We start from the raw sequence: 57,671 nt of genomic DNA on the forward strand, positions 1-57,671 counted from the left end.
ATGAACCAATTGATTCCGTTTATACTGATGGAGCTTATGATACGAAACAATGTCGAGAAATGATTTCCGATCGGCAAGCTCATGCAGTAATCCCACCCAGAAAAAATGCTAAACCTTGGAAAGATACAAAGATTAGCTCGTTAGAACGCAATGAACTGCTTCGAACAGTTAAACATTTAGGCAAGACTATATGGAAAAACTGGCTGGCTATCATAGCCGAAGTTTGGTTGAAACCAAGATGCATTGCATCAAATTATTAGGCGATAAATTAACATCAAGGAGTTTCCCTAGTCAGGTGAACGAGATTCATGCACGCGTAGCAGTCTTGAATAAATTCACAGAATTAGGTCGCCCTCATACCCAAGTTGCCACTTAAATTTGGCTCACTTAGGGAGGCTCTGCCTTTCAAGCCTTTGTGCAACAAAGCCTATAAGAACTGTAGTCAACTAGGCTTAAAATTTATAATATATTCTATTTTTAAAATAGAAATGACCCATCTTAAAATGAGTCATTCCGTAAAATCTACAATTAAAATGTTTATTGAACTGCAAACATTCCTTTTACATCAGCTACAATATTGTCAATATTTAAAGAATAGGCCGTACCATGGTCCCAAACAGGATTAGTAATGTAATTCACAGGCGTAGCCAGTGCTTTAGCTGTACCATATAAAGTATCTGTTGCAACTTTCGGTACAGTTGTATCTGCTCCACCTTGATAGATGATGACAGGCGTTTTGACTTGGACTTGCAACGGTTGGGAATCTTTATCTAAGAAGGTTTTAGCGGCTGGCAAAGACATAAACGTTTCAGTTTTTCTTGGATAATTTTTCAATGAACCGTTGACTGCAGCATACTGTCCCATTGCTTCCCCGAACTTACCACCTAGTTGAGAAGAACAAACAGATTCCGCTTGTTTAGCAATCGCATCAGTCGGTACTTTAAAGACTTGGTTATAGTCTAAAGTTGGGTTTGAATTGCGTAAGCCTGCCGCAATCAGTGCGGTAAACGTATCTAAAGATGCATAAACCGGAATTTGTTGAGTAGGCGTTGCATTTGCTACGCTAGATTCTCCAGCATTTAGGATCAAATTCAGTTGTGACGCAGGTGCAACAGCAACCGTACCTTTATAATCTAAATTTGCACGATCAGCATATTGTGCAGCGCCTAAAGCCGCTTGTCCACCTTGTGAGTGTCCAACAGTCACCCATTTTTTTGAAACTTTATTGCCTAACCAATTACGTGTTGCAACCACAGCATCTGTAATAGAATAACCACCACTTTTTACATTTAAGTATGGATGTAATTCAGTTCCACTCGGTTCCCCCAAACCTTCATAATCTGGCGCAACAACCACATAACCTTCAGCAAGGAATTTAGAAATCATTCTTTTAATATCACCATCTGTCTCATTTCGGCTTGGAGCACATACATCAGCAACACCTGTTGTACCATGAGCCCAAACCACAATTGGCCAACCTGAAGCTGGTGGTGCAATTTTAGGGGTAAAAACCAATGATGTTGCTTGTACTTCAGTCCCCTTCACTCCTTTCATTTTATAAGTCATTACCACACTATCTGCTGCCACAGTAGAAAAATCTGTCTTGCTATAAGCTATAGGTGTGCCCACAACTGGATTTTCAATATTATTTACATCAATATTTGAAGGTGATTCGTATGAATTTCCCTCACTACCACCGTTATTACATGCAGATAAAACCAAAACTGAACTTAGAATTAAAATTGATAATCCATTTTTTTTCATGTGACTTATTCCTTAAAACACAATTTTTTAAAAGTAATATATAACTAAACTTAGATTAATTTAACAACAATTTTAATAAAAACCTCCTATCGTTAATCAATAAAAAATTCCATACAAAAACAACTTCATTATATTTTGAATTCAAGTATTTACACCACTTATATTAGGTATCTACTTTAACCCATAAATTAGATAAAAATCTGTGAATAACCCTTCTTACAACAAAATACTCTTTTAGTAAGAATTTAATACATTTATCCTATTTGAATCTTTTTAAAAACTCATTTTTATAATTTCAATTCATTGCTTCTTAGTCGACCAACATACAATAATATCTGTCACTAACTTTTCTAAATTACCAACACCAACAACTTTTTTAACTCTGAATTTGTCAACACTCTTATTTTAAATCCTTATTAAATAAGAAGACAAGTAAATAACTAATAATTTAATTATATTTTCATATTTTTAGCTAAGAAACAACTACCACTTATCATTTATGTATTTTTTAACTTTGTTCTTTGGACAAATATTTTATTATATTTAAGTGGACTTTTTGCACAAAGTAAATAGCCACCAAAATTCTAAAAACACATAAACATCTTTTGATGGACCCTTTCATAATCTAATAGAGAACGTTTTCAATTGGAATCATGTCTACATTTTGAGTTGTAAAATATTTTAATATATTCAAATATTTCTGTCCTAACATCAGATCTCCATACGTAGTTTTTCTTCTTGATATGCTTTCGTTTGAGTAGTTGAAAGAAAATCTTCGCATTTGAGCCTAGGTATGATGACATCTCATCTAATGTTTGAAAAAGCAAGAACCGAGCTAATTTCTTAACTCGGTTCTAAATGAAATACTATCAATTTATTTTAGGGCGAGACAAGTGCGTTGGTTTAAATCCTGTCATACCTACATTTCCATTACTGTAATTTCTATTAAGACTTTTTCTGGTCGGCATATGTGAAAATTTTATCTAAGATCAGTTTTCTCGTTTTGCCTTGACGTAAATAGGTTTCTACAAAACTATGCCCACTCAAATCACTAAATGAAAAAGGTACTGTAACATTGTGAGGTAAAACCTTTATAAATACGCCTATTCCTCGAATCACAAAATCATTAGATGATGTGTAATAGCTTGAATTAGGTAGTAAATTTTCAGATGGCGATGCTAAACCCACTGAATAAATCTGATTTCTAGCTTGCTTCGAATGGGCTAGTAGTAAGTTCAGACTAGCATTACCATAAAAATTACCTTGCGAATGAGGGACTAATACGACATTTTGTCCCTTATCTAAAAAGCTTGTATATTGATTTAAATGTTCTTCAATTTCAGGAATCAAACTTTCATTATTTTTGAGTTGATCAATATACTTTTTGTATGTTTCATCACTAATGAGACTAGCTTTCTGAATCTCATCATAATTGTCAATTAGTTTCCAAAAATCAGATTCTGTGTCATTGACGAATTTCTGAGTAGCGACTTGTAATATATCCTTTAAAAAGCCTGATTTTTTATTATAAGCAAGGTTTACAGAATAATTGGGACGTTCTATCTGGACTTGATTTTTGAGTGCAAGTTGATTCATTACAGCACCGTCAAAAGTCGTGTTCAAACCATTGATATGAACGATAGCGTGATTGTCATATTGTTCTTGTGCATAAATACTCGTTGTTAAAAATATTATGCTCATGAATAAAATTGATTTTTTCATTTTAGTTTCCTTAATTATTTGAGGGCTAATATGGGGCATTAACTACATCATTGGTACAATTTTGATTTCCTTGGTCTGGAAAAAATTGCCCACTTACCAATTCGTTAAATTTAATATACGCTTCAGTATTTTTAGTATTATTAAGTAATTCTGCACGTGTGTTTATAATATTTTTTTGAATTTGCTCAAAAGATTTTTTACTTTTATTGAGTACTTCTGGGCTTAATAGACAGGCAATATTTTTTGAAATTTGATTGGCTGCCGTCTTTGCAGTAGTTTTATCTAAATCCTCTTGAAGTGTTAAATTCCATGATCGCGCAAGATCTGTCATCGCAATTTGTAATGTGATTGAATCATTAAATTCAGTCGCAATGAATTGATTGATTCGATCAGGAACACCGTCATAGTCTTGATCGGAGTCATGCTGTAAATGATCTTTGTTAGTATCAGCTTGAGATTGAGCAGCTAGATTATTTTTTGGTTGGCTATCATCTGATTTATTAATATCGTGTTGCACGGTAGAAGCATGTGCTTGATAAGAATTTTCCGTAGAATGATTGCTTGGATAGAAAAAATAAACAATCGCAAATACCACAAAGATTAGAAAAAAAATCAAGAATAGAAAAATCTTATTTTTAAACATTTCTAATTTCTTTAATTCATAAAGTTAAACTTATATATATCATCAAAGAATAAAAATACAAATCAATTTTTAATTTTTCTTAAAAATCAAGATCTGTTGACATATACTGGCTTTGTTGCACAAACCTATCTCTAAAGGCTGATTCCACACTATAATTCTAAGATGAATAAATTTGCACCTAATATTTATCGTACGACCAATTGTTCCTCCTACAACAAAGCATTGATAAGTCGCTGAAATATAACAATAATTCTTAATCCCGGCGCTCAACACCAAGAGAAATTTATTTGTTTAAAAAAAAATTAATTTAATTAGTTTTTACCCATAATAAGAGTTACCCTGTAGAATGGTGAATGATGTTTTGGAATTAAATACATGTTTAAAAAACAAAATAAATAAATACAGGTTTTAGATAATTCAAAATAATTTAGTTTAAAATAATTATTAAAATGCATACTAATATGACACTTTAATATCCAAAACCATTTAGAATGATTGGCATAGAGAGCAGGATGCTCCATATAATAAAAATAAACAGCATTATAAAAATGGTGAGGTTCGAAAGGAGTCAGACCGAAGTACTAAATACATAAAAAGCCCAACATCCTGTTGGGCTTTTTTTATGCTTACTCTTAAGTTCTATTAAGGAATGCCAGACGAACTATAAGCGTATATCCGTGGATTGGGGTATCCAAATCCTATATAAAAATGGAAGGATAAATATATGACAGCATATAATAAACAACATGATCACATGCATAGACCTGATTGTGGTCATACAGCAATTAAGCATAACGCTCATGTAGATTATCTCGTGGATGGGGATTTACATCATCCACATCATGGTCATTGTGATAATCATCTGATTGCAGTCGATAAAACAACCTATTTAAGACCTTTAAGAGATGCCGAAAATGAGTTAGTCTCAAAACGAAACTCTTGGCTTTCTCAAATTTTATTGGGCGATCCTACTTTTAAAAATCAAAATCATGAACTTGTTTATAGGTTTGAAGGTCTGAATACAAATTTAAAAAAATTTTTAAAGTAGAAGAAATAAGTTTTATCGATAAAGAAGGTAATACTGTAAAAGAAAACTATGAAGATGGGAAAGCAATTAAAGATAAAATTGATGGTTACATTAGACCTCTTTCATAACTCACTTTTTACTCAGTTCTAGATTATAAATTACTGCAATTAAATTGAACCTTAAGCCAAGCCTTTTCCCTCTATTTCGATAACGCTCTGCAAGGATTTTGAAAGTTTTTAATGTACCAAATACATGCTCACCCCCTATACTTCTTTTATTAATTTCTCGATTATATATTTTTAGCATAGGATCTAATTCACAACGTTTTTTAGCCTTACACGGTAACAAGCTATTGGGATATATAGCATAAATCTCTTGATAACCTTTATCTACCAGAATAAATGAATTTGTTGGGACTAAATGCAGATCGTCTTTGAACGGTTCAAAGTCATTTACAGCGCCTTTGCACAGGCATAAACTTAATATTTGCTGAGTTTTACAATGAATGATCGCTTCTACCTTAAAGGTGTGAGCCTTTTCTTACCACTATAGCTTTTCTTCTGCTTTTTTAAGTCTTTGAATTGGAATTTCAGTGGCATCTACAATCACAACATTCCAGTCTATACCTTCACCCTTGGGGATATCTTTGGGTAAATTAAACCTGACTGGATTAAACTATCTTCAACTTGACGAACAATTCTGGAAGCTGTTGGCTCTGTTACACCGTAACTTGCAGCAACATGAAATAAAATTCGATATTCTCTTCAATAGCTTAAGCAGAGTAATACTTGATCTTCAAGACACAGTTTCGGTGGCCTGCCTTTAGAAGGAATTTGCATCTGCATTTGTTCAACCATTAGAGAAAATGTCGAACGAGATATGCCTGTGTAACGCTTAAACTGGGAATCAGAAAGTTTTTTTGAATCGAGATATTTCATAAACAGATTATGCTTGAAAATCTTAAATTTTGCAGGATGTATATTGAACAAAAAGATGAACGTTTTTTGATTTATGAAAGAGGCTTAATAAACTTATTAAGTGCATTTTATATTTGAAAATATTAGTACGCTGTTCTTTAAATAAAAAAATACCCATGAATTATAGTACATGGGTATATAAAAGGGATTAAAAAGATGCTCATGTTTTGGGGAAACCATGAGCACATAAAACTTGACATATCTAACAATAATTAAATATTAAGCATAATAAATCACAAATACAATAGTTGTTTTAAGTTTAATAAAGGAATAATAATAAAGTACAGCAAATCTTTAAATTATCCTTTAATTTAGTTTACCGACCTTACGGATTGCTGTAGCCCCTGTTGAATATCCTGTACAAATCCCTCACGCTGATTAAACTTAGGCTTGGCTTTAGCCCTGCCTTTCGATCTAGCCTGCACCTGCTCAGCTTGTACATTTTCAGGTGACATTTGTTCAGCATCTGAACTTTCATCTTCAATACGTTGTCGAATACGTCCAGTTTTAATCATCCATAGTTCCAGCATCGACATATAGGGATTTAGACCACAGGCTGCTGCACAATCACTACTACCAATGCCTTGTTTACGCACATTAAGCCATTCAGCTTGTGACATGGTTTTGGTTTCAGCTAGACGTTTGGGTTGCTTTTTTCTTTTTGAAGAAAATGAATAAGCTTTTGATCCTCTTACATGATCTATGCTGGGTTGGGATAAATTTGCGGTATGTTGTCTCATGTTGTATTCCCCTATATTAAAGACATAAAAAATCCCATGCATTTTTGGCATGGGATTAAAGTGAAATAATGAAATGAATCGTCAGTAGCCTCGATAAGTTACTTTGATTTCATCAATGCTGGCAAGACGGATAAAGTCAGTATGGTAGATGTGTCGATAGCCATCTAAGACCAGATATTGAGGGTGTGGTATTTCATCCACTGTCCTCACTTGCGCATCATGAATGGGGTAAATTAAAACCACTAAATCCCCAATCCTAAATGTTTGAGCAATACAATCATTTGCCATGTCACCCCCTGCTTTTATTTAAAGCACCATCCTTAAAGCCTGTTCTAATCCACGCTGTTTAAGTGCTGCACCTGCACCGAACCATGCAGAATCAAGTCGATGATCTTGGCTCATGGCTCGACGTTCGTGGTCACAATGCTCAGTTATGGCGCAGAGTAAGCCATAGGCAGTATCCTTGGCTGAGGATAGTTCCGCACCACGTCCATGCCCATTAAACATGGTCATCACTTTAGACATCGCACGCCCATTCGGTTCTGTTTTATTGGCATCGGCTTGATTCGCAACATTGCGATAAAATTGAATAATGCCTTCATCCTGTTCTGTCTGGCTAAGACTGGTATTGTTAAATAATGCATCAAAGTAGGCTGCCGCTTCTTGCTGAGTGACTTTACGTTGACTGAGTTGCTTCATTTCATACATGTGTTCATCCCATGCCCGTACAGAAATACCCAGTTGTTGTTTAATCTTGTCTGCATCAAACTTGGTGCTGTGAGGGACTTTGATCACACCTGCACTATTATTTTGCCCTTTCAGTGCAATGGCTAAGGTGTTATTACACACCACACGTATGGACGTAAATTGTGCTGTGGTGGCAAGCGTACCATCACAAGCCGTGGCTAAGAGAATATAGCCATTGCTGACATCTTTGCCTTTGAGTGCTGAAGTCTGTCCTGTTTTCGCCAAAGCCCAGAATTTCTTTCCACCTTTGAGTATCCCTGCAGTTTCCAGTTCAAAGCCTGATTGCTCAGTCAGGTCACGATAGAATTCGAGAATTTGTTTAGGTTGAACCTCCTGATAGCGCTGACTGACCACCGATAAAGGTGCATGGGTATCTGAGCGATATAGCTTACATTGGATGATTCTATTCGCCAGTCCATGCCTGCCTGTTGTGCCCAGACTTCAATCGGTTGATTTCGGCTGAGTTGATTGCCTAGACCATGCCAAGGGGTTTGGCCCACATAAGCCATTTGTTCAAGTTGATGTGCCATAAGGTTATTTCCTTCTTATTGATTTGAGTTAATTGAGTAAAATACTGATGCGTTTATTTAGGATCATTCAGTTTGTTGAATTTCAAAATGTTCCTGACATTGCTCACACTGGTAATGTAAGGTAATGAGATTCTCTTGCTGTTGGATGTAGAGTAGAAATACCCCTCCTACCGTTAGGCCGATAAAACCACCCACCATTGGATGAATCCCCAGCCGTTTAGAGATTTGCATACCAACGCTTGCGAGTGACATCGGTGAGCAGGATGTGAAAGTGAACTTAGTTTTGGGTTGGGATTGTTGACTTCGCCGTAGTAATTGCACATGGGGTGAATGGCAATAAGGGCATTGCTGCATGGTGTTTTCCTTGATAAATATTGAGATATAGACATAAAAAACCACGAGCATCGGCTCGTGGTTTTTTGGGTTGATTTGTTTTTAAATTTAAACGCGTACAGTCTATCGGTTGACTTTAGGTACAGCCAAACCTGATCTACTTTTACAGGGTCGGATACTCTGAATGTATTGCCCATCACCTGTATCTTTAAAAAATCCATATTGAGACTGAATTTCTAAGCATTGGCCTCTTTTATAGGGTTTGATTTGTTTGGCAACTTTTTCAGGGAAGGCATAATAGTTAAAAATGAGTTCACCTTGAGCTGTCGTGAATATCACAGCTTCTTCTCCAAATCTGATATCTTTTTTTAAGGTGATCTGTTCTGTCTTTGCCATCACTGCTGTTGAAATCAATAAACTGAATAAACCGCAGCTGATGATTTTGATATTTTTCATTGCAATATTCCTGTTTTAAATGGGTATAAAATTCTTTTGAAATTAAAATTCTAAAAAGGCATTTTGTTTAAAAACAAGGTTTGTAGCCTTCGCTTAACACTTGATTGTTACTTTGGTTCCAGCGCACCACATACCAAGTACATTGAAAACGATCTGAGTCCCATGCGACACGATATGTAATACTGTTGCCCTGCTGACTCCAGCCTTCAACTCGTTTCGCCACCTGATCTGGGCTAGATCGCCCCCAAACATCGATGAGGTGTGACGCTAACATCTGGTCAATACTCGAAATTGTTGCCTTTAGATCGGCGGGTGCAGTTTTGATTGGCTTTAAGCCGTACTTTGAAGCATTTGAACTTAAGGTTTTTCCTTCATGGTATTCAGAATCAATTTGCATGGTTAAATGCTCAGTTGCTGAATTTTGCGAGGCTCTGGCCTCTTCAACCACGGCTAAAGCACCTGCAATCTCATCAGCACTTACCGCGACATGGGGCGTTTGTGTTGTGGCATCTTCGGTTAAATCTTGATCGGTTGGTTCAGATGCAGATTGAGCAATATCAGCAGTTTGAGTTTTTTGGGCTTTGGTTTGTTCAACGGCCAGCTGTGCCAACTCTAAATTTGCTTTACGTTGTAGATGCTGGTTAAACAGATAGGTACCTAATACCATCACGACAATGAAAAGTATTAGCGCAACAAGACTTGGTGATTTTAGTTTTTGCACGCGACGCTCCTATTTATGCGGCCATAAGCCTTGTTCTTTGAGTACTTTAATTTGCGGATCTATGCTCACTTCTCCCGTTCGACAATCAGTGGTTTCACCGGTTTTCTGGTTAAAACTGACAGACATGTTCGGGTTATCACATAGCCTTTTATATTTACTCACCACTGGTGATGAAGATTGAACCGGAGGACGGTAGCCTAGTCTTTTTACAAAGATACTATTCCCATTCCCAAATATTCTTAATATTCCACCGCCTGCTGTGGTAGCGGTATAGCCCAAGTTTTGTGGACATCCATTCTGTATGGACATTTGAAGGTCATGTACACCAAACATTTTTGTTTCAGAGCGGTAGGTACAAATACTCTGATCCCTCTGACCTGCTTGTAAATTAATTAAGTACGCTATGGTTTCTGCTGAACGTAATCCATAGGTTTGGTCGGCATAGGAAAGTGAGCTTAAACAGAAGGTTAAAACTCCCATCCCAATCATTCTTTTCATAAATTTTACCTATTAATTTTTTTACTGTTATCCGGTTATGCGTGCTAAGTGAATGTTAAGAAAACAGCCATTCTAAAAAGATAAAAGGCCAAACAAAGGCTCTGCCCAATAGATAAGCTTTGGAATAACCTGCGGGAAAGCTCCAGATTAATTTGAACCAATAGCCCAACATAATCAGCAGATAAGTGATCCATAGATTTCTCATATTTAAATCTCCTAATCCAATTCAGACATACAGGCTAAACCTGCTTGTTGTACTTGTTCTTCCCAATCTTCAGGAAATTGCCTCGGGTTGTTGATCTGTTTAAGTCGATCTTCCCCGTAGTGTTTCTCTACCTTGTTATAGCTGCATGAACAGAAACTACGGTTAGCGCCTAAATTACGGCAACCATCTTTAAATTCTGATTCAAATGCGCTACTACAGGCCGTCAGCAAAACAGCAGCTGACAATGAAAAAATGAGTTTTAATTGCATTTTTTCCTCTCATATATACTTATGTTTTTAATGCCCACTCATATGGAGTTATGGCTTCACTGAGGTAATATGTATTTGAAATTTCTTTATTTGAGATCGGATTTAAATCAATCATTTTTTAATAAAACCCAGACGTGACTTATTCTGGGCAGTTCCCAAGTTCATGATTTATATTGATCGTCATCCGTTTTTTAGAAAAATCAGTGAAAGAGAGCTACGTGCTGTAATCAAGCACAAGCAAAGATCGAGAAGATAAAAAGAAAGTGAAAATTGAATTAGTACGCATGGCGGACTCCTTGTGTATTAAAGAAGAACTACCACAATCACTGCTAAATAATGGTGGCAGAACGAAGAGGGTTAGCAGACTGGTACACAAGGATCCAGCACGCGCAAGCGCGTCCCCCTCCGTCCTACCATAGCGAAAAAGGGGGACGTAAGGATCCAGTACTAAAAAGCAAGCTCTTCAGTACTCTTGTGTATAGGGTCTGCTAAAACCCACTGGCAATGTAGGCCAGCGCATAAAGAATAAGTGCTGAAAGGAAATGTGTCAATCGGATATAAATGAATGGGTTTACTCCGTACCTGCGTCTGTATAAAATATGCGTCATGGAATGAGTTTGAATTTTTATCAATCTAGATTTACTTTATTGGGCTTAAAAAACCAAGACATCATCTTCCAAATAATTGTAAAAAGTTACATCACTATTGAAGGTGACGTTGTCTTTATAACCGATTAAAAAAACTCGATTTAAGTGTTATCTCTGTACATCAAAATCACACCTTACTTTTTACAAGCTCATTCTCACTTTTATTGATATAATTTTATAAAAATCGTATATGTTTTACTATAATTGAGCCAAATTCATATTAGACAATTCAACATGGAAAATTACATAGATCTCAAAAAAGAAATTGAAGAAATTAGGGTCCTAGAACGCTTTGTCATTCATAATCTTCGTAATCCAGCGCTCTCTATCGAACATTATTGGCGCTTTTCGAATGTTAAGAATGAAGCTGATGAACAACAAGTTATTGATACACTTCTGAATCAAGGTAAGTTTTCTATTTCAGATAAAGAGAAAGAATGGTTAGAACAAGGCTTACAACCTCACTATTTTGACAAAAGTAAATTTATTGAGTTACCGATAGAAGATCGTCTTTATCGACATTATGATGAGGTACTTATCGCTATCGGAGGTTTTAAACGTTATGTTGCTTCAGATGATTATGTAAATCTATTACAAAATAAAATTAAAAAATCAGTACCAAAGAATAAATTGCCTTCAAGTTTGAAAAAGGCAAAAACAGCCTATCAGCAAGCTTTTCAATTTTATGCTCAGCATATGGATTGTAGATCAGTCATTATTCCAGATGAAATATCTGAAAAAATAAAAAAAATACAGGCTCAGGCTTATAAGGATCTAGAAATCAAAGAAATGATCCGAGTTCACTTAAAGCCTAAATACAAAGATCATGTCGAAAAATATCTCACAGTAGCCAACAAAAAAAATATTGAGGTAAATGCACTTTTTGATACTGAAATTGACATTGAATACGAAAAGAGTGTTATTCCCACGGTGACAGGACTTTATCTTCTAAAAAAAGCAACGCTTCTCAATAGACGAGAAAGATATAAGAAAGCTCAGAATCTAGGGAGTTTTTCTTATACCTATATGCCTAGAAAGAATACAGTTAAACCCCATTTTATAAAAACTGGAATTCCAGGTGCAATCCATATTAAACGTTTAGATGATAGACTTATTGGCTGCAATGAGACATTAGAAAAATTATATTCTGATCATGCTATTGCTTATATCCATAAAAATATTCTGCAAAATTTTTATCAATGGAAACATCAAATTAAAGATCAAGATGGTGAAAAACTTTCACTTTATGAAAAAATTAAAAAACATTATACCGTAGAAACAAAAAATACACATTTAAAAACAAATACTTAATTTAATATTCACGACCTAGGATTTCTCTAATTAAAAATCTCTCGGTGCAGAAACATTTATCGAGTCCTATGTCCCATCTAAAGTAGTCCCATGTTGTACAGCATATTCTTAAATGTCTAAAACAAGGATTACTTTTATGGTTTCATCTGCCGACCCATTCAAAATGATCAGTCGGATTGATCTAGAAGAACTGACAGGTTTATCTCGATCAACCATCTACGATCGCATGAATTCAAAGTCTAAACGTTATGACCCTGACTTTCCCAAGCCAGTGAAGTTTGGGCATCTGACACGATGGAGGCTCAGTGAGGTTCAGGCTTGAATTCAATCCAAAATTGAAGCTCGCAATCTTCTACAAATGACGTCCTAACTGTGTATATCGCATAAATCTACACATCTACGGAAACACGATATGAATTTGTGCAAAGCTAGTTTGTTTAGCTTGAAGTTGAATAACGGTATTAAATCATTTAAATATATCAATCTATTATTTATAGATATATTAGATAGTTACATTCTTACCCTCTATCTAAGTGAATAGTGTGAGTTGATAATCTTCAGAAGTACATGTCTATCACTTAAATAAAATCATCTGGTGTGATTCTGACTGCTTTAGCAAAGTCAGATCACAGATTAAGTTTAAATACTTATCCAGCAGATGGAAGAATCATATTTAGATGGTGTAGTACGACAAATACCTAATTCAATCATTCAACAATTTTAGACACTGATTAAAGCAGTGTCTACAGACAGCTATTGCCCAAATTTCTTAAAACTGAATATTTGAGAAATATATGAACAAACCAAAACTCCATAACTCCGCTGGCACATTTACGCTTGAGGAGCTAACTGCTCTTCAGCGTTCTGATCTAAGTTCAAGCATGATGACAGCACTAGATGGCAACTCATATCAGTTTCTACATGCGATTGATCATGTGGCTGATATTTGCTTCAACATTGTCAATGTCATTGCTCAATGCCAAAAAACTCAACTTCCTGTAGCAAAATTAGTGAAAGAAAAGTCCCCATTCTTTTCTGAACGCTATCGAGTTCATTTTCCTCCTACATGGGAGTCTTTAGAAGAGAAAGTGCGTTCGGCCTTTCAACATCACTTCTCTACGAAGTATTTATATGGAGCAGAAATCAAGGCTTGGATATTCATTCAGTCTCAATTTACCTCACTTGAGCTTGAAGTATTGGCCCATGTGTTTGCAATCGATTATCGAAGTGAAGAGTGTGTGCAAAAGTATGTTGATTTATTTAATCTGTTTATAGCGCGGCTGGTTAATCACCTGAGTAGTGCCGAGTATAAAAAGAAAATTAGAGATCGGAATATTGACAAAAAAAATAATAAATCTGCGTGCATTGAGCTCTTCAACCATCTCATTGCAAAGTTTGCCAGAGTCTTGGTCATCAGAATGGATTTTGCATTGAAACGTGATCCAGAGACCTTACTCAAACATGCATCTTCTATGACTGTGCCTTATTCACGTCATGACTTGAGTTATTTAAAACGGTCTATGAAAAAGTTCAAGAACAATTGGCGTAATAACGAGCTACTAAGCGCTATTGAAGGCTATATCTGGCAGTATGAATACTCTCATGCCACAGGGTTCCACATACACGCCTACTTTTTCTATGACGGTGATAAACACCAAGAGGATATTACGCTCGCCCAATATATTTCGGACTACTGGAAAAAAGTGACCAGAAATCGCGGATGCACCTACATCTGCAACATGCAGAAAGACCAATACAAACACTGTGGTATTGGCATGATTCATTATTCGGATATTGAAAAACAGTCTTACTTATTCAAAACTTTTGATTACATAGTGAAAGCCGATCAGTTTTTTATGTTTTCTGAGCTGAAGAATTTTAAACGATTTCACCGCAGTGTGCTTCCTAAGCCTAAAGCCAATTCAGGCCGCCCTCGCGCTCTAATCACAACAAAATCTCAACCACTCTCTCAGGAATTATAATATGACTACTCTCAATGCTGTGGAAAGAACCGAATCCCTCAAGTATATTAATATTGTAACCAGAGCCTATGCTTATCAAGGGTTCACGCATGTTACCCCTGTTTCTTTAGCATCATACTCAGAGCTGATCCATAAAATTAAAACTGGAAAATGCTTTCGCATTTTTACAAATAATCAAACAGCATTCCCTCATTCATTGATCCCCAATCTATATGTAACGAATTTGGGGAATCTTGTTTTCAAAATTGTAGCAGACAATACTTGGAATCCGTATACAACAGGCAAATTTAAGGATGCTTTACTTCACCCTGAAATTACCCTATTGAGCCAATTGATGTTTCAGCATGGACTGAGCAACATAAACCTTGCAGCCTATCAACTGATAGAACATAAGTGTGAAGAATGCTTTGCTGATTTCAAAGTCAGAATCCAAACCAGAGAAATCACTACTCAATGTCGATCGTGGAACAATAGATTTGGATACCTTACTGGCTCATACGATCGATTCTTAGAATTCATCTATGATGAAACCAGCCGTTTTGAAGTTCATTCACTTGTTGTGCAGCGTAAACTGCTTAATGGGCTTGAGCCTGTTTATGGTGAACCTGACTTTAGAGATATGTCAGCTTATGAAATCGTACAAGAGAAATCTAATGAAATTATTAGAGATGTTTGGCGCAGACGCCATCAAAATAATGTCCTCGGTATTCTAGCCAGAGATGAGATCGACATTCAGCAGACACAAACGATTAGACTGATATTCTTTGTAAAAAAAGAATTTTCAGACCTATGTCCATTTGACAGTACACCACTATACCAAACACTCGCGCCTTATTTTATTAATCTCAATCGTGATCATATCGCATTAGGTACGATCCCCTCTATGAATTCTGGTAATGCTCCTCTTTTTCAAGTGCAGGAACTCAACTACTATGACTTAAATCAAATTCACGTGGGTAATCGTCTAAATGCACTCAAAGCGCAACTAGTTGTTCCTGACCACTGGTTTAGACTCAGAGATAACGCTCCAAGTCTACGAATTGAGCGAGGCAAAACTGATTATGAAAGATAGTTAGGAGTTATATTTAAAAAGCAGCATGCCTTGCCCCATGCTGCTTTTTTATTTTCATGATTTCACTTAAGTTAAGCAAAGATCTTTCAAAATAGTGTCTAATTTTAGCTCAACAGAATCATATCTACATTTTAAGATTAGTTTATTATTCTCTAGTAATATTTCAAAGATGATCCAAACATGTTCTAGTAATGCTTATTAAGTTTGATCACAACCAAAATTTATTGTGGGTTAGAATGTGGGTTAAAAACTCAGTCAAGAAAAAAGCCCTTGTAAAAACAAGAGCTTAATTCAATATTTGGCGGAAGCGGTGAGATTCGAACTCACGGAGGACTCACACCCTCGTCGGTTTTCAAGACCGGTGCATTAAACCGCTCTGCCACGCTTCCATGTGCGCAAGAATACTAAGCTTTTCCAATTCTGACAAGAAAAAAATAGACTTAAACTATTCAAATGCATATTGTTTCATCAAAATAGATGATTTTGATTAAAGTTTAGCTGCTATTTCAGCACCTTCACGAATCGCACGCTTTGCATCAAGCTCACCAGCCAATTTTGCACCACCGATAATATGGTAATTTGCTAAAGTTGACTCACCCTCTTGAGGCATTAAGTCCTTAACGGATTCCTGACCTGCACACACAACAATCGTGTCTACTCGTAACAATTGATCATGACCATTACTTTCAATCCATAACCCTTCATTGGTTACAGACTTATATTGCACACCACGCATCATTCTTACCGCATGTTTTTTCAATTGTGCACGGTGTACCCAGCCCGAGGTTTTACCTAAACCAATACCAAGAGGTGTGGTTTTACGTTGCATCAAATATATTTGACGAATCGGTTGCTCTACTTCAGCAGGAACAAAACCACCTTCAGTCATATAGTTTGGATTTGGGTCTACACCCCATTCGCGTTGCCAATCTGCCAAAGGTTGTGGTTGCGGCTGATGCTCAGGTTTTAACAAATATTCCGATACATCAAAGCCAATACCACCTGCACCGACCACAGCGACTCTGTTGCCAACAGGTGCGCCACGTAATACTTGAGCATAAGACAACACCTGCGGTGCATTACTGCCTTCAATATTTAAACCACGTGGAATCACACCTGTTGCGATCACCACATCATCAAAACCTTCACGTTCTAATTGCTCACGATTTACTTTGGTATTTAGACGTAAATCCACACCAGTTTTTTCAATCTGAACCTTAAAATAACGTATGGTTTCATGAAACTCTTCTTTACCTGGCACAACTTTAGCGAGGTTAAACTGCCCACCGACCTCAGTAGAAGCTTCAAACAAAGTCACTTGATGTCCACGACTTGCCGCAATAGTAGCTGCAGACATTCCCGCAACACCACCGCCAACAACCGCAATTTTCTTTGGTTTTTTTGTTTTAAGATAAACCAGTTCAGTTTCATGCGCTGCTCGTGGGTTCACCAAGCAACTTGCACGCTTATTTTGAAAACTATGATCTAAACAGGCTTGGTTACATGCAATACATGTATTGATTTCATCAACACGGTTGGTTGCGGTTTTACTTACCCAAAAAGCATCTGCCAATAATGGACGCGCCATTTGCACCATATCAGCTTTACCTGCTGCTAAAATTTCCTCAGCAGTATCAGGCATATTAATTCGGTTGGAAGCAATGACAGGTACAGCGACATGCTTTTTCACTTCTGCGGTGTAATCTACAAATGCAGCACGCGGAACAGAGGTTACAATCGTGGGAACACGTGCTTCATGCCAACCAATCCCTGTATTGAGTAAAGTAATACCTGCTTTTTCTAAGGCCTGTGCAACAGTGATTACTTCATCCATAGTATTACCGTCATGGACCAAATCGAGCATCGACAAACGGAAGCAAATAATAAATTTTTCACCAACTTTGGCACGAATCGCTTTTACAATTTCTACAGCCAAACGCATACGGTTTTCAATTGGTCCGCCCCAACGGTCTTCACGTTGGTTAACATGGCGACTTAAAAATTGATTCAGTAAATAGCCTTCTGAACCCATAATCTCTACGCCATCATAGCCGGCTTTTTTTGCCAGACTAGCTGTTTCAGCATAATCTTGAATGGTTTCAAGAATCAGTTTGTCACTCATCTGACGCGGTTTAAACATCGAAATCGGTGATTTGATTGGGCTTGAAGACACAACAAATGGTTGATAACCATAACGCCCTGCATGCAGAATTTGCATCAGAATTTTTGCACCATGCTTATGTACAGCATGTGTGACTAAACGGTGTGGTGCAATATCACCTAAAGTATTCATCGTACCACCGGCTGGCAACAACCAACCTTGGCGGTTTGGGGAAATCCCCCCTGTAATAATTAGCCCAACACCACCTTTGGCACGTTCTCCAAAATATGCAGCAAGTTTTGGGTAGTTATAAAAACGATCTTCTAAACCCGTGTGCATTGAACCCATCACGACACGATTTTTAATGGTCGTAAATCCCAGATGGAGTGGTTTTAAGATATTTGCATAGCTATTTGTCATGATGAATCCTTTAAGTTTGGCTTTGCAACTTGTTGCATACTACTTTATCGAGTTTTAATTTTTTTTTGATGGCAATTTTTGATATTTTCATCGTATATAGTGTCAATTCTATCTGCCTTACCCACAACAAGAAGCAACACATCTTGATATGACTCAAATAAAAGAAAAGTGTTATACAGTTTTATAACAATCATCTGTGTCAATTTTCGTTATTTTGCAATATAACTGCTGAATAAAAGTAAATAAGAAAAGGCATCACGTTATGAGCCACCCGGTATTTTTAACCAGTTCTACCTTTAGCCATATGCCACAAGGTAGTCAAAATCAATGGGCTGAGTTTTTTCAAAGCGCATCTTTTGAACTCGAAGCAAATGCATTCATTCCAATTTTATGGTTTATGCTGTTTAAGCAAGAAAATATTTTCTGGACAAGATATATAGATGATCTTGATATCAATGATGAACGCAATCAAATTGATCTAGAAGAACGCCAAGAGGATTTTGGTGAGAGTCAATATGCTTATTTAGTCATTGATCAACAACAAGCACTTCTCAATTTAGCAGATCGAAAACCCTTATTTATAGAAACTTTTGGTGCAGAGAATAGCTACCATTTTGAAGATTTTAAATCTTTAATCGAACAACATTATCCTGAGTATGTTTTATTGCGCACCAGTGGTTTGCCCTTGGATTTAAATGATGCCCATTTCTTAACCCAATTATTACAACACATTGAAAATTCGGCACAAGATCATTCACAACAAATTTCTTTTATTGAAATGCAACGTATCGAACTTGCACGTTTTGATGATCATCCCTATTTCTTTTATGGTGTGAATCTACATGACCCTATTCACGATTTAAATACTAAAGAAGACCCGTCCACACTAGATCAAATTGCCCCTGCTTCATCTCAACAACCTTTAGCAACTACGGGTTTGGCGATTTGGATTTGTACAGCCATCGTTGCAATCTTAACCATTGCAATTTGGTTTACCACACAATCCGCACTTTATGCTGTTGTTACATTCTTCATCAGTGCTTTTGTACTTGGATTTATTTCCTCCAAATTAGGCGAACAGAAATAAAAAAATAGCCATGCTTTTTTGCATGGCTATTTTCATTAAATAAATCAGTTCGTCATCTAGCACTTTTTTAACAGACTGTTTATCTGATAAATCACAATAAACAAATCAAATTAACACGATTCAATATCATCACTTCCAGTATTTTAATTTACTGGTCTGCCCAATACCGACATTAAAGCTATTGGTCGGATCAAGCTTTTGATAATGATTTTTTAAAGTAGGCTTTGCAATATACAAATGCCCTACATTGTGTTCCGCAGGATATTCTGCACCACGGTTATCCAGCAAATGCCACATTTGATGTTCCATCGCCAAAGGATCTACCCCTTTTTTGACGATATAATCTTGATGAAACACATGACAGAGAAAATGTCCGTAATACAATTTATGGGTAATTAAATCATCCATCTCTTGAGGTAAAGTTTCTACCCATTCACGGTCGTTACGGCGTAAAGCAATATCCAGCGCAACAATATCTTCAACTTCCGAACGATGCGTATCACGATAACGAATTGCTGCACCCGCCACTGCGAAACGATGTAAAAAAGCCTTACGCCCTTCTTCATCCGTACAACGGAAAAAATCTCCTGATGTTTTATGTTCAAAATAATCTTTTAAAAAAAGTTCAACTTGCTCAACATCCTGATTTTCGATACGAATCATCAAATGATGTTCATATAAATCACGAAACTCATTCATCCGTTTTGGCAAATGATTGGGCAACAGTTTAGTCACCATCTGCAACACTTTATCAGACAAACTACGTAAGCCAATTTTTTCGAGATATCCATCCACTTTATCTTTGAGTGCAAATGCAGCAGGCACTTTTGCCGTACCAAATTTTTCGATAAACATAAAGGTATCTTTGCCATATTCAGCACCAATATCATAGGCAACACGATGAATGTATTCACCCGCAATCGGTAATCTTGGCAAATCTTTGAGTAAGAAACGACGGATTTCCGTTAAATCATCATGTGAGTTGGTTCCCACATAAAATACCTGACTTGGAATTTTTTCAAATGTGTCTAAACGTACTGCAAAGACACAGACTTTACCTGCAGAACCTGAAGCTTCAAATAAACGTGATGGATCAGCATTGAATCGTGCAGGTGTATTTTCATCGACCTGTTTAACATCATGCGCATAACGATGGTCAGAAGCACAACAACTCGCATTATTAATAACATCATTGAGTTGATATTTTTTATTTTCGAGTTTTGTTAAAATTTCTTCAGGTGTTTCACCCAAATTCACACCCAAGTGATTAACCAACTCCAACTCACCAGACGCATTAACGCACGCATAAAGTGCAAGTTCAGTATATGCAGGACCGCGGCGGACCAATGCTCCACCTGAGTTATTACATATTCCACCTAAAACCGATGCACCAATACAAGATGATCCAATCACTGAGTGCGGCTCACGATTATAGTGTGCCAACTCTTTTTCAAGACGATCTAAGGTTGCACCAGGTAAGCAAATCACTTGCTGACCTTGGTTAATCACTTGTATACCCGCCAAACGACGTGTACTCATTAAAATAACGGGTCGGTCGTAATCATCACCAAAAGGTGTTGAACCACCCGTGAGGCCAGTATTTGCAGCTTGCATAATCACGATACAGTCCGCATTTACAGCAGCTTGTAGCACTTGCCATTGTTCAAACAAAGTTCCGGGAACCACAACAGCCAGCACTTGCCCTGAGCCATAACGACGCCCCTGACGATATAGGCGGGTAGCGTGATCATGGGTTAAAACGTGTTGCTGACCGACGATGTTGATCAATTGCTGAATGGTGTATTGTGAATCAATATTAGATTGCATTTTCCCTATCCTATTGATGAACCCTTATTCAATCTCATTCAATAAGGCATTCATTCCGACAGCGTTTTTTTCAATATTATTTGTATTGAGGGATCAACGATCAGTTCAAACTACTTTTTTTGATGAAAAGTAGCTTGAACCATGCTCATCCGCAAAACTCGTTAAATCACATCTTTTCATTTGATGCTTTGCAAAAACATCATGTTATAAGGTCGTTCTGCCTCAAAGCACTACAGATGAAATTTGCATGGATGACATTTGTGTTTATCAAATTGAACACTGTCATTTAGCTTGATGACGTATCAAAAATACATCACGCATCCAATGCTTTGTCTAACTTGACTAAACAATCGGCGTTAATGTCTGCAATTGTTTTGGCGCCCGTCAAAGTCATTGCGACACGCATTTCTTTATCAATTAACTCAAGCAGATTAGAAACGCCTGCACCACCTGCTGCCCCTAATGCATAGACAAAAGCACGTCCGAGCATGCAGGTATCTGCACCCAATGCCAGCATACGAACCACGTCCAAACCATTACGAATACCAGAGTCAGCAAGGATTTTAATATCCCCTTTGACGGCATCTGCAATTGGCGGAAGCGCACGCGCAGACGATAAGACACCATCTAACTGACGCCCACCATGGTTTGATACAACAATACCATCGGCACCGAAACGTACTGCATCTTTGGCATCCTCAGGATCAAGGATCCCCTTAATCACCATCGGGCCATCCCAAAATTCACGAATCCACTCAAGGTCTTTCCATGAAATTGACGGGTCAAAGTTATTGCCCAACCAACCGATATAATCTTCAAGTCCAGTCGGCTTTCCTAAGTATTTGGAAATATTGCCTAAATCATGTGGACGACCCAGCAAACCGACATTCCAAGCCCAATGTGGATGGAAACACGACTGCATATAACGACGCATCGCTGCATTTGGACCACTCATACCAGAATGTGCATCACGATAGCGCGCACCTGGTACAGGCATATCAACAGTAAACACCAAAGTTGAGCAGCCTGCAGCTTTAGCTCGCTCTAAAGCATTTTTCATAAAGCCACGATCACGCAGCACATATAACTGAAACCACATTGGACGGTTAATTGCTGGTGCAACTTCCTCAATCGGGCAAACAGATACGGTCGACAAGGTAAAAGGAATGCCCTTTTTATCTGCCGCCACAGCAGCTTGAACCTCACCACGACGTGCATACATCCCTGTTAATCCAACAGGAGACAATGCAACAGGCATAGATAAAGTTTCATCAAACAATTTTGTTTCTAGGCTTAACTGCGACATGTCATTTAAAACACGTTGCCTTAAAGCGATTTTTGATAAATCTTCTACATTTCGTTTTAGTGTATATTCCGCATACGCACCACCATCAATATAATGAAAAAGAAATGGTGGTAAACGACGTCGCGCGGCTTCACGATAGTCATTAGCAGAAGAAATAATCATGCTCATATCCTGTTTAATCGACTCGCACGCTGACGACGGGCTTCTTCCTCATCAATCATACGCACTTGCTGTACTACAAATTCTATATGTCCACAGACCGCATCTCTTGCAGCATCTGGATCATGACGTTCAATTGCATCCATCACTTTAAAATGCTGATCATGCAATTGATCAAATCGATGTGTTTCTGAGTACACTTTGCGTCTACCCAAGAGCACGTTAAACTGCAACAGATCAAAAACGCCCCGCATCATCTGTATCAACACTAAATTGTGCGATGCTTCAGCAATCGCCAAATGAAATTTAGCATCGGCAAGTGAAGCTTGCTCATCATCACCAATCGACTGAAAATATGAAATTTGATCATAATATTCGCGAATCTGAGCCAGATCTTTAGGTGTTGCACGTTGTGCCGCATACCAAGCTGAACCACCTTCAAGGATTGTTCGCGCCTCCTGCACATCAAAACGATATGCAGGGTCTTCATCAATCAAATTACTTAAAGATTCAACAATCTGGTTTTGCGACCAATTCACCGGGAATTGTTGTAAATAGGTCCCCGCCCCGCCTTTACTGATCAGCATTCCGGTACTGGTCAGTTGAGAAATCGCTTCTCTTAAAGAGGAACGGGATACGCCCAGTTGTTCACACAACTTTCGTTCAGCAGGTAAACGTTCTCCGACTTGCATGTTTTTTTCTTCAATTAACATACGAAGGCTTTGTACCACTTTGTCAGAGACTTTCATCTGCTTTCCTCATTCAGTGACGTTTTATGCTCATGGAATCATCCATGGGAACACATAAGCTTGTAGTGTAATAATAATACCGATCATTACAGTAAACGTTATACTGTGTTTAACCGTAAAACGGAACAGATCAGACTCTTTACCTACCAGCCCCACCGCCGCACATGCAATTGCAATCGACTGAGGAGAAATCATTTTCCCAGTGACACCACCACTGGTATTCGCAGCAACCAGTAATACTTCTGGGACACCAATTTGTTGCGCAGTCGTGGCTTGTAATGCCCCGAATAAAGCATTTGCAGAAGTATCCGAACCTGTAAGGAATACACCTAACCATCCTAAGAATGGAGAGAAGAATGTAAATGCTTGCCCCGTATGTGCCAATGCCAAAGCCAAGGTTGCAGACATTCCTGAATAGTTAGCAATAAAAGCAAATGCCAACACCATACCAATCGAATAAATTGGAATTTTTAATTCATTAATGGTTTCACCAAAAGTAACCACTGCTTCTTTTGGCTTCATTTTTAAGAAAATAATAGTAATGATTGCAGCAATAATAATTGCGGTACCCGTCGCTGAGAACCAATCAAATTTATAAATTGCATCATAGTCTTTTACTTCAGCAACAACAGGTGGCATTTTTTGAATCATTTGATGCAAATATGGCACTTTGATAGAAATCACTAAATCATGCAGCGCGCCATCTTTGGTAAATAAATCCTTAAATGGTTTTACACTCCAGATCGTAACCATCACAGTTAAAATCGCAAATGGTGACCACGCTTTGGCAATTTGAGCAAGGCTATATTTCTGCTGTTTCTGTTCAGCAAGATTTTCGCTCATGCTGTCATCTTCATTTGCAAAACGAAAGATATGCTTTGGCTGCCAATATTTTAATAAAATCGTTAATGAAACCAAAGACGCAATTGAAGCAGTAATATCGGGTAATTCTGGACCCACAAAGTTTGAAGTCAAATATTGTGCTAGCGCAAAAGAACCACCACCAACAATCACAGCAGGCCAAGTTTCTTTTACACCACGCCAACCGTCCATAATTGCCATGATCCAGAACAGCACAATTGGAACCATAAATGGCAACTGACGTCCAACCATCTGACTGATTTCCATTGTTTCTACACCAGAAACCTGTCCAGCCACAATAATTGGAATCCCCATTGCACCAAATGCCACAGGTGCTGTATTCACAATCAAACATAGACCAGCCGCATAAAGTGGTTTAAAACCAAGCCCCACCAATAACGCAGCGGTAATCGCAACAGGTGCACCAAAGCCAGCAGCACCTTCCAAGAAAGTACCAAAAGCAAAACCAACAAAAAGCATTTGCAGACGTTGGTCTTCCGTAATCGACAAAATCGAAGAACGAATAATATCGAACTGCCCTGTTTTTACTGAAACTTTATATAGGAATACTGCGCCAATAATGATCCATGCAATTGGCCATAAACCATAAAAGAAACCATAGACCAATGATGCCAATGCCATCATCGTTGGCATTTGATAAGCAAATAATGAAACCAGTAAAGCCAATACAACTGTAATTGTCCCCGCAACACTTCCTTTCATGCGGAATACAGCAAGGGCTAAAAAGAAAAAGATAATTGGTATCAGCGCAATGGCACTGGATACCCATATATTGCCCATCGGATCATAAATCTGTTGCCAATGTTGAAGCATTGTCATCTCCTTGAAATGCTTGCTAGAACGTGGAATGTCATTGGATCATCCATTTATTTCTCAATAATTGGTATGACCAATTTAGCTTTAAATTAAATAATTTTGCACTAACTGCCACTTAATATTAATTTTTGCTGATTTAAAGATCAATAGTTAACACCAAATTAATTATTTGGTATGACCAATATTGCAAATATTTCGACCTATTCACAGACCAATCCTTCAGATTTCAGAGCATTCAAATCGAATAAATCATTTGTTTTATATTGTATTTTTTTAAATTAAACCAATTTTATACAACTTTAGTCGTATGCTATTTTTTAATGCATTTTTTAGTAACACTAATTTAAGTTTATTATCGGGTTTGAAAATACTGAAAAACTCAAATTAGTCAGACCAATTTAAAATAATGACTAAGACATCAGCTAAACAAACAAAGATCAAGTAAAAATAGAAAGTAAAAAAGCAAAATCAATGAACTTTCACTGATTTTGCTTTTACTTTAATTGAAAAATTACATAAAAATTTAATTAACTATAAATTAATTTAACAATGTCCACTCATTGATTTAACGATGCTCACAACTTAACAAGGTTGCAGGTTTTTTCTTGATTTTAAGATTTAAAGAACTTGAAATAATTCCTGAACAAATAAACGCAGCACCGATAATAATGTTGATTGTAATCGGCTCATGCCAAAGCACATAACCAAAAAATAAACTTAGAATAGGAATACACATGATTGAAATAGACGCAACAAAGGTATCTACCTGACTCACAATCCAATTCCACAAGGCAAAGGCAAAACCAGTTCCAATCACAGCAATATAGAACAGGATTGAATCATTCAGCGGATTCATCCAAACTTTAACATCTACAGGTTCAAAAATTAAAGTGCCGATCAGAATCACCACCCCACCCATCAGCAATTGCCAAAAGGTCAATTTGATTTTGTCATAAGTTGCAAAATTCTGTTTGATATAAACTGTGGTTAAAGCCCAGAAGAAGCCTGACAAGATTAAGAAAGCTTGACCAATTAACGATAAATTCAAATGAATATGATGTAATTGTGGCCAAAGAATCGCAATCAAGCCCAATGTGCCAAGAACCAACCCAATCATTTTTTGGCTATTTAAACGCTCATTTAAAATATAATGCGCCAATACACCAATAAAAATAGGCATAGTAAACACTAAAACCGCAGACAATCCCGAATCAACAAATTGCATGGCAAAGGTTTGTGTTGCATAAAAACCAATACAAATCATCAAACTTGAGATCATCAGTTTTTGCCATTCACCTTTTGCGGGTAAAACGGATTTTCTTAACAGTACTTGAACCAACATAAGGGTAAGCGCAGCTAAGATTAAACGCGTAGAAATAAATAAGAATGGCGGAAATATTTGCAAACTATGTTTGACCAATCCCCACAAAGATCCCCAGACGAGACACAATAATACAATTGCACCAATCACTCGAAGATTCATTTGCTGTACTCAACAGATGGAAAGTACATAGAGTATAGAAAATAAATGACATCATGAATAATGCTATGTTTTAATGTATACATCATTTTTTTTGATGCTAAAGTAGATATTTTAGTATCAGCACTTATTCAATGCATTATTGAGGAATTGAAATGAATATCGATATGGGTGATATCAAATCATTTGTGACTGTTGCTGAACTAAAAAGCATTACAGCAGCAGCAAATAAACTCAATTATTTACAATCGAATATGACGGCAAAAATAAAAAAGATTGAAAATCACTATAAACGTCAATTATTCATCCGAAAACCCAAAGGTGTTGAACTGACCGAATCAGGAATGAATTTATATCAGCAATACAAAAAAATGATCTTCACATGGGAAGAAACAGAAAATAAAATCTATCAGCAGGAAAAATATTTACGCTTTGGTACCAACACCAGTTTAGGCGGAATGCGTTTCTACCCGTCTTTTAGCCAACTTTATGAAACCTACCCTGAGCTTTCAATCACCATGAAAACAGGTGCTACAGGCTATATTGAAGATGAAATTTTACGCGGAAACCTAGATATCGCTTATGTTTTAGGTCACCCAAAACAGAAAAATATCCAGTATATTCAAAAGGCAGATGATCAATTGGTGATTATTGGGAAAAATGTCATCAACCATGACAGCCTTGAAGACTGTCTCAATCATCAAAATATTTTACTTGCCTCAGAAGAATGCTGTTATGCAACCACTTTAGATCATATTTATACAGATTATCATTTAACCAAAGGTGAATTAACCCATATTTATGATCATGAAGCCTTAGTCAATTTCACTCAATTGGGTATGGGAATTTCAATGATTGCAAAGTCACTGATTAAAAAATTTAATATTCAATATTATCGAGAAACACCCGAACAATATCGAGATATTGGATTCTATCTGATTGCACGAAGTGAACATGTGTTTACCCCGATTGAAAAGCAGTTTATTGGTTTAAATGATCAGCTATGATCCCAAACGAATCAGATAAATTGGGTTAACCCTATACATCCAATTTATCTTACTTTTAACATAGGTCAATCCGCAGCCTGCCATTTGGCCTTACGCACATTCAGCAAAATCAGCAGCCCTATACAAGTACCTATTGGAAATCCAATCAAGAATAAACATCCAATAATGGTAGACATCAATCTCCCTATTTCACTCCCCTTTTCAACTTCAATAGCGGCTTTATAATGTAAGTATGCCAAACCAAACAACACCGCAAAAGCAAATACTACACCTACAAAACTAGTGGAATTAAACCCCGAAGTTAGTGCACAGAAAATTAATATAAGCAACAAAATACCGTAAAAGCCAAACAAAGTATTATGCGTATAGTAGAGCGTTTTATTTAATTGCATAGGATTAAAAGTTTTTAATAATTAGAAAATTATATCAATTTATTAAATTTCACACCTCGTTAATTTGACTTTTCTTATAAGTTTTTACCTGAGGTGCATAGGTCATTTAAGTAAATTCATTTCACTCTATAAATTGTTATTTTTTTCAATGTTAACCTTCAAATCCAATAAAACATTGATTGAAAAAGTGCTACAATACTGCGTTTATAAAATTCTCTTTGGCCACCCATGTATGTGGTGCCTCTTTCGAAATAGTTAGGACGAGCAATGACTGATAATGCAACGATCTTGCAGAATGTACCAGTAGGCAAAAAAGTGGGTATCGCCTTTTCTGGTGGTCTAGATACTTCAGCAGCTTTATTGTGGATGAAACAAAAAGGCGCAGAACCTTATGCTTATACAGCAAACTTAGGTCAACCTGATGAAGATGACTACGATGCAATTCCGCGTAAAGCTGAAAACTATGGTGCTGTGAAAGCCCGATTGGTTGACTGCCGCTTACAACTTGCATTGGAAGGTATTGCTGCAATTCAATGTGGTGCATTCCATATCAGCACTGGTGGTGTTCCTTATTTCAACACAACACCATTAGGTCGTGCAGTAACAGGTACAATGCTTGTTACAGCAATGAAAGAAGATGATGTTAATATTTGGGGTGATGGTTCAACCTATAAAGGGAACGATATTGAACGTTTCTATCGTTATGGTTTATTAACCAACCCTGCACTTAAAATTTACAAACCTTGGTTAGATCAGCAATTTATTGATGAATTAGGCGGTCGCGCTGAAATGTCACAATTCTTGATCGACAATGGTTTTGATTACAAAATGTCGAAAGAGAAGGCCTATTCAACAGATTCAAACATGTTGGGTGCAACTCACGAAGCAAAAGATCTTGAATACCTCAATGCGGGCATCAAAATCGTTGAGCCAATTATGGGGGTTGCGTTCTGGAAAGAAGACGTAAAAGTTGAAGCTGAAGAAGTTTCTGTAACGTTTGAAGAAGGGTTCCCTGTTGCATTAAATGGCAAACGTATTGAAGACCCTGTTGAATTCATTCTTGAAGCCAATCGCATTGGTGGTCGTCATGGTCTAGGTATGTCTGACCAAATCGAAAACCGTATTATTGAAGCAAAATCTCGTGGCATCTATGAAGCTCCAGGAATGGCGCTTCTTCATATTGCTTATGAACGTCTTGTAACGGGTATTCATAACGAAGACACTATTGAACAATATCGTATCAATGGTTTACGTCTAGGTCGTTTATTATACCAAGGTCGTTGGTTCGATTCGCAAGCATTGATGCTACGTGAAACAGCACAACGCTGGGTTGCTAAAGCAATCTCTGGTACTGTAACTTTAGAACTTCGTCGTGGTAATGACTACACGATTATGAACACTGAATCAGAGAACCTCACTTATGAAGCTGAGCGTTTAACCATGGAAAAAGGTGATTCAATGTTTAGTCCTGCTGACCGTATCGGCCAATTGACTATGCGTAATCTTGATATCACGGACACCCGCGCAAAACTTGGTATTTATACCAATACTGGTTTATTGGCTGTCGGTACAGGATCTGCGATCCCTCAGTTGAAAGACAAAAATAAATAATTTTTGATGAAAAACAAAACCGCCAAATTTGGCGGTTTTTTTAGCTTTAGCCTTAATGACTTTTCATTAAAGATTGCTTATCAAGACACTGCATTCTTAGTTTCAGGCTGCGATAAGTTTTGTTGCTCTAATTTTTGCTGTTGTTTTTGCAACTCAATCTTTTCGGCGTGTTCTTGGCGAATTTGATCATATTCTCGTTTGGTTTCAGCATCACTTTTAGCCGCAAGAAAAGCCATTCCAACTAAAAATACTGGAAATAACAATGCTAATGTCGCAAAGATATAAAATTTTTTCGAACTTGTCTGTGACATAAATTCAAGGCTTTCAATAAATTTAACTGGGCTTGTTAATATAACAGAATATTCCCATCCAATACATTACTCACCTACAGCCATAGGATTACAATCCCCTATTTATTTAAAGCGAAAAATTTAACTAAAAAGCATATTACCTTGTGATTCAGAAGCCTAATCAATCACTTTCACCAGTACTCTTCATCAATTAAATTATTCTTATATTGCATTCATTTCCCAAACTGCTTTAATAAAAGCTAATTTAATAAAAACCAGTTGCCCATAAAACAAAAACGGTCCAAGCAATTTTAAAAACAATTAACGATTCTTTGTTTGTTTATAAGCTTCTTGCGCTATAGCCAAACTTTTCTTTTTGCCTTCAACAGTATCTGGAATCTCATTAGATGTTCCATTACCAGAATGGCGTTGCAGGTGTTGCTGTTGAGAATACTGATGCATTTCAGACTGAGTTTTTTGTTGCTGTATCGAAGTTTGGTTTGCAGTTCGTTGGGTTAATTTTTGTTGAAGTTGTTGCTGTGGATTTATAATAGCAGTTCCAGCACAAGGTCTAGATTGGTAAGTTACCGAACCTTTTACTATACATTTGTGTACGTCTTTAGCAAATACATGATGAGAAATCCCTAAAGCTAAGATAACCAACAATACTTTTTTCACAACCAACACTCCATTTAAGTTTCAACAAAATATCAATAAATGATTTAAATTGCTATTTACACAGGAGTTTTCTTATTCACAGAAGTTTTCATCTACAATTAAGGTATAAATATGACTTTTTTTGCCAAGTTTTACAGCATTTTGTCATAGTTCAAATCATTCAGTTTCAAGATTTAATTTGAAGGTTTTTAAGTGATTGCTGAACAATAAAACCATGAACCAAAGAAACAGGCAGCATATAAATTTTCCCAAAAAGATTATATGTCACTACACTGGTACATATCGTTAATTCATTTCTAAGTTCATCATATTCTTCGATTTGTAAAGCCAGCAATACACTCAAATGCTTATCTGTTGACTGTAAAAAAAGCTCACGATCAGAAACTTTAACCACATCAAAAAAATCTGCTTTCCCACCCACTTGAAGTGGTTTAGTTGATTCACCAAAGCCTTGAATAGGTTGCACACCACCTAAATGCCGGCTTAAAAAATCCCTTAGCTTAAACGCAGCCCTCAACCAAACTGGCGGCTTACTGGTCATTAGATAATAGGCTTGAGTACTGGTAAGATTTTTATCAATATATTGCTTGGCTTCATGTAAAAAATTTAATCGATCAAGCGGAGCAACCAAAGTTTGTGGATCTCTTTCTATATTCAATCAATCAACCCCTTAAAATATAATTAATATTTTTTAAATAGATACTAAAAACAGTCTATAGTAATCAGTTGTTGGTGCAATTACTCACATCCTAAAGTTTAATGAATATACTTAGATTCTAGAATAAAATAGACAAACCATAAATAACAAAAAGGCCTGCACTTGGCAGACCTTTGATTATACTGACTTTAGTGCGTTTATCTTTTAATTAGCTATCCATGTTATCAATAATTGCTTGACCGAATTCAGAACAGCGAAGCAAAGTTGCACCTGGCATCAATCGCTCAAAGTCATAAGTGACAGTTTTCGCAGCAATCGCTCCCGATACACCTCGAATAATCAAATCAGCAGCTTCAATCCACCCCATATCACGAAGCATCATTTCCGCAGAAAGAATAATAGAGCCTGGATTTACTTTATCTTGGCCTGCATATTTTGGTGCCGTACCGTGAGTCGCTTCATATACCGAAATTGCACCACCAATATTTGCACCCGGCGCAATACCAATACCACCTACTTCAGCTGCCAACGCATCAGAAATATAATCACCATTTAAGTTAAGTGTCGCAATCACAGAGTATTCAGAAGGACGCATTAATATTTGCTGTAGGAATGCATCTGCAATCACATCTTTAATAATGATCTCTTTACCCGTTCTTGGATTTTTAATTTTTACCCAAGGGCCACCATCAATCAGCTCACCACCAAAACGATCAATTGCCAGTTCATAACCCCATTCTTTGAATGCACCTTCGGTATATTTCATGATATTGCCTTTATGCACTAAAGTTACACTCGGCTTATCATTATCAATCGCAAACTGAATCGCTTTACGCACTAAACGCTGAGTACCTTCTTTCGATACAGGTTTAATACCAATCCCACAATTATCTTCAAAACGAATCTTGGTTACACCCATTTCTTCTTTTAAGAATTTAATGACTTTTTTCGCTTCAGGAGAATCCGCTTTCCATTCGATACCTGCATAGATATCTTCGGAATTTTCACGGAAAATCACCATATCAGTCAATTCAGGATGTTGAACAGGTGACGGCACACCTTCAAACCAGCGTACAGGGCGTACACAAACATAAAGGTCGAGTTCTTGGCGTAAAGCGACATTTAATGAACGAATACCACCGCCCACAGGCGTAGTTAATGGCCCCTTAATCGAAACCACAAATTCCCGCAGCGCCTCAAAAGTTTCTTCAGGCATATAGGTACCGTAGATTTTATCTGCCTTTTCACCACAGTAAACTTCCATCCATTCGATCGAACGTTTGCCACCATAGGCTTTTTGAATTGCGGCATCTACAACAGCTTTCATGGCTGGAGTAATATCAACACCAATACCATCCCCTTCAATAAAAGGAATGATTGGATGATTTGGAACATTCAGTGACAAGTCTGCATTTACAGTAATTTTGCTACCATCAGCAGGTACTACGATCTTCTGATAACCCATTGTTCAGGTTCTCCCTTTTATTATAGTTGGCAAATCCAAAATAATTGCCAAATAGACAATACTTCTAACCATTCTTAGCGCATATCAGTCTAGTCTAATTCGTACATTTTTTGAGATTTATACGAGGAATAACAACATTTCTCTACTGAATAAAGCACAATGTTCCATTATTTAATGTTATTTAACCCGTCATTTTTTATATAAATCAATATTCTCAATCATTCCTAATGCTTAAAAATAAAAGTATTAGCTATGCTTTTCCACACAAAGAAGTTTCCCAAGAGTCAGATCTTTAAAAGTGAGAGCTACTATACATTTTCACTATAAACATTATTTCTAATTTTTTGATTTTATATTCGCCATTTAATTTAAAAATCTATAACATTTTGACAATAGATTGATGACCAAACCAGCCACCTTAAAACCACAATATATTCATATATTTCATTGCATTAAATTATGCACCACAATAGATCACAAACAAAAAAACGTAATTTTATTTTTATTATTGGTGTTTTTTGCCATTGCTTTATATTTTAAAAAAATAATTTTCACAAAACCACAATCAAGTTAAGATTAATTACAAAAGTCATTCACTTTTACTATATGTTTTCACATGAATTTTAATGAAAAAATAAATCAAAATTCATTTTTTAATTCTTTCTGCCTATCCTATGGCCTCTAATCAAATTAACCATCTTTGCAATTATTATTTAGTCTTAAAATCTTTAACATTATTCCTGTTTTTTAAATCGTAATGAATTTTGAATTCATTGCGATTCAACCTATCTCATGGATGTAAATAATGGATAAAACTTACACTAAAGAAGAGAAGCGAGGTCGTATACGCGGTATCGTCGGCGCAGCTTCAGGAAACTTAGTAGAATGGTTTGATTTTTATATTTATGCTGTGTTTGCGGCATATTTCACTAAAGCATTAACTGCACCTGATATGGACTCCGGTACTCAAGCAATTTATGTATGGGGTGTCTTTGCAGCCAGCTTCTTTATGCGACCAATTGGTAGCTGGGTTTTCGGACGAATTGCCGATAAACATGGCCGTAAAAAATCAATGGTCATTTCCATCTGTCTTATGGCAGTAAGCTCTTTCTTATTTGCCGCACTCCCAACCTATGAACAAGTTGGAATGGCAGCACCTTTCCTACTTTTACTTGTTCGCCTGCTACAGGGTTTATCTGTAGGTGGTGAATATGGTGCTGTAGCAACCTATATGAGTGAGCTTGGCTTAAAGGGTCAACGAGGCTTTTTTGCTTCTTTCCAATATGTCACCTTGTCGGGCGGTCAATTATTAGCAAGCTTGCTCGGTGTTATTATGCTGGCATTCCTATCAGAGCAGCAATTGCTTGATGGTGGCTGGCGTATTCCTTTTGTCATTGGTGGTATTGCTGCAATTATCTCTCTACTTGCACGTAGCCGTTTGGAAGAAACATTATCTAGCGAAGACAGTGATAAAGAGGAATCAGGAAGCTTAAGTGAACTATTTAAAAATCACTGGAAAACCTTCTTATTGGTTGTAGGTTATACCTCTGCGGGTTCCCTCACCTTCTATGTGATTACAGTATATTCAAAGACCTACCTCACCAATATGGGTGTAGATAGTAAAACTGTCGGATTCATTATGACAGCTTCACTCTTTATCTTTATGCTTGCACAACCTGTGTTTGGTGCTATTTCGGACCGCATTGGTCGTCGTGCTGCAATGCTTGCGTTCAGTGGTACTATGGCGATTTTCATCTATCCAGTCATGGTGATCTGGATGCCACATTTCAGTTATTCACCATTGATGGTTGCTCTGTTACTTATTTTCCTCATGATGTTGCTTAGCTTCTATACCTCTATCAGTGGATTGGTTAAGGCAGAAATGTTCCCACCACATGTTCGTGCATTGGGTGTTGGTTTCTCTTATGCAGTGGGTAATGCAATCTTTGGTGGTTCTGCGCCATCTGTTGCACTACAGTTCAAAGCAGCAGGTATTGAAAGCACCTTCTTCCTTTATGTGATTGTCATGTTAGTGATCTGTTTCTTATGTAGTTTTAAATTACCGAAAGAGCCGGAATATCTAAAACATGACCACTAACTAAATAACATGGTTAAGCCATTATTAATAGCTTGTGATCACTGATTAAAATTTGAGATCTACACTATTCAAATAAGCTGTACTACCCAAAGGTGGTACAGCTTTTTTGTTATAAGGCTTAGCTTCAATAGATGCTGTTTTCAAGTTGCCTATCTCAATTTCACGCAATAGTAAATTCTAGCAAGATAAAACCACCAATCCCCCGCCTAAGAAAAATGTATTTACAACTCAGCCTTGGTAAATAAATAAAGTTGAAGAATACAAAGCGTAATCTGATATAGTAGCGCACATATCGTAGTCTTTATCTTTACCCAACTCTCTTCAAACGGGTAACTTTATCAAACTCAAAAATTTTATTGATATTTATTAGTGGTCTAAAGTGAAAATTGTCATTCTTAATAAACCTTATGACGTCCTCTCCCAGTTTCGTAAAGACGAAGCACATATGACGATGTCTGACTTCGTAGATGACTCGACTTTGCGTTTGGCGGGTCGTCTCGATATGGACTCTGAAGGTTTAGTTTTTTTAACTGATCATGGTGGTTTAAATCAATACATTACCAACCCTGCCAATAAGAAATTTAAAACTTATTTGGTGCAAGTTGATGGTGATGTGACTGAAGAAGCCCTAGAACAGTTGCGTAAAGGTGTTGAGCTAAAAGATGGTATGACTTTACCTGCTCAAGCGAATAAAGTTGAACAACCTGAATGGTTATGGGATCGTGATCCACCAGTACGTTTCCGTGCCAATATTCCAACATCTTGGATTGAAATTTCTATTTGTGAAGGCCGTAACCGTCAAGTCCGTCGTATGACTTCGGCTGTTGGTTTTCCAACTTTACGTTTAATCCGTACCAAGATTGGTGCAATTGATTTGGTGCAAATGGGTTTACAACCTGGTGAAACTAAAGAAATTGAACCATTACTTTATCCAGACTTCCAAAATATTCCAGCAGATGAACCTTACCGCTCACGCTCTTATGTGAAGAAGCCTGGCGGTACAGGTGGAAAACCAATTGTTCGTAAGAATAAAGATGGTTCAACAAAGAAATCTGGAACTAAACGTATCTGGCAAATGGAAGATGGTGAAAAACCACGTCGTAAGACCAATGGTACCACCCGCCCAAATACCAAAGCACCACGTGGTCGTGGACGTAATGGTCGCTAGGATTTAGTCCCTCTAAGCTATAAAGCAATTGCCGCTTATTGTAAAAATGCCCAATGAAATTCATTGGGCATTTTTATTTTATAATCAAAAAAACTCAAGACCAATTAAAACCAGTCGTCCCCTCATCATTTAAATTGATTCATACAAAACCTTGCAAATAAATAACTTAAACAAAGATTTACTCCCTCAATAAAAAAGCCGATGCGTATGCATCGGCTTTTCTCACCAACAAGATCGTCGGTTTATAGCATTTAAAACTTAAACAGTTGCAAGTGTAGCGTTAAGCGTAGCACTTGGACGCATTACAGCTTCAACCTTAGCGGTATCAACTGCATAGTAACCACCAATATCCGCTGGCTTACCTTGAACAGCTGCAAGTTCAGCAAGGATTTTGTCTTCGTTCTCAGCCAATGCTTTTGCAAGTGGTGCAAACTTGGCTTTTAATTCAGCATCGTCATTTTGTGCAGCAAGTGCTTCAGCCCAGAACTTCGCAAGGTAGAAATGGCTACCACGGTTGTCAAGCTCACCTGTACGGCGTGATGGAGACTTATCGTTATCCAACAATTGACCAGTTGCTTGATCCAATGTTTTCGCCAATAACTTAGCACGCGCATTGTCTTCTTTAATACCTAGCTCTTCTAAAGAAACAGCCAAGGCCAAGAATTCACCAAGAGAGTCCCAACGCAAGTGGTTTTCTTCTACAAGCTGTTGTACGTGTTTAGGTGCTGAACCACCCGCACCTGTTTCGTACATACCACCACCCGCCATTAACGGAACGATAGACAACATTTTCGCAGAAGTACCCAATTCCATGATTGGGAACAAGTCAGTTAAGTAATCACGTAAAATGTTACCAGTTACTGAAATTGTATCTAAACCACGAGCAACACGTTCAAGCGTATAACGCATTGCACGTACTTGTGACATGATTTGGATATCAAGACCCGCTGTATCATGATCTTTCAAGTATTTTTGTACTTTCTTAATCAATTCATTTTCATGCGGACGGTATGGGTCAAGCCAGAAGATTGCAGGCATACCTGAGTTACGCGCACGCGTTACCGCAAGTTTTACCCAGTCACGAATCGGTGCGTCTTTCACCTGACACATACGCCAGATATCGCCTTCCTCAACATTTTGTGACATCAACACTTCACCAGTTTCAAGATCTGTGATGTTTGCAACACCCGCTTCAGTGATCTCAAAAGTTTTGTCATGTGAACCGTATTCTTCAGCTTTTTGCGCCATCAAACCAACGTTTGGCACAGTACCCATAGTACGTGGGTCAAAGTTACCATTCCACTTACAGAAATTAATCATTTCTTGGTAGATACGTGCGAATGTTGACTCTGGCATAACAGCTTTACAATCATACTGCTTACCATCAGCACCCCACATTTTACCACCGCCACGAATCATCGCAGGCATAGATGCATCTACAATCACATCATTTGGTGAATGGAAGTTGGTAATGCCTTTCGCTGAATCCACCATTGCAAGTGCAGGACGGTGTTCTTGGCAAGCATGAAGATCTTCAATGATCTCTTCACGTAATGATGTTGGTAAAGTTGCAATCTTCTCGTAAAGACCAGCCATACCGTTATTGACGTTAATACCTAACTCATCAAATAACTTAGCATGCTTTTCAAATGCTTCTTTATAGTAAATTTTTACACAGTGACCGAATACAATCGGGTGTGAAACTTTCATCATGGTTGCTTTTACATGCAACGAAAATAAAATGCCCGCTTCACGGCAATCATCAAGTTCTTTCTCATAGAAATCGCAAAGCGCTTTCTTGCTCATAAACATTGAATCGATGATTTCGCCATCAAGTAATGCAACTTTTGGCTTAAGCACAATGCTCTCACCATTTTTGGTGATAAGTTCCATTTTTACGTTACGCGCACGGTCAAGTGTCATTGACTTTTCACCGTGATAGAAATCGCCCTCATCCATATGCGAAACATGTGTTTGTGACCACTGTTTCCATTCGCTCATTGAATGTGGATGTTTCTTCGCATAGTTTTTCACTGCTGCAGGTGCACGACGGTCAGAGTTACCTTCACGTAACACTGGATTCACCGCTGAACCAAGGCACTTGCTATAACGTACCTTAATTGCTTTTTCTTCTTCAGTTGTTGGATTTTCAGGATAGTCTGGGATTGCATAACCCTTTGACTGAAGTTCCTTAATACATGCGCTCAACTGAGCAACAGATGCACTGATATTTGGGAGTTTGATAATGTTAGTGTCTGGATCTTGAGTAAGACGCCCTAAATGCGCAAGGTTGTCAGATACTTTCTGTTCATCGCTTAAGTATTCCGCGAATTCTGCAAGAACACGAGCAGCTACAGAAATATCAGTTTTGACAATCTCTACGCCAGCTGGCTTAGTAAAGGTCTCAATGATCGGCAGTAGCGAATAAGTCGCCAACAATGGCGCCTCGTCAGTCAGTGTGTAAATGATTGTTGACTTTCCACCAGCCATATATAGCCCCTTGCTTTAAATTGTGTTTTGAGAACCGAGCTTGTGACCCAGCCCTTACGAACCGACTTGCTTAAATTTAACCCCAAGAGTATCAGCCTTCCTGGTATTACAGTCAACGTAAGATCTGTGATAACGACATTTCGTAAAAAAATGGTACATCACAAATATTGCATTAATATCAATATTTGCACAAAAATTAAGCATTTTCTTGTAAAAATAGCCATTCCGACCAAGAGCAACAACAATCCATGCCGTCTTGTGCTTTATTGTTTTAAACATTAAAAATTTTATCTTGCTGATTCTTACAAACTGAGCAGCAAATTGAAAGCCATTGAAAAACACATCGACGCGCTTCAGCGACATAAAACAAGCCAAACAGCACAAACAAAAATCGGCTAGATACTGTTTAAATTTTAAATCATTCAAGTCTGCCTAAAAAGTGAATACGCAAATGAATAGAAAATTTATTTACTCCACCCAATACTCTGGTCACGATATGACAATAAATATGCTTTGGTTAACTTATACTCACAAAACAACAATACTTTTACCTTGAATAGTAAGTGAAAAAATCGTTATTAATAAATTACATGTTTAATTTTTCATCACATCATTGATGAAAGAATAACCTTCAATGATGTATTTCCGATCCCAAAATTAATATTAAAACTGTAGAGGTAATATGTTAATGCTATTACTCATCGCAATACTTATTCAAATCATCTCACTCTGGGCCGTTTTCTTTTTTGCACTTCATCGAAGAGTCGGAAGTATCACTACGATTGTCATTGCAATTCTGAGCGCTGTGATCAGCCCGTGGTCTCTCATCCTTGGTCTTCCGCTTATTCTCATCAGTTTAGTGTTACTGATTGAACCACTGCGAATGCAAGTTTTGACTAAACCGGCCTATAAAACATTAGCCAATGCAATGCCAAGCATGAGTACCACTGAACGTGAAGCATTGGATGCGGGTACCAGTTGGTGGGAAAAAGAATTATTTATGGGGGCGCCAGATTGGGAAAAATTTAACAATTATCCCTACCCGACGCTTAGCAATGAAGAGCAATCTTTTTTAGATCATGAGGTTGAACAACTCTGTCAGTTGCTAGATGAATGGGAAATTCATCAAAATAAAGACCTGAATGCAGAGACATGGCAATTTATTAAAGACAATGGCTTTTTTGGACTCATCATCCCTAAAACTTATGGTGGTCGTGAATTTAGCTCTTTTGCACAAAGTCGTATTATGAGCAAAATTGCCTCACGTTCATTAACCACTGCCGTGACCTGTATGGTGCCTAACTCATTAGGACCAGGTGAGCTCTTACTGAATTATGGTACAGACGAACAAAAAAATCGTTATTTGCCCGGCTTAGCCAAGGGGGAGGAAATTCCTTGTTTTGGACTCACCAGTCCTGAAGCGGGTTCTGATGCTGGGGCGATTCCAGATACTGGCGTGGTTTGTTATGGGGAATTCGAAGGTCAACAAGTGCTTGGCTTAACAATGAATTTCTCAAAACGCTGGATTACTTTAGCACCCGTTGCAACGGTAGTCGGTCTCGCCTTCAAACTGTATGACCCAGATGGCTTATTGGGAGATAAAACTAAAACTGAGTATGGTATTACCTGTGCTCTTATACCCGCCTCTCATGCAGGCGTAGAGGTTGGACCAAGGCACCATCCGGGTGGTTCCCCATTTATGAATGGTACAGTCGAAGGTAAAGATGTCTTTATTCCGCTTGACTGGATTATTGGTGGCGCAAAAAATGCGGGGAATGGCTGGCGTATGCTGATGGAATGTCTGGCTGTTGGACGTGGTATTTCACTTCCTGCACTTTCTACAGCCGCAGGTGAAATGACGTATTTATCTGTAGGTGCATTCGCTAAAATTCGTCAACAATTTAAATTATCAGTAGGTAAATTTGAAGGGGTGCAAGAAGTTAGTAGTGACATCGTCAGCCATACCTATATGTTGGAAGCTTTTCGCTATTTAGTCACTTGCGGTTTAAATCAAGGTGGCAAACCCGCTGTTATGACCGCGATGGCAAAATACTATGCCACTGAAACGATGCGAAAAATCGTCAATCATGGTATGGACATCACTGGTGGTCGTGGTATTCAACAAGGTCCGCGTAACTTTCTTGCCAATATGTATCAAGCCATTCCGATCTCGATAACGGTTGAAGGGGCAAATATCTTAAGCCGTTCGTTGATGATCTTTGGTCAAGGTTCGATGCGTTGCCATCCTTATTTATTTGAGGAATTACAACTGTTACAGGCCGAAGATAAAGCCTCTGCCTTAAATACATTTAACACCATGTTATATCAACATTTAGGCTACACCTTAAACCGTGGCGCGCGTGCGTTCACTTATGGATGGTTTGGGGCAAGTAGTCAACGACCTGACTCATCAGATGCTTTTACTCAACCTTATTATAAAATCATCAATCGATTCAGTACTGACTTCGCCCTAACCGCAGATATGTGTCTTGGACTGTTAGCTGGTGATATTAAACGTAAAGAAATGCTCTCAGGGCGATTAGCTGATATTCACTCCAAAATGTTTATTGCAACAGCCATTCTCAAATTTTATGAAAATGGTCAAAGATCCTCGCAAGAACAGGTACATGCCAAACTTGCATTAGACGAAACGCTTTATGATGCCCAAGAAGCATTTTATGGCTTATTTGATAATTTTCCGATTCAAATTGCATCAAGTCTGGTTAAATTTGTTTGTTTCCCATTTGGTCGACCGATCAAAAAACCGAGTGATCGTCAAAAGAGTGAAGCAGCGGAACTGATCATGCAAGATAACCCGTTCCGAGATTATTTAAAAACGCAGGTTTACTATACTGTTGATCCGAACGATGCTTTTGGACGAATGGAAGCCACCTTTAATCTACTCACAACCGTTGAAGACGATTGGAACAGCTTTAAAAAAGCGGAATCTAAAGGTGAATATCAAGGGCTAACATTTGAAGAGCGCATACAGGATGCAGTCACTCGTGGCTTAATCAGCGATGATTTAGCCACAAAATTAACCCAATATAATGCACTTCGTTATGACAGTATGCTCACAGATATTTTTGATGAAAAATTAGAGCAGGTGTTGGTATTAGAAAATCCTCATCTTCACTCAACTTAAATCTATTTGGCAAATGCCATTTAAGAGATAAGGCAATATAAAACGTTGACCATAAACAGCGATTCACCATCGCTGTTTTTTAACATAGACATATTGCCAATGGGTTATTTGACTATTTCGGTATAGTGTTAAAAATATAATAGCTGAGGAAAAAAGACGATGTCTCAACAAGATTATGAAAATGGCTTAAAAGTCCGTACAGAAGTGATGGGAGAAAGCTTTGTAAAACGCGCTCAAGACAATACTGTTGCTTTTACAAGACCTTTGCAAGACTGGATCAATGAGCATGCATGGGGTTCAACTTGGCAACGTGAGGGTGTTTTACCACGTAAATACCGCTCTTTGATTACCATTGCATTTTTAGTTGCACAAAAAAGCCCAACCGAACTAAAAGGTCATATTCGTGGTGCATTGAATAATGGCGCAACAGTTGAAGAAATTCAGGAAGTGTTATTACACAGTTTACCTTACTGTGGCGCACCCACAACCCAAGAAGCATTTCGTGCAGCGCTCGAAGTCATCAATGAATACCAAAAAGAATCATAGACAACCAATACGTTCTATTTTCAATATAGGCCATGCTAAAAACTATGGCCTATATTGCCGAGTTAATTCCAAAACACATTAAAGCTATAGAAAAACTCATCCACTTCAAAGCGGATATGATATCCCAATTGGGTTAACTCAGAAGAAAGCCCACGAATATCCTCTAAAGCTAGATGTTTAGGTAAAACTGTAAAAACAGCAGTATTGCCCTGCTTGGCATTCTCTTCAATCATTTGGGCTAAACGAACTTTATACAACTCTATATTTAAGTTTGAATTGGCTGCCAATCGTTTCGCATCTTCAGCATGAATAAACATTATTTAATTTCCATATTATTGTTTTCAAAGGTGTCACTACAAGATATAAATAAATATCGGAATACGCTGTATGCTTTATGTTCGTAGGCATATACTCAAAAATATAGTCAGGATAAAAATCGTTGTAACTATAAAAAATCATAAGAAATTTTTTATACGCTTTCTGTGTTCACTTCTAGCAAAAACCTACTCACAAAAATCAAAATAAATCCAGTGCTTTATTTCAATGAAATTTAACTTTTGTATTTAAAAAGTAAATGATAATTGTTATTATTTACTTAATTTTTAACCTTTCATTATTTGATTGCCTATGAATAGCCAGACTGAACTCGATGCACTTAGCGCATCAGTTTCAACTCCGACTGTATCTACACGAGCTAAATCCGCACCGTCCCTCATACAATATCGCGTCATGATTTTCTATCGTTTTGCCCTGGCAATTCTTGGTGGTTATCTGCTTGCGTCTTTGTCCGCTATAGTGATTGCAAAAACATTTGCTGATTATCGTGCCACGGCTGCGATGAGTGCAACGCTACTTGCTTTCTGTATTCACTGCGCTGCATTCATTTGGGTTTTTATGGTCAATAAGACATTAAAAGCCAGCTTAGGCATACTTCTTCCAAGTATCATTTTATTTGTCATTTATAAAATGATGGGGAATTAAGATGCGCGTAGATGCAAAAGTTGAAGGTCCACGCCAATCCATGTCATGGTTACATACATGGGCAAGCTTAATTCTTGGTTGGTTACTCTATGCAATTTTTTTGACAGGAACATTGAGTTTCTTTCAGTCTGAAATAACGGCTTGGATGAAACCAGAAATACATCAATCCGTTCCAAGTGATTCTCAAGTACAGCAAACCCAAGTTGCCTTAGATTATCTACAAAAGAACTATCCTGATGCTGGTAGTTGGACGATTCAATTACCCAATTCTAGACAGACCACAACTGAATTAAATATTCGTAAACAAGGTGAAGATCTACAAGCGCGTCGTGGTGGGGAAAGAATCACCATAGACAGTGCAACTGGACAAGTTATTGAAGCACGAGACACCCGTGGTGGTGGTTTTCTATATCGCTTTCACTTTGAACTGTATGGATTTGATCGTATTTGGGCACGTTGGATCGTCGGTTTAGCCACGATGCTGATGTTTGTGGCAATTATCAGCGGCATTATTACCCATAAAAAAATTTTTAAAGATTTCTTTACGTTCCGTTCAGGTAAAGGCCAACGCTCTTGGTTAGATGCACATAATGCCACAGCTGTTTTTGCCCTTCCCTTTCATATCATGATCACCTTCAGCGGTTTGTTATTACTGATGTTTATGTTTATGCCTTGGGGAATCAATCAAGTCTATAAAGATCGACAAGAGTTTTTCCAAGAGATGCGCGGAGGTGCAGTTCAGCAAAATAATGCTCGCAATAGAAATGCTGAAAACCGTACTGGATCTGCAAATGCAAATCAAACTCAAGGCCAAAATGAACAACGCTCGCGAGGTGAAAGAGGCAAACAACATCAACAAGATGTTGGTCATCCTGCGCCACTCAGCGACTTAACCCCGCTTATTACAACCGCACAAGCGCAGTGGAAAGAAAATCCGATTGCTTCTATTCAAATCATTGCGCCAAATACATCCAATGCCACCATTGAACTTCGCGCTTTATATGCGAAGAGTGTAGTTCAGCGTGGTGTTTACCCCATTTTAAAATTCGATGGCGTGACTGGCAAAGACATCAGCGAAGCGGCTCAAGCAAACAATGCCTCTATCCCAATGGGGATTTACAATGTGGTGACTGTATTGCATGAAGCACGTGGACTTGATTTAACCTTCCGCTGGTTATTGTTCTTCTCTGGTGTAATGGGCACCTTAATGGTTGCAACGGGGCTGATCTTATGGTGCGTCAAACGTGCACCGCAACAACAAAAACAAGGCTATAAATCATTTGGTTATCGTTTTGTTGAAGTGATGAATATTGCCGCTGTGATTGGATTACCTATTGCATGTGCAGCCTACTTCTACGCCAATCGTTTCATTCCATTTGAAATAGAAACACGTTTAAATTGGGAAATTAGAGCCTTCTTTATTGTATGGTTAGCTACGTTAATTTATGCAGCGCTTCGCTCACATCGTCAAGCTTGGCTAGAACTTCTATTGTTCTCTGGTGTTGCTTTTGCCCTATTGCCTATTGTCAATTTTATTACGGGTGGTCAAGCACTTTGGAACAGTATTGCCAATGGCCAATGGATGATTGCGTCTTTTGATTTAATGACATGGGTGCTCGCGATTTTGTTTTTCTACTCATTTTATAAAGTTAAAAAACATAAAGGGCTTCCTGTCAAAAAAGCCAGAAATGTACCTTCAAATAAGGAGATTTCAGCGTGATTTTCTTCTTATTAATTTGGTCTTTGTCTAGCTTGGCTTTTATCGCGCTTGCCAGCGCAATGTCAAAGCATCAAAAACAGTTCTATGGACATGAACTAAGCCCCAAACAAACCCAACTTGCTTCTATTGCTGGTTGGGCTTTACTGCTGATTTCACTGATCATTTGTGTCATGTCAGGGCAGCTTAGTAGCATGCTCAGCATTTGGGTTGGAGTACTGACCTTTTCAGCATTATTTGTTGGGGTGTTATTAAGCTATTACAGTTTAAAAATGAAATTGGCTGCCAGCTTTTGTGTGGGCATCAGCTTAATCACAAGTGTGATGCTACTCATTTAAACTGTTTCACAAAAATCAGTTATAATCATAAGCCAATCTACGGATTGGCTTTTTTTCTATCAAATTTATTGCCTTGTATTGGTATTTTTATGTCTAAACCACTTTCAATCCCTTCAGAATTACTCAATCGTGCGGCAATGGGCAATCCCGCTGCACAATTTGAACTTGCTGAAATATATATGCAAAGTGAAGATGAAGATAACAATCAACTTGCAGAAGAATGGGCACTCAAAGCAGCACAATTAGGCCATGTTGAAGCCATGTATTGGTTAGGTGAAGGCTATGCTTATTATGCAAAAGATATCCTTGAAGAAGATCCTAAAGAAGCCAAGGCTTATTTTGAACATGCCCACCGCTGGTTAGAGCAAGCGGCCAAACATCAGCATCCTGCTGCTATTTTAGAGTTATCCAATTTCTATCGCCGTGGCGATGTTGTTGAAAAAGATCTGGTGAAATCAGTAGAGCTGGTTGAGCAAGCAGCAAAACTGGGTGAAGTTCAAGCCATGCGTGATCTTGTTTGTATTTATGAACACGGGATGGGCGTTGATGTTGATGAAGAAAAAGCTGATTTTTGGGCTGAAAAAGCCAAGTCAGCTGAAGACACCTCAGTATAATTTATAAATTTAAGCCCATATAAAATGGGCTTAAATTTGATTCACTTATTTAATTACGTAAATGCACAAAAATTACATCTAAATCTTGTTTAGGTACAAAGTTTTTCTCAACCATTTGGAATTGTGTCGGGCTAATTTTATTGACTTTACCTTTCCAACAAAACGATACCAACTCTCCCGGATCACGTTCAATGGTCAATTTAAAGTTTTCAATCGGTTTTGCCCAATTTGCCCCAGTAGTCAAAATATAACTCAGTGCATTAAAAGGCGAATGTTCCGACTGTGCTTTTTTCAAGCCTTTCTTAAAATTACTGTCCATACAAAATTGTTGATTATATTCATCTGGATATAATGCAACCGAACCACCCACTAAAGGTTTATATTGATGTTTTACCTGTGTAATTGAATTGGCTTTAAAAGTTTGCTTCCAGCTATAAACCACTTGTGATGACCAGTTGATGACTTCGTCTGGATTTTTAGGCAAAATGCTTTTTACTTTAGGGTTTGAGCAGCTTTTTAGTTTCTTTTCAAATACCCCATATTCATCACTTTTACGATTCCAAGGATTTAACATTTCTGTTTGTGAAAAACCACATTGTTTAAATAACTCAGTGACATCAATCGCTTTAGACTTTTCGTCTCTTTGTATAAATGTCTGCACATGCATTGTCGGTTGAACCGCTTTTCCATTAACCTGAATTTTAAAACTTTTTAATAAATCCTCAGTGTGGGCAAAATCGGATTCAAAAGTATTATCAACTCGTGGTAAAGGGAACAAAACAGTTTCAGTAATATCCTGATTACTGAGGTTTTTAAATTGATAATCGACCTTAATTAATTTTTTACTAATAAATAAGTCTTCACCTTGCATGGCAATATTTTTATTTTTAAGGTACTCAATTCCCCCTGTTCCCACATAACCTGTAGAATCATTGGCGAAAGCTGATGTCGCTGTCAGAATCGATGTGATCAATACGATTTTTTTCATTCTCTTTAATCCAAATCAGTTAATCCAAATCAGGAAATTCTATTGTTTGATAATGCACACAATAAATGGATTCATCAAAAATAATATGTGTAGCAATCTGTTTGATAATCTGTTCTTGTAAAAGAATTTCTTTTTCTAAAACTTCATTCCAATAGATTGAGTTTTCTGAAAAATTCTCATAATAATCCAATACTTCAATCATCGCATTAAACAAAGCCACTAAATGCTGGCTTTTGTTTTGATTTGACACCATCAAGAAAAAGGCATCCAAAGAAATCACTTCAATGGCCGCTAATTCCTCATAATCATCGGCATATTCATCTACTAAAGCATTTGATTGTCGAATTTGCTTTTGATAATCAATTAAATTTTCTTGATCAACATCCTGAAACAATTGTTTTTTATCAATTTTAATTTGATAATTTTGTTCAATAGCAGATTGAAACGTTGGTAATTTTTCAAAAAAAGCAAAAACAGCTTTTACCAAACTTTTCCGCTGTTCAAGAGAAGCCTGCTCAATGGCTTGTCGCAATGCAAAGCTATGCTGATCTATTATTTTTACAATATCCATAAATTTAATGTTCCCGATATTCACTTTTTAAACCAAAAAAACCAGATATAGAAAAAGCAAAGCACGCATCATAATCACAAATACTGCAATCATCGTTGCACAGCTCTAGCACTTGGCAAACGCTTAAACGCATCATCTTGATTTTATTTCTGTTTATATATCAGTAAATACTGATCATATTTTTGAATAGCTTAGCGATTCAAAAACAATTCTATCTTTTAGTTGAATATTAACCAACTACATTTGAACTCTATTAAAATCTAGGTACAATAGTCGCCAGTCGAGGGATGCTGCGACTTTTTCACAGGCACATAAATGTGAAATCGCTAGGCTCGACGATTCGGTCAGACCTTCGTGCTGATCAACAACGGCATCCGCGAACTGAATGATCAATATTTTTTTAATATAAAGGAGATCGTGATGAACGCGGTTAATGCTTCATTTACAGATTATAAAGTTGCAGATATTTCCCTCGCTGACTACGGTCGTAAAGAAATCAAACTTGCTGAAGCAGAAATGCCAGCGTTGATGGGCTTACGTAAACGTTATTCAGCAACAAAACCTCTTGCTGGCGCAAAAATTCTTGGTTGTATTCATATGACCATTCAAACTGCTGTTTTAATTGAAACACTGGTTGAATTAGGCGCAGAAGTACGTTGGACTTCATGTAACATCTTCTCAACTCAAGACCATGCAGCAGCAGCAATTGCAGCATCTGGTGTTCCAGTATTCGCTTGGAAAGGTGAAACTGAAGAAGAATACATGTGGTGTCTTGAGCAACAAATCAATGTTAATGGCACGCCTTGGGATGCCAACATGATTCTTGATGATGGTGGTGATTTAACTGCTGTTGTTCATGAAAAATATCCTGAACTTATTGCTAAAATTCATGGTATTACAGAAGAAACGACTACGGGTGTTCAACGTCTAAACGAAATGTTCCGTGATGGTACTTTAAAAGTTCCTGCAATTAACGTGAATGATTCAATCACAAAATCTAAAAACGACAATAAATATGGTTGCCGTCATTCATTAAATGATGCAATCAAACGCGGTACAGATATGTTGTTATCTGGTCGTCGTGCGCTAGTAATTGGTTATGGTGATGTTGGTAAAGGTTCTGCTCAATCACTTCGCCAAGAAGGTATGATTGTACGTGTAACTGAAATTGACCCAATCTGTGCAATGCAAGCATGTATGGACGGTTATGAAGTTGTTTCTCCATATAAAAATGGTGTACAAACAGGTAAAAAAGAAGACATTAACCTAGACCTTCTTCAAAATACTGATTTGATCGTAACAACAACTGGTAACTACCACGTATGTGATTCTGCAATGTTAGATACATTAAAAGCAGGTTCAGTGGTGTGTAATATCGGACACTTTGATACTGAAATCGATACAAACTATTTACGTGGTTACAAGTGGGTTGAAGTTAAGCCTCAAGTACACCAAGTGTATCGTACAGAAAATGAAAATGATTACCTGATTCTTCTTTCAGAAGGTCGTTTGGTTAACCTTGGTAATGCAACAGGTCACCCTTCACGCGTGATGGATGGTTCTTTTGCGAACCAAGTATTAGGTCAAATGCACTTATTCGCAGAGAAATTTGCTGATCTTCCAGAAGATCAAAAAGCAGCACAGATCCGTGTTGAACTGATTCCTAAGAAATTAGATGAAGAAGTTGCTGCTGCAATGGTTGCTGGTTTTGGTGGTGTATTGACGCAATTGACTCAAGTTCAAGCAGATTACTTGGGCGTTGCAGTTGAAGGTCCATTTAAATCTGAGGCTTATAAGTACTAAGTTTTAATCCCCTCTCCCTAGCTTTCTCTCTTAGGGAGAAAGCAATATTCATTAACGTATTAATGAATATAAAGGCAAGGTCCTCTCCTTTTAGGAAAGGACCTCGGAGAGGCTAAAACAAATTAAAAAAGTATGAATAAAAAAGGATTTAACCATGACCAAACGTGTTCCAATTTCGTTTGAGTTTTTCCCGACCAAAACTGATGCAGGGGCGGAAAAACTTAAGCTTGTTCATCAAGAATTACAGCTTTTAAATCCAGAGTTTTTCTCGATAACTTATGGAGCTGGTGGTTCTACTCGTGAACGTACACTAGCCGCAATTGCTGACTTTAATGGTAAAGGCACACCTGTTGCCCCTCACCTTTCATGTATTGGTGATGACAAAGTCCGTATTGCTGAATTACTCGATATCTATAAAGCTCAAGGGATTGATCGTATTGTTGCACTTCGAGGTGATTTACCTTCAGGTCAAGTCGGCCTAGGTGAACTGCCTTATGCGACTGATTTGGTCCGTTTTATTCGTGAACACTCAGGTGATCATTTTAAAATTGAAGTTGCGGCATATCCTGAAATGCATCCACAAGCTGACAACTTTGATGCAGACATTCAGCACTTTGCAGAAAAAGTCAAAGCAGGTGCAAATGCAGCCATCACTCAATTTTTCTTTAATCCAGATGCCTATTTCTATTTTGTAGAGCGTATCCAAAAACAAGGAATTGATATTCCTGTTGCGCCAGGAATTATGCCAATTACCAATGCCAGCAATTTAATCCGCTTTGCAGATGGGACAGGTGCAGAAATTCCGCGCTGGATTCGTAAGCAACTTGCGACCTATGGTGATGACACTGCAAGTATCAAAGCCTTTGGACATGAAGTTGTGATCAAACTGTGTGAACGCCTTATTGCAGGAGGTGCACCAAGTTTGCATTTCTATAGCATGAATCATACTGAGCCAAACCGCCAATTGGTACTTGATCTCGGTTTAGCTTAAATCAAAATTGCATCATCAACTTGTGAGTAATACTGCATGCCCCGTTTTTATATTGAAACTGATTTAGCTGTCGAAACTACGGTTGAACTCACTGAAACAGTATTTCATCATTGGGTCAAAGTATTGCGTGCACAAGTGGGTGAAAAAGCCACCTTGTTCAATGGACAAGGCGGTGAATATGAAGTGACTTTAACAGCGGTCGCTAAAAAATCTGCTTCTGTTTTAGTCAATTCATTTAATCCAGATAATCGTACCCCTGCTTTTACAGCCCTACTTGGACAAGTCATGAGTAAGGGCGATCGTATGGATTATGCGATTCAAAAAGCTGTGGAATTGGGCGTATCTCAAATTCAATTGCTCACATCAGAACGCTGTGAAATGCGTTTAAAATATGATCGAGATCAAAAGAAATTAGATCATTGGCAAGCTATAGCGATTGCAGCTTGTGAACAATGTGGTATGAATCTTGTTCCGCAGATTTTAGCGCCTCTAAGCCTAAACGAATGGATCAAAAATGTATTACCGCAGAGCAAATTTGTCCTTGCGCCTGAAAAAGAGCAGACAGATGTACTGAAAGATATAAGCCCTGATATTGCCCTTTTGATTGGCCCTGAAGGTGGCTTAAATGAAGCTGAAATTGATCAGGCCAACCAATATGGATTTAAAAATTGGTGCATCGGTGATCGTATTTTAAGAACTGAAACTGCCCCTGTAGTTGCTTTATCAATTTTGAATTATCAAAGCTTTAAAAAGTGATGTATGTCATGTAAAATAATTGCAAATTGGATGATTTCACAGTATTTTAATTCCAAAGAAACTATTAATTAGCAAATTTTAAATAGTTGCTCCGTTAAACCTACACATTCTAAAAATAGCAGAGGTGCAAGCGCTAATGAATGATGTTCAGGAAGAGCTTCTTTCATATGATGTGAATTCGTCGAACATCAGAAAGATAACCAAAGATATCCGGATATTTTTTATCTGGGTATTTTTTACGTGTATCTGTGACGCTTTAATCTATATTTACTTATTTAATACTTCTTCTGAATTATTAAGTGGTTGGTTTATTCTGACTATTTTATTTATATTATCGGGATTTTTTTCTTCTACCTATCTTTTACAGCAAAATAAAGTCCAAGAATTTAAACATCTTGATCTTTTTTTTCAGTTTTCTTGTTTGATCTTAGGAAGCTTATTTGGGATTGGCGTTTATATCATCAATTTAGAATTTATGATGATGCCAAATGTGGTTGACCCATTTTTTTCATTTCTGTTATCTAGCTTTTTGCTGAGTTTTTCATATGTTTTAGCAATGAATTTTCTCAATCAAAGATTTAGCTATTTTATTGCTTTATTTGTGCCTTCTGCGATTCCAGTGCTCACGCTCCCCCTGCTTTTTCCTCAAAATACCAACGAAATCTATAGCACTATTTTCATTGTTTGGTTCTCTTTATTATTCTTTAGCACTTATGCTTCACATAAAATTTATATTAATTCTGAAATATTAGACCTGAAAAATAAGTTTTTATTTAAGCAATCACAAGAACAACTTGCAAATTATAAAGGCTTAGAAATACAACTCAAAAATGAAATCTCAAAAACACAGGTCATGAAAAGTGAATTGCAGTTACATAATCATTTATTAGAACAAAAAGTAAAAGAACGAATTTTCGATTTTAAACAGATGAATGACCGTTTAGAAAATCATCAGGCCAACTTAGCTTTTGCCCATGAAACCGCGGGTATTCACTCTTGGGTCTGGAATATTGAAAAAAGAACTTTTGAAATTTCCGACTCAAAAAGCGGTGCAGAATTCAAACAACTCAATCTAAAACACAATAGCGTAGATGAATATGTTCATCCTGATGATATTGTCAATTATAAAACCATACTGAAACAACATCTCAAAGGCAAAACTGAGCGCTTTGAGGCAATCTACCGTGTTAAACGAGATGGTCAATGGTGCTGGATTCAAGACATTGGCAAAGTGGTTTCTAAGAATACCAATAACAAACCGCTCAGAATGGTGGGTATCCAACGTGACATTCAAAAAGAAAAGACTGACCAAGAAAAGCTAAAACTTGCAGCAAATGTATTAGCACAAGTGGCTGAAGGTGTTTTCATTTTAGATAATAATTTATGCTACTTAGAAGTGAACCCTTATTTTGAAAAGCTCTTAGATTATAAACAACACAATATCGTTGGAAATCATCTATTTGATATCACGATCAATAATAATTCTCGTACCCAACAAATGTATAATGTGATTACCCAAAGTTTAATTCAAAAAGGAGAATTTGAGTCTGAATTACAGATTGATTTTACCTCTGGGAAAAAACTTGCACTCTGGGTACACATCAATGCAATTTATGATGAAAAAAATAAATTTTCCAACTATGTCGGCATTATTACCGATTTAACTGATCGTAAAAAACAAGAACAACGACTCTCGTATTTAGAACATTATGACATCCTGACCGATTTGCCAAATCGCTTTTATTTCAAACAACAACTGCATAATTATTTAATTCACTATTCTGATTCATTTAAAAATTTTGCGGTTTTACGTATCAACATTGACCGTTTTAAATTATTCAATGAATTTATGAGCCATAAAGAAGGTGATGAATTATTAAAACAAGTCGCTCACAGATTAAGATTATGTTGTCCAAATGCCTCTTTGATAGCTTACTTAAATAATGATGATTTTGCAGTGATCTATAATTTAAGCAGTAATAACATCAATATTCATCAACATACACAACATATTTTAGATGCGTTTAAACAACCTTTTGATGTTAAAGAACAAGAACAAACCATCACCATTTCTATTGGCGTTGCGCTATATCCAGAGCATGGCTTACAGCTCGACAGTCTCAATGGTCATGCAGAATCAGCATTACACGAAGCCAAACGTTTAGGCGGAAACACCGTATATTTTTATTCAAACAAAAAAACTCCGTTGCTCAATCAAGGGATCAACTTAGAAAACGAATTAAGAAAAGCCATAAAACACAAAGAACTGACCGTACATTATCAACCTAAAATCTGTGTTAAAACTCAACGTATTTATGGTTTTGAAGCATTAGTCCGCTGGCAACATCCAACTTTGGGTTATATCTTGCCAGACATTTTTATCCCGCTTGCCGAAGAAACCAGCCTCATTTCAGATATTGGTTTAATTGTATTGCATGAAACCTGTAAGCAAATACAGCAGTGGCAATCCCTTGGTTTTGATCATTTTAGGGTATCGATCAATATTGTGGCACAACAAATTTACCGCGGACAGTTGGTTAAAGATATCGATTATGCCCTTAAAAAATATAATATTTCAGGTGATATGCTTGAACTGGAACTGACTGAATCTTCTTTGTTTGATAAGTCAGAAGAAGTTAATTTTCTCCTACAACAATTAAAAGATCGCCATATTTCTATTTCTTTGGATGATTTTGGAACAGGCTACTCATCTTTAGCTTATCTAACCAGTTACCCTTTTGATATCTTAAAAATAGATCGTGCTTTTATTTCAAAAATTGGACAAGAAAAAGACGAAGCAATCGTCAATGCGATTATTGCTATGGGCAATGCAATCGGCATTACCTTAGTGGCTGAAGGCGTTGAAACTAAAGAGCAAGCGTTATTTTTACAAAAACACGGTTGTTATATTTTACAAGGCTTTTACTTTTCCAAAGCATTGTCATCTGCGGACAGCACAAAATATTTGGAACAGCATAAACTTATAAAGATTTGTTAATTTTTTTAGACTTTATATCTATTACTTTGTTTGAAATAACTATTTTTTGACTGTCGGTATCGCTCAACAAATGTTATATTCGATGAAATTTAGTCAAACCACCAGCCTCGCTGGAACATGTAATAATCGAGATTCAGATGGATGATCAATCTTTAAAACAGCAAGCCCTTTACTATCACGAATTTCCAACACCAGGAAAAATTAGCGTTACGCCAAGTAAGCAACTTGTCAATCAACATGACCTTGCGCTTGCTTACTCACCAGGTGTGGCAGCGCCTTGTTTAGAAATTGAAAAAGACCCTTCAAAAGCAGCGCTTTATACTGCTCGTGGCAACTTGGTTGCAGTGGTCAGTAATGGTACAGCCGTTTTAGGTCTAGGTAATATTGGTCCATTAGCATCTAAGCCTGTAATGGAAGGCAAAGGCGTATTATTTAAAAAGTTTGCTGGTGTAGACGTTTTTGATATTGAAATTGCTGAAAATGATCCTGACAAAATTGTGGATATCGTTGCGGCTTTAGAACCTACTTTTGGTGGTATTAACCTCGAAGATATTAAAGCACCAGAGTGTTTTTATATTGAGCAAAAGCTTCGTGAACGCATGAAAATCCCTGTGTTCCATGATGACCAACACGGTACCTCAATTATTGTAGGTTCAGCCCTTCTCAATGCTTTGCAATTGAATGGCAAAAAAATTGACGAAATCAAAATTGTTGCTTCAGGTGCAGGGGCTGCGGCACTTTCTTGTTTAGACTTGCTGTGTGCAATTGGTGCTAAAAAAGAAAATATCGTGGTTGCTGACTCACGCGGTTTATTGACCACTAAACGTGAAGGCTTGGATGAGTCTAAAAAGCGTTATGTGCAAGATATTGAGGGTACTCAACTTGCAGATGTGATTGCAGATGCAGATATGTTCCTTGGCCTTTCTGCGGCAGGCATTTTAACCAAAGAAATGGTTAAAGTTATGGCGGCTGATCCAATCATCTTTGCATTGGCAAACCCAGATCCAGAGATTTTACCTGAACATGCACATGAAGTACGTCCAGATGTAATCATGGCAACTGGTCGTTCAGATTATCCGAACCAAGTAAACAATGCGCTTTGCTTCCCTTATATCTTCCGTGGTGCGCTAGATGTTGGCGCTACGACGATTAATGAAGAAATGAAAATTGCTTGTGTACATGCAATTGCACGTATGGCACATGTTGAAGCGGATGCCGCATCTTATGGTGAAAAATCTGCATCATTTGGTCGTGATTACTTAATTCCACGTCCACTTGATCAACGCTTAATTCTTGAAATTGCTCCTGCTGTTGCACAAGCTGCAATGGATTCAGGTGTTGCAAGTCGCCCAATTGCGGATTTCTCGGCTTATCGTCAACGTCTATCTGAATTTGTTTATAATTCAGCATTGATGATGAAACCAATTTTTGCACAAGCGAAAACAGCGCCTAAACGTATTGCTTATGCGGAAGGTGAAGATCTTCGTGTATTACGTGCGATTCAAATCGCGGTTGATGAAGGTTTAGCACAACCTATTTTGGTCGGTCGTACTGCAGTCATTGAAGCAAATATCAAAAAATTAGGTTTGCGTCTTGAACACGGTGTAAATATTACCATCGTAGATCAAGAAAAGAATCCTGATTACGATAAGTTTGCAGATGACTATTACAACTTGATGCAACGTAAAGGTGTAACGCCTGAGTATGCACAACGTGAAACACGTCGTCGTTCTACCTTGATTGCAGCAATGTTGGTTCGTCATGGTCTTGCAGATGGTATGCTATGCGGTACTTATGCAAGTTATGATATCCATTTAGACTTTGTGAGAAATGTGATTGGTTTAAAAGAAGGTCGTAATAACTTCTTTACGCTTAATGCATTGATGCTTGAAGATCGCAATATCTTTATGGCAGATACATATGTAAATACCAACCCGACTGCTGAACAGCTTGCTGAAATGACTATTTTAGCTGCTGAAGAAGTTCGTCGTTTCGGTATGACGCCGAAAGTTGCATTACTTTCGCATTCTAGCTTTGGTTCAGATCAAAATGATCCAAGTGCACAAAAAATGCGTAAAGTATTTGAAATCTTGACTGAAATCGCACCTGAATTAGAAGTAGATGGCGAAATGCATGCAGATGCTGCACTTGATGAAAATATTCGTCATTTTGCATTCCCAAATTCACGCTTCAAAGGTTCAGCGAACTTGTTGATTATGCCAAATCTTGATGCGGCAAATATTTCATTCAACTTGTTAAAATCAACGTCAGGCAATAATGTGACTATTGGTCCTATCTTGCTTGGTGCTGCTAAACCTGTGCATATTTTAACACCTACAGCGACAACACGTCGTTTAGTTAATATGACAGCTTTAACCGTTGCTGAGATTCAACAAGCTGAAGGCTAAGCTTGAAGTCAATTTAACATCAATACCGCAGAACTTTAGTCAATCACTCAAGTTCTGTACTTGAGAAAACCTCTATTCTGTTGCATGATGGCATTAAGAATAGAGGTTTTTTCATGCAAGTTTATTTAGTAGGCGGTGCCGTTAGAGATCATTTACTCGGTCATCCCTATCACGAAAAGGATTATGTTGTTGTTGGCGCTACGCCAGAGCAACTTCTTGCCCAAGGTTATCAACCCGTTGGGAAAGATTTCCCTGTGTTTTTACATCCCAAAACAAAAGAAGAATATGCCCTAGCCCGTACTGAGCGTAAATCGGGACACGGTTATCATGGATTTGAGTTTTTTACCGATCCAGATGTCACCTTAGAAGAGGATTTAATTCGTCGTGACTTAACCATCAATGCCATCGCGATGGATGAAGCAGGTCAAGTGTATGATCCCTATCATGGACAAGATGATTTAGCACATAAAATCCTACGTCACGTTTCAGACGCTTTTGCAGAAGATCCTTTACGCGTACTGCGCGTGGCTCGTTTTGCTGCTCGTTATGCGCAATACGGTTTTCGCATTGCTGATGAAACACTTACATTGATGCGTCAATTGGCTGAATCTGGCGAATTAGAAGCACTGACACCTGAACGTGTTTGGAAAGAAACCTCTCGTGCTTTAATGGAACGTCATGCCGATGTTTACTTTGAAGTGTTACGTGAGTGTGGTGCATTAAAAGTGCTCTTTCCTGAAATAGATGCCCTGTTTGGCGTTCCACAACGACCTGAATATCATCCTGAGATTGATTGCGGTATTCATACACTGATGTCTTTACAGCAAGCATGTAAAGCCAATTATTCTTTAGATGTTCGTTTTGCAGTATTGGTACATGACTTGGGCAAAGCTTTAACACCGAAAGATGAATTACCTCGTCATATCATGCATGAAGAACGTGGGATTCAGCCTGTCACAGATGTGTGTGATCGTTTACGTGTACCCACTCAAACGAAACAGCTTGCTCTAGCCGTGTGTAAAGAACATTTAAAATGTCATCAGGCTTTTACCTTAAAACCAGGCACCTTATGGCGTTTGTTACAGCGTTTAGATGTGCTGCGTCGTCCTGAGCGGGTCGAAGCTTTTGCGCAAGCCTGTGAATGTGATGCTAAAGGCCGCTTAGGTTTAGAAAATCGCGAATACCCACAAGCGCATTACCTATTAGATGCAATGAAAACTGTACGCACGATTAAAGCATCGGATTTACCCTCAGATATTCAAGGTCCTGATATCGGTGAAATGTTGATTCAAAAACGTATTGAAGCGATTGCTGATTTAAAGCATGAGTTAGGTCATCATCATCATACGGTTTAAAAAAAACGCCTCTCAGTAATGAGAGGCTTTTTTAGATATCGTATTTTCTTTTAAATAATATTCAATCATTCTGTGAGCATAGCATTTATAAATATCAGCCTATGGCCCAAACGATTTTATATCAAGACACAT

General features: G+C 37.5%; 50 protein-coding genes, 1 tRNA gene and 4 pseudogenes (1 of these 55 running past the window's edge). 23 read left to right on the forward strand and 32 right to left on the reverse strand.

The window, feature by feature from the left end; all coding sequences use genetic code 11:
* Positions 1 to 376 (forward strand): annotated as a pseudogene (locus FY049_RS00005) (IS5 family transposase); the annotation flags it as partial.
* Positions 377 to 537: 161 nt separating this feature from the next.
* On the opposite strand, the gene FY049_RS00010 reads toward FY049_RS00005, so the two are convergent.
* From FY049_RS00010 to FY049_RS00025, 4 genes and pseudogenes are all read right to left on the reverse strand, one after another.
* On the reverse strand, positions 538 to 1,764 hold the full coding sequence (locus FY049_RS00010; protein WP_446082910.1) for an alpha/beta hydrolase family protein: 1,227 nt from the start codon (positions 1,762 to 1,764) through the stop codon (positions 538 to 540).
* A gap of 641 nt (positions 1,765 to 2,405) precedes the next feature.
* A pseudogene (locus FY049_RS00015) lies at positions 2,406 to 2,543 on the reverse strand (IS3 family transposase); the annotation flags it as partial.
* Positions 2,544 to 2,709: 166 nt separating this feature from the next.
* The gene (locus FY049_RS00020) at positions 2,710 to 3,486 is read right to left on the reverse strand and encodes a hypothetical protein (protein ID WP_446082911.1); all 777 of its coding nucleotides are present in this window, start codon (positions 3,484 to 3,486) and stop codon (positions 2,710 to 2,712) included.
* A gap of 25 nt (positions 3,487 to 3,511) precedes the next feature.
* Positions 3,512 to 4,129 carry a hypothetical protein gene (locus FY049_RS00025; protein WP_446082912.1) on the reverse strand — a complete coding sequence of 206 codons (618 nt, stop codon included), beginning with the start codon at positions 4,127 to 4,129 and terminating at the stop codon, positions 3,512 to 3,514.
* Positions 4,130 to 4,853: 724 nt separating this feature from the next.
* Here FY049_RS00025 and FY049_RS00030 point away from each other — a divergent pair.
* Positions 4,854 to 5,177, forward strand: coding sequence for a hypothetical protein (locus FY049_RS00030; RefSeq protein WP_446082913.1), 324 nt, complete (start codon positions 4,854 to 4,856; stop codon positions 5,175 to 5,177).
* 108 nt (positions 5,178 to 5,285) lie between these two features.
* On the opposite strand, the pseudogene FY049_RS00035 reads toward FY049_RS00030, so the two are convergent.
* From FY049_RS00035 to FY049_RS00085, 11 genes and pseudogenes are all read right to left on the reverse strand, one after another.
* Positions 5,286 to 5,675 (reverse strand): annotated as a pseudogene (locus FY049_RS00035) (transposase family protein); the annotation flags it as partial.
* Between the two features lie 101 nt (positions 5,676 to 5,776).
* Positions 5,777 to 5,908, reverse strand: coding sequence for a hypothetical protein (locus FY049_RS00040; protein ID WP_446083155.1), 132 nt, complete (start codon positions 5,906 to 5,908; stop codon positions 5,777 to 5,779).
* Positions 5,909 to 6,444: 536 nt separating this feature from the next.
* Positions 6,445 to 6,873: a YqaJ viral recombinase family protein gene (locus FY049_RS00045; protein ID WP_446082914.1), complete on the reverse strand. Its 429-nt coding sequence runs from the start codon at positions 6,871 to 6,873 to the stop codon at positions 6,445 to 6,447.
* 81 nt (positions 6,874 to 6,954) lie between these two features.
* Positions 6,955 to 7,161 carry a hypothetical protein gene (locus FY049_RS00050; protein ID WP_446082915.1) on the reverse strand — a complete coding sequence of 69 codons (207 nt, stop codon included), beginning with the start codon at positions 7,159 to 7,161 and terminating at the stop codon, positions 6,955 to 6,957.
* Positions 7,162 to 7,179: 18 nt separating this feature from the next.
* Positions 7,180 to 8,150 (reverse strand): annotated as a pseudogene (locus FY049_RS00055) (DUF932 domain-containing protein).
* Between the two features lie 63 nt (positions 8,151 to 8,213).
* Positions 8,214 to 8,504: a hypothetical protein gene (locus tag FY049_RS00060; protein ID WP_446082916.1), complete on the reverse strand. Its 291-nt coding sequence runs from the start codon at positions 8,502 to 8,504 to the stop codon at positions 8,214 to 8,216.
* A gap of 102 nt (positions 8,505 to 8,606) precedes the next feature.
* Positions 8,607 to 8,939, reverse strand: a complete 333-nt coding sequence (locus FY049_RS00065; protein ID WP_446082917.1) for a hypothetical protein — start codon at positions 8,937 to 8,939, stop codon at positions 8,607 to 8,609.
* A 67-nt stretch (positions 8,940 to 9,006) separates the two neighbouring features.
* A complete protein-coding gene (locus FY049_RS00070; RefSeq protein WP_446082918.1) occupies positions 9,007 to 9,660 on the reverse strand; it encodes a hypothetical protein in 654 nt (217 codons plus the stop codon).
* Between the two features lie 9 nt (positions 9,661 to 9,669).
* On the reverse strand, positions 9,670 to 10,140 hold the full coding sequence (locus tag FY049_RS00075; RefSeq protein ID WP_446082919.1) for a hypothetical protein: 471 nt from the start codon (positions 10,138 to 10,140) through the stop codon (positions 9,670 to 9,672).
* Between the two features lie 73 nt (positions 10,141 to 10,213).
* Positions 10,214 to 10,363 carry a hypothetical protein gene (locus FY049_RS00080; protein WP_446082920.1) on the reverse strand — a complete coding sequence of 50 codons (150 nt, stop codon included), beginning with the start codon at positions 10,361 to 10,363 and terminating at the stop codon, positions 10,214 to 10,216.
* A gap of 11 nt (positions 10,364 to 10,374) precedes the next feature.
* On the reverse strand, positions 10,375 to 10,632 hold the full coding sequence (locus FY049_RS00085; RefSeq protein ID WP_446082921.1) for a hypothetical protein: 258 nt from the start codon (positions 10,630 to 10,632) through the stop codon (positions 10,375 to 10,377).
* An 881-nt stretch (positions 10,633 to 11,513) separates the two neighbouring features.
* Between FY049_RS00085 and FY049_RS00090 the strand changes: the two genes are divergently transcribed.
* From FY049_RS00090 to FY049_RS00105, 4 genes are all read left to right on the forward strand, one after another.
* A complete protein-coding gene (locus tag FY049_RS00090) occupies positions 11,514 to 12,590 on the forward strand; it encodes a hypothetical protein (RefSeq protein WP_446082922.1) in 1,077 nt (358 codons plus the stop codon).
* A gap of 136 nt (positions 12,591 to 12,726) precedes the next feature.
* Positions 12,727 to 12,912 (forward strand): helix-turn-helix transcriptional regulator, encoded by a 186-nt coding sequence (locus tag FY049_RS00095; RefSeq protein ID WP_446082923.1) that lies wholly within the window; start codon positions 12,727 to 12,729, stop codon positions 12,910 to 12,912.
* Between the two features lie 472 nt (positions 12,913 to 13,384).
* Positions 13,385 to 14,572, forward strand: coding sequence for a YagK/YfjJ domain-containing protein (locus FY049_RS00100; protein WP_446082924.1), 1,188 nt, complete (start codon positions 13,385 to 13,387; stop codon positions 14,570 to 14,572).
* Between the two features lies 1 nt (position 14,573).
* Positions 14,574 to 15,644, forward strand: a complete 1,071-nt coding sequence (locus FY049_RS00105) for a hypothetical protein (RefSeq protein WP_446082925.1) — start codon at positions 14,574 to 14,576, stop codon at positions 15,642 to 15,644.
* Positions 15,645 to 15,943: 299 nt separating this feature from the next.
* Here the strand turns inward: FY049_RS00105 and FY049_RS00110 are convergent.
* A tRNA-Ser gene (locus FY049_RS00110) sits at positions 15,944 to 16,033 on the reverse strand.
* Positions 16,034 to 16,131: 98 nt separating this feature from the next.
* Positions 16,132 to 18,165 (reverse strand): NADPH-dependent 2,4-dienoyl-CoA reductase, encoded by a 2,034-nt coding sequence (locus FY049_RS00115; protein WP_004724886.1) that lies wholly within the window; start codon positions 18,163 to 18,165, stop codon positions 16,132 to 16,134.
* Between the two features lie 262 nt (positions 18,166 to 18,427).
* Between FY049_RS00115 and FY049_RS00120 the strand changes: the two genes are divergently transcribed.
* Positions 18,428 to 19,252, forward strand: coding sequence for a YrzE family protein (locus tag FY049_RS00120; protein ID WP_262781145.1), 825 nt, complete (start codon positions 18,428 to 18,430; stop codon positions 19,250 to 19,252).
* A gap of 129 nt (positions 19,253 to 19,381) precedes the next feature.
* Here the strand turns inward: FY049_RS00120 and dld are convergent, their stop codons facing one another.
* The 5 genes from dld to FY049_RS00145 form a co-directional block, all read right to left on the reverse strand.
* Positions 19,382 to 21,079 carry a D-lactate dehydrogenase gene (gene dld / locus FY049_RS00125; RefSeq protein ID WP_446082926.1) on the reverse strand — a complete coding sequence of 566 codons (1,698 nt, stop codon included), beginning with the start codon at positions 21,077 to 21,079 and terminating at the stop codon, positions 19,382 to 19,384.
* Positions 21,080 to 21,392: 313 nt separating this feature from the next.
* Positions 21,393 to 22,547 carry an FMN-dependent L-lactate dehydrogenase LldD gene (gene lldD / locus FY049_RS00130; RefSeq protein ID WP_004823052.1) on the reverse strand — a complete coding sequence of 385 codons (1,155 nt, stop codon included), beginning with the start codon at positions 22,545 to 22,547 and terminating at the stop codon, positions 21,393 to 21,395.
* A 2-nt stretch (positions 22,548 to 22,549) separates the two neighbouring features.
* Positions 22,550 to 23,293: a transcriptional regulator LldR gene (gene lldR / locus FY049_RS00135; protein WP_004724896.1), complete on the reverse strand. Its 744-nt coding sequence runs from the start codon at positions 23,291 to 23,293 to the stop codon at positions 22,550 to 22,552.
* A gap of 30 nt (positions 23,294 to 23,323) precedes the next feature.
* Entirely contained in the window at positions 23,324 to 24,994 is a 1,671-nt protein-coding gene (gene lldP / locus FY049_RS00140) for an L-lactate permease (RefSeq protein ID WP_262781142.1), read from the reverse strand.
* Positions 24,995 to 25,556: 562 nt separating this feature from the next.
* Entirely contained in the window at positions 25,557 to 26,474 is a 918-nt protein-coding gene (locus FY049_RS00145) for a DMT family transporter (protein ID WP_446082927.1), read from the reverse strand.
* Positions 26,475 to 26,626: 152 nt separating this feature from the next.
* Here FY049_RS00145 and FY049_RS00150 point away from each other — a divergent pair, with 152 nt between their 5' ends.
* The gene (locus FY049_RS00150) at positions 26,627 to 27,478 is read left to right on the forward strand and encodes a LysR family transcriptional regulator (RefSeq protein ID WP_004724903.1); all 852 of its coding nucleotides are present in this window, start codon (positions 26,627 to 26,629) and stop codon (positions 27,476 to 27,478) included.
* A 65-nt stretch (positions 27,479 to 27,543) separates the two neighbouring features.
* On the opposite strand, the gene FY049_RS00155 is transcribed toward FY049_RS00150, so the two are convergent.
* Positions 27,544 to 27,870, reverse strand: a complete 327-nt coding sequence (locus FY049_RS00155; protein WP_244013465.1) for a hypothetical protein — start codon at positions 27,868 to 27,870, stop codon at positions 27,544 to 27,546.
* 267 nt (positions 27,871 to 28,137) lie between these two features.
* Here FY049_RS00155 and argG point away from each other — a divergent pair, with 267 nt between their 5' ends.
* Positions 28,138 to 29,481, forward strand: a complete 1,344-nt coding sequence (argG, locus tag FY049_RS00160; RefSeq protein WP_004724905.1) for an argininosuccinate synthase — start codon at positions 28,138 to 28,140, stop codon at positions 29,479 to 29,481.
* A gap of 80 nt (positions 29,482 to 29,561) precedes the next feature.
* Here the strand turns inward: argG and FY049_RS00165 are convergent, their stop codons facing one another.
* The 4 genes from FY049_RS00165 to icd form a co-directional block, all read right to left on the reverse strand.
* On the reverse strand, positions 29,562 to 29,792 hold the full coding sequence (locus FY049_RS00165; RefSeq protein ID WP_004724907.1) for a hypothetical protein: 231 nt from the start codon (positions 29,790 to 29,792) through the stop codon (positions 29,562 to 29,564).
* A gap of 300 nt (positions 29,793 to 30,092) precedes the next feature.
* Positions 30,093 to 30,449, reverse strand: a complete 357-nt coding sequence (locus FY049_RS00170) for a DUF4124 domain-containing protein (RefSeq protein WP_446082928.1) — start codon at positions 30,447 to 30,449, stop codon at positions 30,093 to 30,095.
* 166 nt (positions 30,450 to 30,615) lie between these two features.
* Positions 30,616 to 31,107 (reverse strand): DUF2867 domain-containing protein, encoded by a 492-nt coding sequence (locus FY049_RS00175; protein ID WP_446082929.1) that lies wholly within the window; start codon positions 31,105 to 31,107, stop codon positions 30,616 to 30,618.
* Positions 31,108 to 31,315: 208 nt separating this feature from the next.
* Positions 31,316 to 32,572 (reverse strand): NADP-dependent isocitrate dehydrogenase, encoded by a 1,257-nt coding sequence (gene icd, locus FY049_RS00180; protein WP_446082930.1) that lies wholly within the window; start codon positions 32,570 to 32,572, stop codon positions 31,316 to 31,318.
* Between the two features lie 805 nt (positions 32,573 to 33,377).
* On the opposite strand from icd, the gene FY049_RS00185 reads away from it, so the two are divergent.
* Together FY049_RS00185 and FY049_RS00190 are read left to right on the forward strand one after the other, a co-directional pair.
* Entirely contained in the window at positions 33,378 to 34,670 is a 1,293-nt protein-coding gene (locus FY049_RS00185) for an MFS transporter (RefSeq protein ID WP_004823065.1), read from the forward strand.
* A gap of 379 nt (positions 34,671 to 35,049) precedes the next feature.
* Positions 35,050 to 35,838, forward strand: a complete 789-nt coding sequence (locus tag FY049_RS00190; protein ID WP_004823066.1) for a pseudouridine synthase — start codon at positions 35,050 to 35,052, stop codon at positions 35,836 to 35,838.
* Positions 35,839 to 36,096: 258 nt separating this feature from the next.
* On the opposite strand, the gene FY049_RS00195 is transcribed toward FY049_RS00190, so the two are convergent.
* A complete protein-coding gene (locus FY049_RS00195; protein ID WP_224963955.1) occupies positions 36,097 to 38,328 on the reverse strand; it encodes an NADP-dependent isocitrate dehydrogenase in 2,232 nt (743 codons plus the stop codon).
* Between the two features lie 688 nt (positions 38,329 to 39,016).
* Between FY049_RS00195 and FY049_RS00200 the strand changes: the two genes are divergently transcribed.
* Together FY049_RS00200 and FY049_RS00205 are read left to right on the forward strand one after the other, a co-directional pair.
* Positions 39,017 to 41,473: an acyl-CoA dehydrogenase gene (locus FY049_RS00200; RefSeq protein WP_446082931.1), complete on the forward strand. Its 2,457-nt coding sequence runs from the start codon at positions 39,017 to 39,019 to the stop codon at positions 41,471 to 41,473.
* 159 nt (positions 41,474 to 41,632) lie between these two features.
* Positions 41,633 to 42,019 carry a carboxymuconolactone decarboxylase family protein gene (locus tag FY049_RS00205; protein ID WP_004823072.1) on the forward strand — a complete coding sequence of 129 codons (387 nt, stop codon included), beginning with the start codon at positions 41,633 to 41,635 and terminating at the stop codon, positions 42,017 to 42,019.
* 62 nt (positions 42,020 to 42,081) lie between these two features.
* On the opposite strand, the gene FY049_RS00210 is transcribed toward FY049_RS00205, so the two are convergent.
* Entirely contained in the window at positions 42,082 to 42,336 is a 255-nt protein-coding gene (locus FY049_RS00210; RefSeq protein ID WP_004717008.1) for a hypothetical protein, read from the reverse strand.
* A gap of 310 nt (positions 42,337 to 42,646) precedes the next feature.
* Here FY049_RS00210 and FY049_RS00215 point away from each other — a divergent pair, with 310 nt between their 5' ends.
* The 4 genes from FY049_RS00215 (at position 42,647) to FY049_RS00230 (ending at position 45,669) form a co-directional block, all read left to right on the forward strand.
* Positions 42,647 to 43,000: a hypothetical protein gene (locus tag FY049_RS00215; RefSeq protein WP_335954645.1), complete on the forward strand. Its 354-nt coding sequence runs from the start codon at positions 42,647 to 42,649 to the stop codon at positions 42,998 to 43,000.
* Between the two features lies 1 nt (position 43,001).
* Positions 43,002 to 44,720: a PepSY domain-containing protein gene (locus tag FY049_RS00220; protein ID WP_446082932.1), complete on the forward strand. Its 1,719-nt coding sequence runs from the start codon at positions 43,002 to 43,004 to the stop codon at positions 44,718 to 44,720.
* Positions 44,717 to 45,055 carry a DUF3325 domain-containing protein gene (locus FY049_RS00225; RefSeq protein WP_105713649.1) on the forward strand — a complete coding sequence of 113 codons (339 nt, stop codon included), beginning with the start codon at positions 44,717 to 44,719 and terminating at the stop codon, positions 45,053 to 45,055. The genes FY049_RS00220 and FY049_RS00225 overlap by 4 nt, the downstream gene beginning before the upstream one ends.
* 89 nt (positions 45,056 to 45,144) lie before the next feature.
* Positions 45,145 to 45,669 carry a tetratricopeptide repeat protein gene (locus tag FY049_RS00230; RefSeq protein ID WP_004717016.1) on the forward strand — a complete coding sequence of 175 codons (525 nt, stop codon included), beginning with the start codon at positions 45,145 to 45,147 and terminating at the stop codon, positions 45,667 to 45,669.
* Between the two features lie 49 nt (positions 45,670 to 45,718).
* Here FY049_RS00230 and FY049_RS00235 read toward each other — a convergent pair whose 3' ends face one another.
* Both FY049_RS00235 and FY049_RS00240 read right to left on the reverse strand, forming a co-directional pair.
* Positions 45,719 to 46,657, reverse strand: coding sequence for a DUF4424 family protein (locus tag FY049_RS00235; RefSeq protein ID WP_151957247.1), 939 nt, complete (start codon positions 46,655 to 46,657; stop codon positions 45,719 to 45,721).
* Positions 46,658 to 46,676: 19 nt separating this feature from the next.
* Positions 46,677 to 47,228 carry a hypothetical protein gene (locus FY049_RS00240; RefSeq protein WP_224963960.1) on the reverse strand — a complete coding sequence of 184 codons (552 nt, stop codon included), beginning with the start codon at positions 47,226 to 47,228 and terminating at the stop codon, positions 46,677 to 46,679.
* A 420-nt stretch (positions 47,229 to 47,648) separates the two neighbouring features.
* Between FY049_RS00240 and ahcY the strand changes: the two genes are divergently transcribed.
* The 6 genes from ahcY (at position 47,649) to FY049_RS00270 (ending at position 57,539) form a co-directional block, all read left to right on the forward strand.
* The gene (ahcY, locus tag FY049_RS00245) at positions 47,649 to 49,031 is read left to right on the forward strand and encodes an adenosylhomocysteinase (RefSeq protein ID WP_446082933.1); all 1,383 of its coding nucleotides are present in this window, start codon (positions 47,649 to 47,651) and stop codon (positions 49,029 to 49,031) included.
* Positions 49,032 to 49,185: 154 nt separating this feature from the next.
* Positions 49,186 to 50,022 carry a methylenetetrahydrofolate reductase [NAD(P)H] gene (metF, locus tag FY049_RS00250; protein WP_154129811.1) on the forward strand — a complete coding sequence of 279 codons (837 nt, stop codon included), beginning with the start codon at positions 49,186 to 49,188 and terminating at the stop codon, positions 50,020 to 50,022.
* 36 nt (positions 50,023 to 50,058) lie between these two features.
* Positions 50,059 to 50,778, forward strand: a complete 720-nt coding sequence (locus tag FY049_RS00255) for a 16S rRNA (uracil(1498)-N(3))-methyltransferase (protein ID WP_446082934.1) — start codon at positions 50,059 to 50,061, stop codon at positions 50,776 to 50,778.
* A 136-nt stretch (positions 50,779 to 50,914) separates the two neighbouring features.
* On the forward strand, positions 50,915 to 53,776 hold the full coding sequence (locus tag FY049_RS00260; protein ID WP_105713644.1) for a sensor domain-containing protein: 2,862 nt from the start codon (positions 50,915 to 50,917) through the stop codon (positions 53,774 to 53,776).
* A gap of 137 nt (positions 53,777 to 53,913) precedes the next feature.
* Positions 53,914 to 56,184 carry an NADP-dependent malic enzyme gene (locus FY049_RS00265; protein WP_004717035.1) on the forward strand — a complete coding sequence of 757 codons (2,271 nt, stop codon included), beginning with the start codon at positions 53,914 to 53,916 and terminating at the stop codon, positions 56,182 to 56,184.
* A gap of 113 nt (positions 56,185 to 56,297) precedes the next feature.
* Complete coding sequence (locus tag FY049_RS00270) at positions 56,298 to 57,539, forward strand: multifunctional CCA addition/repair protein (RefSeq protein WP_446082935.1); 1,242 nt, start codon at positions 56,298 to 56,300, stop codon at positions 57,537 to 57,539.
* 121 nt (positions 57,540 to 57,660) lie between these two features.
* Here the strand turns inward: FY049_RS00270 and epmA are convergent, their stop codons facing one another.
* Positions 57,661 to 57,671, reverse strand: partial view of an EF-P lysine aminoacylase EpmA gene (gene epmA / locus FY049_RS00275; RefSeq protein ID WP_262781115.1) — the 3' end only. Its footprint extends 964 nt past the window's final position; the window shows 11 of its 975 coding nt (coding positions 965-975); its start codon lies beyond the right edge, outside the window — the gene reads right to left on this strand; it ends in the stop codon at positions 57,661 to 57,663.

The organism is Acinetobacter sp. 1125_18A, from assembly GCF_052824985.1.

Excerpts from the sequence above, each read along its gene's own strand:
- metF (WP_154129811.1), top strand. The coding sequence starts at position 49,186 with ATGACCAAACGTGTTCCAATTTCGTTTGAGTTTTTCCCGACCAAAACT.
- FY049_RS00270 (WP_446082935.1), top strand. The coding sequence starts at position 56,298 with ATGCAAGTTTATTTAGTAGGCGGTGCCGTTAGAGATCATTTACTCGGT.
- FY049_RS00010 (WP_446082910.1), bottom strand. The coding sequence starts at position 1,764 with ATGAAAAAAAATGGATTATCAATTTTAATTCTAAGTTCAGTTTTGGTT.
- lldP (WP_262781142.1), bottom strand. The coding sequence starts at position 24,994 with ATGACAATGCTTCAACATTGGCAACAGATTTATGATCCGATGGGCAAT.
- FY049_RS00115 (WP_004724886.1), bottom strand. The coding sequence starts at position 18,165 with ATGACAAATAGCTATGCAAATATCTTAAAACCACTCCATCTGGGATTT.
- FY049_RS00105 (WP_446082925.1), top strand. The coding sequence starts at position 14,574 with ATGACTACTCTCAATGCTGTGGAAAGAACCGAATCCCTCAAGTATATT.
- FY049_RS00090 (WP_446082922.1), top strand. The coding sequence starts at position 11,514 with ATGGAAAATTACATAGATCTCAAAAAAGAAATTGAAGAAATTAGGGTC.
- FY049_RS00240 (WP_224963960.1), bottom strand. The coding sequence starts at position 47,228 with ATGGATATTGTAAAAATAATAGATCAGCATAGCTTTGCATTGCGACAA.
- FY049_RS00260 (WP_105713644.1), top strand. The coding sequence starts at position 50,915 with ATGAATGATGTTCAGGAAGAGCTTCTTTCATATGATGTGAATTCGTCG.
- FY049_RS00185 (WP_004823065.1), top strand. The coding sequence starts at position 33,378 with ATGGATAAAACTTACACTAAAGAAGAGAAGCGAGGTCGTATACGCGGT.
- FY049_RS00065 (WP_446082917.1), bottom strand. The coding sequence starts at position 8,939 with ATGAAAAATATCAAAATCATCAGCTGCGGTTTATTCAGTTTATTGATT.
- ahcY (WP_446082933.1), top strand. The coding sequence starts at position 47,649 with ATGAACGCGGTTAATGCTTCATTTACAGATTATAAAGTTGCAGATATT.
- FY049_RS00045 (WP_446082914.1), bottom strand. The coding sequence starts at position 6,873 with ATGAGACAACATACCGCAAATTTATCCCAACCCAGCATAGATCATGTA.
- argG (WP_004724905.1), top strand. The coding sequence starts at position 28,138 with ATGACTGATAATGCAACGATCTTGCAGAATGTACCAGTAGGCAAAAAA.
- FY049_RS00165 (WP_004724907.1), bottom strand. The coding sequence starts at position 29,792 with ATGTCACAGACAAGTTCGAAAAAATTTTATATCTTTGCGACATTAGCA.
- FY049_RS00215 (WP_335954645.1), top strand. The coding sequence starts at position 42,647 with ATGAATAGCCAGACTGAACTCGATGCACTTAGCGCATCAGTTTCAACT.
- FY049_RS00120 (WP_262781145.1), top strand. The coding sequence starts at position 18,428 with ATGAGCCACCCGGTATTTTTAACCAGTTCTACCTTTAGCCATATGCCA.
- FY049_RS00235 (WP_151957247.1), bottom strand. The coding sequence starts at position 46,657 with ATGAAAAAAATCGTATTGATCACATCGATTCTGACAGCGACATCAGCT.
- FY049_RS00150 (WP_004724903.1), top strand. The coding sequence starts at position 26,627 with ATGAATATCGATATGGGTGATATCAAATCATTTGTGACTGTTGCTGAA.
- lldR (WP_004724896.1), bottom strand. The coding sequence starts at position 23,293 with ATGAAAGTCTCTGACAAAGTGGTACAAAGCCTTCGTATGTTAATTGAA.
- FY049_RS00080 (WP_446082920.1), bottom strand. The coding sequence starts at position 10,363 with ATGAGAAATCTATGGATCACTTATCTGCTGATTATGTTGGGCTATTGG.
- FY049_RS00050 (WP_446082915.1), bottom strand. The coding sequence starts at position 7,161 with ATGGCAAATGATTGTATTGCTCAAACATTTAGGATTGGGGATTTAGTG.
- FY049_RS00155 (WP_244013465.1), bottom strand. The coding sequence starts at position 27,870 with ATGCAATTAAATAAAACGCTCTACTATACGCATAATACTTTGTTTGGC.
- FY049_RS00095 (WP_446082923.1), top strand. The coding sequence starts at position 12,727 with ATGGTTTCATCTGCCGACCCATTCAAAATGATCAGTCGGATTGATCTA.
- FY049_RS00220 (WP_446082932.1), top strand. The coding sequence starts at position 43,002 with ATGCGCGTAGATGCAAAAGTTGAAGGTCCACGCCAATCCATGTCATGG.
- FY049_RS00255 (WP_446082934.1), top strand. The coding sequence starts at position 50,059 with ATGCCCCGTTTTTATATTGAAACTGATTTAGCTGTCGAAACTACGGTT.
- FY049_RS00075 (WP_446082919.1), bottom strand. The coding sequence starts at position 10,140 with ATGGGAGTTTTAACCTTCTGTTTAAGCTCACTTTCCTATGCCGACCAA.
- FY049_RS00020 (WP_446082911.1), bottom strand. The coding sequence starts at position 3,486 with ATGAAAAAATCAATTTTATTCATGAGCATAATATTTTTAACAACGAGT.
- FY049_RS00200 (WP_446082931.1), top strand. The coding sequence starts at position 39,017 with ATGCTATTACTCATCGCAATACTTATTCAAATCATCTCACTCTGGGCC.
- dld (WP_446082926.1), bottom strand. The coding sequence starts at position 21,079 with ATGCAATCTAATATTGATTCACAATACACCATTCAGCAATTGATCAAC.
- FY049_RS00205 (WP_004823072.1), top strand. The coding sequence starts at position 41,633 with ATGTCTCAACAAGATTATGAAAATGGCTTAAAAGTCCGTACAGAAGTG.
- FY049_RS00230 (WP_004717016.1), top strand. The coding sequence starts at position 45,145 with ATGTCTAAACCACTTTCAATCCCTTCAGAATTACTCAATCGTGCGGCA.
- FY049_RS00100 (WP_446082924.1), top strand. The coding sequence starts at position 13,385 with ATGAACAAACCAAAACTCCATAACTCCGCTGGCACATTTACGCTTGAG.
- FY049_RS00145 (WP_446082927.1), bottom strand. The coding sequence starts at position 26,474 with ATGAATCTTCGAGTGATTGGTGCAATTGTATTATTGTGTCTCGTCTGG.
- FY049_RS00030 (WP_446082913.1), top strand. The coding sequence starts at position 4,854 with ATGACAGCATATAATAAACAACATGATCACATGCATAGACCTGATTGT.
- FY049_RS00060 (WP_446082916.1), bottom strand. The coding sequence starts at position 8,504 with ATGCAGCAATGCCCTTATTGCCATTCACCCCATGTGCAATTACTACGG.
- FY049_RS00265 (WP_004717035.1), top strand. The coding sequence starts at position 53,914 with ATGGATGATCAATCTTTAAAACAGCAAGCCCTTTACTATCACGAATTT.
- FY049_RS00195 (WP_224963955.1), bottom strand. The coding sequence starts at position 38,328 with ATGGCTGGTGGAAAGTCAACAATCATTTACACACTGACTGACGAGGCG.
- FY049_RS00085 (WP_446082921.1), bottom strand. The coding sequence starts at position 10,632 with ATGCAATTAAAACTCATTTTTTCATTGTCAGCTGCTGTTTTGCTGACG.
- icd (WP_446082930.1), bottom strand. The coding sequence starts at position 32,572 with ATGGGTTATCAGAAGATCGTAGTACCTGCTGATGGTAGCAAAATTACT.
- FY049_RS00210 (WP_004717008.1), bottom strand. The coding sequence starts at position 42,336 with ATGTTTATTCATGCTGAAGATGCGAAACGATTGGCAGCCAATTCAAAC.
- lldD (WP_004823052.1), bottom strand. The coding sequence starts at position 22,547 with ATGATTATTTCTTCTGCTAATGACTATCGTGAAGCCGCGCGACGTCGT.
- FY049_RS00025 (WP_446082912.1), bottom strand. The coding sequence starts at position 4,129 with ATGTTTAAAAATAAGATTTTTCTATTCTTGATTTTTTTTCTAATCTTT.